The sequence below is a fragment of the Streptomyces sp. NPDC023541 genome, from assembly GCF_055559995.1.
Genome location: NZ_JBVHJO010000004.1, coordinates 57,672 through 113,847, shown reverse-complemented (window position 1 = coordinate 113,847; position 56,176 = coordinate 57,672). Strand labels below are relative to the sequence as shown.

Below are 56,176 nucleotides of genomic sequence, written 5' to 3'. Positions count from 1 at the left end.
GCCTGGAGCAGCTCGGCAAGCAGGCCATCGGAGTCTTCTCGGTCCTCGCCTACTCTCTGGTGGCATCCGCGGGGCTCGCCTTCCTGCTCGACAAGACGATCGGGATGCGCGTCGCCGAAGACGTCGAGGTCGCCGGCATCGACCAGAGCGAACACGCCGAGACCGCATACGACTTCAGCGGCGCCGGTGGCGGAGCCGCCGCGCGGAGCACCGCCGCCCCCCTCCCCCCCGCCGCGAGCAAGAAGGTTGACGCATGAAGCTGATCACCGCGATCGTCAAGCCGCACAAGCTGGACGAGATCAAGGAAGCCCTCCAGGCCTTCGGAGTGCAGGGCCTCACGGTCAGCGAGGCCAGCGGCTACGGCCGCCAGCGCGGCCACACCGAGGTCTACCGGGGCGCCGAGTACCAGGTCGACCTCGTCCCCAAGATCCGCATCGAGGTGCTGGTCGAGGACTCCGACGCCGAAGAGCTCATCCGGGTCGTCGTGAGCGCGGCGTCCACCGGCAAGATCGGCGACGGCAAGGTGTGGAGCGTCCCCGTGGACTCGGTCGTCCGGGTCCGCACCGGCGAGCGCGGCGCCGACGCGCTCTGAGGCTGACGGGAGCTGCTGGGTGACGAGCACGGAAGACACCACGGACCACACGGCCGACTCGGGACCCAGCGGATACGCCGCGGCCCGGCTGCGACTCCTCCAGGAGGAGTCGCGGTCCGGGCCCTCGCGGCGTTCCGCCCTGGCCGGACTGACCGACGCATGGCTGAACGCCCTCTTCGCCACCGCCGTACGCGAGACCGGCGTCCGCGGCGCCACCCTCGTGGCCGTCGGCGGCTACGGCAGGGCCGAACTCTCCCCCCGCAGCGACCTCGACCTCCTGCTGCTGCACGACGGCAAGGCCGAGCCCCGGGCGCTCAGTGCACTCGCCGACCGCCTCTGGTACCCGGTGTGGGACCTCGGCGTCGCCCTCGACCACTCGGTACGCACCCCCGCCGAGGCCCGCAGGACCGCCGCCGAGGACCTCAAGGTGCACCTGGGCCTGCTGGACGCCCGGACGGTCGCCGGCGACGCCGGACTCCTCGCGGGCCTGCGGACCTCCGTACTGGCCGACTGGCGCAACCAGGCGCCCAAACGCCTCCCGCAGCTGCACTCCCTGTGCCGGGAGCGGGCCGAGCGGGCCGGGGAGCTCCGCTTCCTGCTCGAACCCGACCTCAAGGAGGCCCGCGGCGGTCTCCGGGACGCCACCGCGCTGCGGGCGGTCGCCGCCTCCTGGCTCGCCGACGCCCCGCGCGAAGGCCTCGCCGAGGCCCGCCGCCGGCTCCTGGACGCGCGTGACGCCCTCCACCTGGTCACCGGCCGGGCCACCGACCGGCTCTCCCTGCAGGAACAGGACCAGGTCGCGGCGCGGCTGGGGCTGCTCGACGCCGACGCACTGCTGCGCGAGGTCTACGAGGCCGCGCGCGTGGTCGCGTACGCGGGCGACGTGACCTGGCGCGAGGTCGGACGGGTGCTGCGGGCCCGCGCCGCCCGGCCCAGGCTCCGCGGGCTGCTGGGCGGCCGCGGCGCCACCGCCGCCCGGGCACCCCTGGCCGAAGGCGTGGTGGAGTCCGACGGGGAGGCCGTCCTGGCCCTGGCCGCCCGCCCGGACCGCGATGCCGTGCTGGCCCTGCGGCTGGCCGCGGCGGCCGCGCAGGCCGGACTCCCCGTGTCGCCGCACGCCGTACGCCGAATCGCGCAGCAGGGCAGGGCCCTGCCGGTGCCCTGGCCGGCCGAGGCCCGTGAGCAACTCCTCACGCTCCTGGGCGCGGGGGAGCCTACGGTGGCCGTCTGGGAGGCCATGGAGGCAGAGGGGCTGATCACCCGGCTGCTCCCCGACTGGGAGCGGGTGCGCTGCCGCCCCCAGCGCAACCCCGTGCACACCTGGACCGTGGACCGGCACCTGATCGAGACGGCCGTGCGGGCCGCGGCCCTCACCCGCCGGGTCGGCCGCCCCGACCTGCTGCTGATGGCCGCGCTCCTGCACGACATCGGCAAGGGCTGGCCCGGCGACCACTCCGTCGCCGGGGAGACCATCGCCCGGGACGTCGCCGCCCGGGTGGGCTTCGACGCCCGCGACGTCGCCGTGCTGGGAGCTCTCGTACGCCACCACCTGCTGCTGATCGACACCGCGACCCGGCGCGACCTGGACGACCCGGCCACCGTCCGGTCCGTCGCCGAGGCCGTCGGATCGGTGGGCACGCTGGAGATCCTGCACGCCCTGACCGAGGCGGACGCCCTGGCCACCGGGCCGGCCGCGTGGAGCGCCTGGCGCGGCTCGCTCGTGGCGGACCTCGTCGCGCGCGTCGCCGCCGTGCTGCGCGGCGCGGCCCCGGCCGAGCGGGAACCGGAGATCCCGAGCGCCGAACAGGAACGCCTGGCGGTGGAGGCGCTGCGCACGCGCGAGCCCGTCGTGGCGCTCCACACCCGCCAGGAGGAAGAGGACGCGGTCGGCGTGGAGCTCGTGGTGGCGGTACCCGACCAGCCCGGGGTCCTCCCCGCCGCGGCCGGCGTGCTGGCCCTGCACCGGCTCACCGTACGGGCGGCGGACCTGCGCTCCGTGGAGCTCCCGGACCGGCTGGGGGAGGTCCTCGTCCTGCGATGGCGGGTGGCGGCCGAGTACGGGGCGCTGCCCGAGGCCGCCCGGCTGCGCACCGACCTGGTGCGCGCCCTGGACGGGTCGCTGGACGTCCCGGCGAAACTGGCGGACCGCGAGGCGGCCTACCCGCGCCGGCGCGGGGTGGTCCCGCCGCCGCCCCGGGTCACGGTGGTCCCGGACGTCTCCTCGCTGGCCACGGTGCTGGAGGTGCGTGCGCCCGACGCCGTCGGCCTGCTCCACCGCGTCGGAAGGGCGCTGGAGAGCGGCGGGGTGCGTGTGCGCAGTGCGCACGTCTCCACGCTCGGCGCCAACGCGGTGGACACCCTGTACGTGACGACCCCGGAGGGCAAGCCCCTCGACGCCGCGGACGCGGCCGCCCTCGCCGCCTCGGTGGCGGCCGCCCTGTCGTAGCCGGGTGCGACGCCGCTGCCCGGTGCTCCCGAGCAGCGGCGGACGGCACCAGGAGCAGGCAGGTCCCCGGACGGGGGAAGGGCCCGATACCCTGGGGGACGACCACAACGCCCCCGACCCGAGGAATCGCGACCACCGTGTTCGATACGCTCTCCGACCGCTTGGCGAATACCTTCAAGGGCCTGCGCGGCAAAGGCCGGCTGTCCGAGGCTGACATCGACGCAGCGGCCCGGGAAATCCGTATCGCGCTCCTCGAGGCCGACGTCGCCCTCCCGGTCGTCCGCTCCTTCATCGCGAACGTCAAGGAACGCGCGCGCGGTGAAGAGGTCAGCAAGGCCCTGAACCCGGGCCAGCAGGTCCTGAAGATCGTCAACGACGAGCTCGTCACCATCCTCGGTGGCGAGACCCGGCGCCTGCGCTTCGCCAAGACCGCCCCCACCGTGATCATGCTGGCCGGCCTGCAGGGTGCGGGTAAGACCACCCTCGCCGGAAAGCTCGGCCTCTGGCTGAAGGGGCAGGGCCACGCCCCGCTCCTGGTCGCCTGCGACCTCCAGCGCCCCAACGCCGTCAACCAGCTCAGCGTCGTCGCCGAGCGCGCCGGCGTCGCCGTGTACGCGCCCCAGCCCGGCAACGGCGTCGGCGACCCGGTCCAGGTCGCGAAGGACTCCGTCGAGTACGCGCGCACCAAGCAGTTCGACATCGTCATCGTCGACACCGCCGGCCGCCTCGGCATCGACCAGGAGCTGATGCAGCAGGCCGCGGACATCCGCGACGCCGTCAGCCCGGACGAGATCCTCTTCGTCGTCGACGCCATGATCGGCCAGGACGCGGTCAACACCGCCGAGGCCTTCCGCGACGGCGTCGGCTTCGACGGCGTGGTGCTCTCCAAGCTCGACGGCGACGCCCGAGGCGGTGCCGCGCTCTCCATCGCGCACGTCACCGGCAAGCAGATCATGTTCGCCTCGAACGGCGAGAAGCTCGACGAATTCGACGCCTTCCACCCCGACCGCATGGCGGGCCGGATCCTCGACATGGGTGACATGCTCACCCTCATCGAGCAGGCCGAGAAGACCTTCTCGCAGGCCGAGGCCGAGAAGATGGCGGCCAAGCTCGCCAAGGGTCCCAAGGAGTTCACGCTCGACGACTTCCTGGCTCAGATGGAGCAGGTCCGCAAGATGGGCTCCATCTCCAAGCTGCTCGGCATGCTGCCCGGCATGGGGCAGATCAAGGACCAGATCAACAACATCGACGAGCGCGACGTCGACCGCACCGCCGCCATCATCAAGTCGATGACCCCGGCCGAGCGCCAGGACCCGACGATCATCAACGGCTCGCGCCGCGCCCGTATCGCCAAGGGCTCCGGCACCGAGGTCAGCGCCGTCAAGTCGCTGGTCGAGCGGTTCTTCGACGCCCGCAAGATGATGTCCCGCATGGCCCAGGGCGGCGGCATGCCCGGCATGCCGGGCATCCCCGGGATGGGCGGCGGTCCCGGCCGGCAGAAGAAGCAGGTCAAGCAGGCCAAGGGCAAGCGCAAGAGCGGCAACCCGATGAAGCGCAAGGAAGAGGAGGCCGCAGCCGCGGCCCGCCGCGAGCAGGGCCCGCAGGTGGTCGACCCGGCGGCCGCTTCCAACCCGTTCGGCCTTCCCGCCGGCGGTCAGGGCGGTCAGGACTTCGACCTGCCGGACGAGTTCAAGAAGTTCATGAAGTAGTACGCGGACAGCCGCGACGAGGGCCCCGACCCGGGTGTGAGCACAGGTCACACGGTCGGGGCCCTTCCGTTCGCCGACGTGCCGCTCCGACCCGCCCCGATGCTCCCCGCGGCCGTTACGCCACCCGGGCGATGACGTACCGGAAGATGTTCGGCAGCCACACGGTGCCGTCGGGCCGCTCGAACGGGTGAAGCGCCTCGGCGAGCTCCTTCTCCGCGAGCGCGGCATCGGACGCGCCGTCGTAGAGCCCGGTGGACAACAGCCCCCGCACCGCGCTGTCCACGTCCGCGTAGCCGAAGGGGCAGAACACCCGCCCCGAACCGTCCGGCCGCAGCCCGGCGCGCTCCACCACCGCGTCCAGGTCCCCGGGCGCCGGACCGCCGCCCAGCACCGAGGGCACCGTGCAGCGTTCGGCGGGACCCCAGTCGGCCAGCACCACGGCCCCGCCGCGTCTGACCGCCGGCAGGGCGGAGGCCAGGGCCGCCGGCGTGGGGGAGAAGGCCAGCAGGGCGTCGTAGGGGCGGGGCGGCGCGGACGCCGCGGGCGGGGCCGCCAGCACCTCCAGCAGCCGTTCGCGGGCCAGTGCCCGCCGGGCCGGATCCGCCTCCACGCCCGTGGCCGCGGCTCCCCGCGCGGCCGCCAGCAGCAGGGCGAGGCCGGCCCCGCAGTCGAGGTCCAGCAGCCGGTCACCCGGCCCGACCTCCAGCCGGTCGTAGACCGCCTCGTACAGCGGTACCAGCATCCGTTCCTGGATCTCCGCCCAGTCCCGGGCGACGAGCGTCGCGGTCGGCGTCGGTGTCATCGAAGAAGCGCTCCTGATTCCGTGTCGCCCCCCAGCCCCCGTTGCCAGGGAACTCCCCATTCGCCCCCGCGTCCAGAGGAGCGCGGCACCCGATTCACGCATCCTGTGCCGGGCGCCGTACGATTCGCGGCATGGCAAAGGCACCCGTTCTCACCCCGCAGGCGGAGGATTTCCCCCGCTGGTACCAGGATCTGATCAACAAGGCCGAGCTGGCCGACAACGGTCCGGTCCGCGGCACCATGGTCATCCGACCGTACGGCTACGGCCTGTGGGAGCGGATGCAGCAGGAGATGGACGCCCGCATCAAGGACCAGGGCGCCCAGAACGCGTACTTCCCCCTCTTCATCCCGCAGTCGTACCTGACGCGGGAAGCCGAGCACGTCGAGGGCTTCGCCCCCGAGCTCGCGGTCGTCACGCACGGCGGCGGCAAGGAGCTGGAGGAGCCGGTCGTCGTCCGGCCCACGTCCGAGACGATCATCAACGACTACTTCTCCAAGTGGGTCCAGAGCTACCGCGACCTGCCCCTGCTGATCAACCAGTGGGCCAACGTGGTCCGCTGGGAGATGCGCCCCCGCGTCTTCCTCCGCACGAGCGAGTTCCTCTGGCAGGAGGGCCACACGGCCCACGCCACCTACGAGGACGCCCGCGACTACGCCGCCCGCATCCACCGCGACGTCTACGGCGACTTCATGACGAACGTGCTCGGCATCGACGTCGTGCTCGGCCGCAAGACCGCCAAGGAGCGCTTCGCCGGCGCCATCAACACCCTCACCCTCGAGGGCATGATGGGCGACGGCAAGGCCCTGCAGATGGGCACCAGCCACGAGCTCGGCACCAACTTCGCCAAGGCCTTCAACACCCAGTACCTGTCGAAGGAAGGCAAGCAGGAGCTCGTCTGGCAGACCTCGTGGGGCGTTTCGACCCGCATGGTCGGCGGCCTGATCATGTCCCACGGCGACGACAACGGCCTGCGCGTCCCGCCGCGTCTCGCGCACGTCCAGGTCGTCGTCATGGCGATCAAGGGTGACGAGGCCGTCGCCAAGGTCCGCGAGCTGGGCGACCGGCTGAAGGCCGCCGGCATCCGCGTGCACGTCGACGACCGCGTCGACACCCCCTTCGGCCGCCGCGCCGTGGACTGGGAGCTCAAGGGCGTGCCGGTCCGCATCGAGATCGGCCCCCGCGACCTGGAGGCCGGCACCGCGATGCTCGCCCGCCGGATCCCGGGCGGCAAGACCCCGGTGCAGATCGACGCCCTCGTCGACCTGCTGCCCAAGGTGCTGGACGAGGACCAGGCGCAGCTCCTGCGCGAGTCCCGCGAGCGCCGCGAGTCCCGCACCTGCGACGTCGCGACCATCGAGGAGGCCGCCGAGGCCGCCGTCGCCGGCGGCTGGGCGCGGATCCCGTGGGCCGACCTCGGTGCGGAGGGCGAGGCGAAGCTGGCCGAGCAGGCCGTCTCCGTGCGCTGCCTGGTGGCCGAGGACGGGTCCGTGCCGGACGCCGACGACGCTCCCGGTACCCTCGCGATCGTGGCGCGCTCGTACTGATCACGCCGCGAGGCTTCCGGGCCCCGGCGTGCGGCTGGTGCCGCGCGCCGGGGCCGGTCCTTTTTTGGTCGGCGTTACGTACCGACTCCTCCTGAGTTCGGCGCACCCGTCCTCGTCCGGACGCATGAGCATGAACTGACTGGTACGTGCAAAAAAATTTGGAATGGCCCGGAATCGGAACACCCGGGCACCCCGGCTCGTTGTCACGACGTGAGCACGACACCACCTGTTCTCGCCGCAGAGCTGGCGCAGGCGTGGGCCGACATTCAGCGGTACCACCCCGAGCTGCCCGACCTTGCCGCGCCCGAGTCCCTGATCGGAGAGTCCTCGTCCGCCTGCGGCGCCGAACTCTCCTTCGAGCGACTGCTGCACGAGGCAGTCCACGGCATCGCGGCCGCCCGCGGTGTCCGTGACACCTCGCGCGCAGGCCGCTACCACAACCGCAGATTCCTCGCGATCGCCGAGGAGATGGGGCTGGACCACTCCGACGAGCCGCACGCGAGCAGCGGTTTCTCGCTGGTCACGCTCAATCCCGAGGCCAAGCGGCGCTACCGTCCCACCATGGAGCGGCTGCAGCGCGCCCTCAAGGCGCACACCGCGGCCACCGCCTCCGACACCAAGCGCACTTTCCGCGGACCCGCCGCCCGGCACGGCTCCTCGGGCGGCGGCGTACGCGTCAAGGCGGTCTGCGACTGCGGGCGCAACGTACGGGTCGTCCCCTCCGTGCTCGCCCAGGCGCCGATCGTGTGCGGCGGCTGCATGAAGCCCTTCCGCATCCCCGAAGTCGCGATCGCGGCGGCCTCCTGACCGCCCTCCCGCCCGCTTGGGGGCCACCGCCCCACGGCGAAGCGAGTGCCGGACCTCCGCCCCCACCGGGGCGGCCGGTCTGCGCACGTGAGGGCACCCCGCGGCGCCGTACCGCCGGCGGCAGTCCGTCCTGCCCGCCCGGCCGAGTGCGCCGCAGGCGTATGGCACAATGGCTAGCTGTACTCGACAGTCGCATAGGACCCCTCTCTCCTCCGGCTGACGCGTCCATCGGGCACCCGAGTACCGCAACCCCACGTGGCATCTCATGTGCCCAACCACGTCAAGTTCAGGAGACACCACTCCAGTGGCAGTCAAGATCAAGCTCAAGCGCCTCGGTAAGATCCGCTCTCCCCACTACCGCATCGTCGTCGCCGACGCCCGCACCCGCCGGGACGGCCGCGCGATCGAGGAGATCGGCATCTACCAGCCGACCTACAACCCGTCGCGCATCGAGGTCAACGGCGAGCGCGCCCAGTACTGGCTCTCTGTCGGCGCCCAGCCGACCGAGGCCGTTCTCGCCATTCTGAAGCTCACCGGTGACTGGCAGGCGCACAAGGGCCTCCCGGCCCCCGCGCCGCTGCTGCAGCCGGCCACGAAGGAAGACAAGCGTCGCTCCTTCGACGAGTTCGCCAAGGCCCTCGAGGGCATCGGCGAGGGCAAGGGCGAAGCCATCACGCAGAAGAAGAAGGCCGACAAGAAGGCGGACGAGGCTGAGGCCGCCGCCGAGTCGACCGAGGCCTGAGCATGCTCGAGGAGGCTCTTGAGCACCTCGTGAAGGGCATTGTGGACAACCCCGACGACGTGCAGGTCGCCTCGCGCAACCTGCGCCGCGGGCAGGTGCTGGAGGTCCGGGTCCACCCCGACGACCTCGGCAAGGTGATCGGCCGCAACGGCCGCACCGCACGTGCCCTGCGTACCGTCGTGGGCGCCATCGGCGGCCGGGGGATCCGCGTCGACCTCGTCGACGTGGACCAGGTCCGCTGAGCAGTTGAATCACCGGCACGGGCCGGGGAGGGCATACGTGCCCGCCCCGGCCCGTCGTCGTCTGAACAGGAGAGGCACAGACAGTGGAGCTGGTAGTCGCGCGGATCGGCCGCGCCCACGGCATCAAGGGTGAGGTCAGCGTCGAGGTGCGCACGGACGAGCCGGAACTGCGGCTCAGCCCCGGCGCCGTGCTGCGCACCGAACCGGCTTCGGTCGGCCCGCTGACCATCGAGACGGGCCGGGTGCACAGCGGCCGGCTGATGCTGCGCTTCGCCGGCGTCAAGGACCGCACCGCCGCGGAGTCACTGCGCAACACCCTCCTCATCGCCGACGTGGACCCGGCGGAGCTGCCCGAGGAGGAGGACGAGTACTACGACCACCAGCTGATGGACCTGGACGTGGTGCTCGAGGACGGCACCGAGATCGGCCGGATCACCGAGATCTCCCACCTGCCCTCGCAGGACCTCTTCATCGTCGAGCGCCCCGACGGCACCGAGGTGATGATCCCCTTCGTCGAGGAGATCGTCGCCGAGATCGACCTGGAGGAGCAGCGCTGCGTCATCACCCCGCCGCCCGGGCTGATCGACGACCGCGCCGAGATCGTCTCCACCCGTGACGCCGAGGCCGCGAGCTCCGAGGGCGACGCCTGATGCGTCTCGACGTCGTCACGATCTTCCCCGAGTACCTGGAACCGCTGAACGTCTCCCTCGTCGGCAAGGCCCGCGCCCGCGGCCGGCTCGACGTCCACGTCCACGACCTGCGGGACTGGACCCACGACCGGCACAACACGGTCGACGACACCCCGTACGGGGGCGGCCCCGGCATGGTCATGAAGACCGAGCCGTGGGGCGAGGCACTGGACGAGGCGCTTGCCGACGGCTACGAGGCGGGCGCGCACGGCCCCGTCATGGTGGTCCCCACGCCCAGCGGCCGTCCGTTCACCCAGGCACTGGCCGTCGAGCTCTCCGAGCGGCCCTGGCTGATCTTCACGCCCGCCCGCTACGAGGGCATCGACCGCCGCGTGATGGACGAGTACGCCACGCGCATGCCGGTGTACGAGGTCTCCATCGGCGACTACGTCCTGGCGGGCGGCGAGGCGGCCGTCCTGGTCGTCACCGAGGCCGTGGCCCGGTTGCTGCCCGGGGTCCTCGGCAACGCCGAGTCGCACCGGGACGACTCCTTCGCGCCCGGCGAGATGGCGAACCTGCTGGAGGGGCCCGTCTACACCAAGCCGCCGGTGTGGCGCGGCCGGGACATCCCCGACGTGCTGCTCAGCGGCCACCACGGCAAGATCGCCCGATGGCGCCGGGACGAGGCCTTCCGCCGGACCGCGAGCAACCGCCCCGACCTGATCGAGCGCTGCGAGGCCTCCGCCTTCGACAAGAAGGACCGCGAGATCCTCTCCATCCTGGGCTGGCAGCCGTCGCCGGACGGCCGATTTTGGCGCAGGCCGCAGGCCGTGGAAGAATAGGCCGCTGCTGTGTGCTCGCCGGACGCCCCTGCCACAGGGGGACCGTCGGCCGCCGAGTGGCACGGCTCCCGAATTCTCTACGGAAACCCGCATCGGCGACCTGTGGCGTCATGCGAAGAAAGCAGACGAAGAACATGTCTCACCTGCTCGATGGCGTCAACGCCGCCGTGCTCCGCTCGGACGTCCCGGCCTTCCGCCCGGGTGACACGATCAACGTGCACGTCCGCGTGATCGAGGGCAACCGCTCCCGTATCCAGCAGTTCAAGGGTGTCGTCATCCGCCGCCAGGGCGCCGGTGTCTCCGAGACCTTCACCGTTCGCAAGGTCTCCTTCAGCGTCGGCGTGGAGCGTACCTTCCCGGTCCACTCCCCGATCTTCGAGAAGATCGAGCTCGTCACCCGCGGTGACGTGCGTCGTGCGAAGCTGTACTACCTCCGTGAGCTCCGCGGCAAGGCCGCGAAGATCAAGGAGAAGCGCGACAAGTAAGGTCGCCGCCGGTGTCGGGGGGCGGCCGGATAGGCTCGCCCCCGATGGACACCGAAGCACCTCACACGCAGCGCGGTCACTCTTCCCCCCGCGAGGGGCAAGGGCGGCCGCGTTCTGCGTTCTCCGGGAGCGGTGCGCCCGGGAGCGGACGGCGGGCCCCCGGGCGACCTCTCACCTGGCGCCGCGCCGGGGTGCTCGGCGTGGTCTGCACGGTGTTCCTGCTCCTGTTCAGCAACTTCGTGGTGCAGCCCTTCCTGATCCCCAGCCGCTCCATGGAGCCGACGCTCAAGGTCGGGGACCGGGTGCTGGTCAACAAGCTGGCGTACCGTTTCGGGGACCAGCCGCGCCGCGGGGACCTGGTGGTCTTCGACGGCACGGGGTCCTTCGTACGGGAGCGCGCGGACGGCAACCCGGTCGGTGGCCTGGTGCACGGCGCGGCCTCGGCGCTCGGGCTCGCGGAGCCCTCCGACACCGACTTCGTGAAGCGGGTGGTGGGCGTGGGCGGTGACGACGTGGTCTGCTGCGACGCGGGCGGCCGGGTCGCGGTCAACGGCGTCCCGCTGGACGAGCCGTACCTCTACCCGGGGGACGCGCCCTCGGCGGTGCCCTTCCGGATCGTCGTGCCCCTCGGGACCCTGTGGGTGATGGGTGATCATCGTTCCCAGTCCCGCGACTCGCGTGACCACCTCGGGGAACCGGGCGGGGGGATGGTGCCGGTGGAGAAAGTGATCGGACGGGCCGACTGGATCGGCTGGCCGGTTTCGCGCTGGGGCACCGTCGGCGGCGGCCATGGGTAGCCGCGGGCGGCCGCGCGGCCGACGGGAGCAGGAGCCCGAACCGGCGCCGCGCGCAAGGACGCGGAGCCGACGGGACTGGCTCGATGACGAGCCCGAGCCGGAGCAGCGCGCACGACCGCGGGGCCGACACCGGCCCGAGCCGGAGCCGGAGCCGGTCGTGGCGGAGGGCGGCCGGGCCCAGCGGCGCCGGCTGGCCCGCAGGGTCCGGCGGCGGCGCCGCACGCGCCGGGCGGGTGAGCTGCCCCTGCTCGTGGTGGTGGCGCTGTGCATAGCCCTGCTCCTGAAGACCTTCCTGGTGCAGGCCTTCTTCATCCCGTCGGGCTCCATGGAGCAGACGATCCGGATCGGCGACCGGGTCCTCGTGGACAAGCTGACCCCGTGGTTCGGCTCCAAGGTCGAGCGCGGGGACGTCGTCGTGTTCAAGGACCCCGGCGGCTGGCTCAAGGGCGAGTCGGCCCGGCAGGCCCCGGACCCGATCGTGGTCAAGCAGATCAAGCAGACCCTGACCTTCATCGGCCTGCTGCCCTCGTCGGACGAACAGGACCTGATCAAGCGCGTCATCGGCGTCGGCGGTGACACCGTCAAGTGCTGCGACGCCAAGGGCCGGGTCACCGTCAACGGCTCGCCGCTCGACGAGCCGTACGTGAAGCCGGGCAATACCCCCTCCGACATCCCCTTCGAGGTGGAGGTGCCGGCCGGACGGCTGTTCGTGATGGGCGACCACCGGGCGAATTCGGCCGATTCCCGCTTCCACCTCGACGAGGCCTTCGAGGGCACCATCGACGAGAACGGGGTCGTGGGGGAGGCCGTGGTGATCGCCTGGCCGTTCGGACACTGGACCCGTCTGGAGCAGCCCGCGACCTTCCGCATGGTGCCCGATCAGGCACGCCGTGCCGGACGCGGCCGCGGGCGACGCCGTTCGGGCGCGCCGTTCGCATAGTGTGTCCTGGGTCTCCCGAGCCTTAGGGAACTCCCGCTCGTTAAGGGAGGGGAGGGCCCGTGTCCGGTTCGGCGCGGGCGGCGATCGTGAGTGAGGAGTGGATGTGGGGGACGTGGCGGTAGGCGCACGGTCCGGACGCGACGAGGGCGAGGAGCGGCCGGACGACGCCGTCGCGCGCGAGACCGAGGAGGACGGCGCTCTGGAGAAGCCGCACCGCTCCTTCTGGAAGGAGCTCCCGCTCCTCATCGGCATCGCCCTGCTGCTGGCCCTGCTGATCAAGACCTTCCTGGTCCAGGCGTTCTCGATCCCCTCGGACTCGATGCAGGACACCCTGCAGCGCGGGGACCGGGTGCTGGTCGACAAGCTCACCCCGTGGTTCGGATCCGAGCCGGAGCGCGGCGAGGTCGTGGTCTTCCACGACCCCGCGAGCTGGTTGTCCGGCGAGCCCACGCCGGAGCCGAACATCGCGCAGAAGGCCCTCAGCTGGATCGGCCTGATGCCGTCCGCCGAGGAGAAGGACCTGATCAAGCGGACCATCGCCATCGGCGGTGACACGGTCGAGTGCAAGAAGGGGGGACCGGTCGTCGTCAACGGCAAGGCGCTCGACGAGCCGTACATCTACCCCGGCAACACCGCGTGCGACGACCACCCCTTCGGCCCGCTCAAGGTGCCCGAGGGCAAGATCTGGGTGATGGGCGACCACCGGCAGAACTCCCAGGACTCCCGCTACCACATGGAGGACTCCACCCAGGGCTTCGTGCCGGTCGACAAGGTCGTCGGGCGGGCCGTCGTGATCGCGTGGCCGGTGACCCGCTGGTCCACGCTGCCGGTCCCGGAGACCTTCGACCAGCCGGGCATCGGCAACCAGGCCGCGGCCACCGCGCTCGGCCTCGGGGCCGCCGGACTGGCGCCGGTCGGACTGGGCCCGGGCGCGCTGGGGCTCGCCGGAGCCGTCCCGCTCGTCATGTGGCGCCGCCGGAAGCTGACCAGCGGCCGTACCGACGGGTAGGGTGCCGCCCAGGTCGACGATCCCGATGTGGGGGCGCTGTGATGGGCGGAACAGAAGCGATACGCAGGGGCAAGGATGGCCGCGGCGGTCTCGGCAACGTGTTGTCGGGAATCGTCGTGGCCATCGGCTTTGCGCTCTTCCTCGGCGGCTTCGTGTGGGGGGCGCTCGTCTACCAGCCCTACACGGTCCCGACGGACTCGATGATGCCGACGGTGCGGCCCGGCGACCGGCTGCTGGCACAGCGCATCGACGGCGGTGAGGTGCGCCGCGGGGACGTGGTCATCTTCACTGATTCCATGTGGAGCGATTCGCCCATGGTCAAGCGGGTCGTCGGCATCGGCGGCGACACCGTGAAGTGCTGCGGCACGGGCGGCGAGCTGACCGTGAACGGCGTCCCGCTGGACGAGCCCTACGCCGACACCAGCCGGCCGGATCCGGGCCTGGCCATGCCGCCCGGCCAGGCCCCGCCGCCCGGGACCCCCTTCGAGGTGACGGTCCCCGAGGAGAACCTCTTCCTGCTCGGCGACCGGCGTGCCGCCTCGTTGGACTCGCGCTCCCACCTCCAGGAGGCGGGCCAGGGCACCGTGCCGCGCTCCGCCGTCAGCGCCCGCGTCGACGCCCTGGCCTGGCCGTCCATGACGATGCTGGAGCGGCCGCGGACGTACGCCGCCCTGCCCGGCGGGACCTCGGGGCACGGGCCGCTGCCGCTCCAGGTGACGGCCGTGGCCGCCGGGGCCGCCCTGGTGGTGCTGGGAGCCGCGTACGGGCCCCTCGCGCGGGTCCTGGGGCGCGGGCGGCGGGAGCGGGCCGGTGTCGCCTGACCCGGCGGGTGACCCTCGCCCCCGCCAGGTGTCCCGGGTGATCCTGCTCGACCCGGCGGACCGGATCCTGCTGCTGCACGGTTTCGAACCGGCCGACCCCGCGGACGACTGGTGGTTCACCCCGGGCGGCGGACTGGAGGGGACGGAGACCCGGGAGGAGGCCGCGCTGCGCGAGCTGGCCGAGGAGACCGGGATCACCGAGGTGGAGCTGGGGCCGGTGCTGTGGCACCGCTACTGCTCCTTCCCCTTCGACGGCCGGCGCTGGGAGCAGGACGAGTGGTACTTCCTGGCCCGGACCAGCCAGACCGCGACCTGGATGGGCGGTCTGACCGAGCTGGAGCGGCGCAGCGTGACCGGAGCCAGGTGGTGGACCTCCGAGGAACTTCTCACGGCACGTGAGACGGTGTACCCGACCAGACTCGCCGAGCTGCTCCGCACGCTGCTCGACGAGGGTCCTCCGGGTGCCCCGGTGGTCCTGGCCCCGGAAATCGTTTAGGGGCGCACGGCGCTGGCGCACAATAGGGGGACGCACGGCTGAAGGGGAACATGCCATGAGTGCCGAGGACCTCGAAAAGTACGAGACCGAGATGGAGCTGAAGCTCTATCGGGAGTACCGCGACGTCGTCGGGCTGTTCAAGTATGTGATCGAGACCGAACGCCGTTTCTACCTCACCAACGACTACGAGATGCAGGTGCACTCGGTCCAGGGGGAGGTGTTCTTCGAGGTCTCGATGGCCGATGCCTGGGTCTGGGACATGTACCGGCCGGCCCGCTTCGTCAAGCAGGTCCGGGTGCTGACCTTCAAGGACGTGAACATCGAGGAGCTCAACAAGAGCGACCTCGAACTGCCCGGCAGCTGATCGCCTCACCCGGGAGGGTGACGCCTCCGTCCACAGCGGCCCGGTTGTCCACCAAGATCCACAGGGTGGGCGGGGACGCGGGACCGTCGGTGCCGGAGGTGGTGCCGGATGGACGCGAAGAGCGTGGCACGGCAGGCGATGGGGCGGTACGGCGAGGAGCTCGCGGCACGGCGGCTGACCGAGGCCGGGATGACCGTGATCGCACGGAACTGGCGGTGCCGCGCCGGGGAGATCGACATCGTCGCGCGCGACGGGGACGCCCTCGTCGTGTGCGAGGTCAAGACCCGGCGCGCGGGTGACTTCGAGCACCCGATGGCGGCCGTACGGGCCGCGAAGGCCGATCGGCTGCGGCGCCTCGCCGGGCGCTGGCTCGCCGATCACGGCGGACCACCGCCGGGCGGGGTCCGCATCGACCTCGTGGGAGTCCTGCTGCCGCGGCGCGGCGCGCCCCTGGTGGAACACGTCAGGGGGGCGGCCTGATGGGGTTTGCGCGAGCCTGCTCCGTGGCCCTGGTCGGCGTCGACGGCGTGGTGGTCGAGGTCCAGGCCGACCTGGAGCCCGGAGTCGCGGCCTTCACCCTGGTGGGGCTGCCGGACAAGACCCTCGTCGAGAGCCGGGACCGGGTGCGTGCGGCCGTGGTCAATTCCGGGGCGGCCTGGCCGCAGAAGAAGCTCACGGTCGGGCTGAGCCCCGCCTCCGTACCGAAGTCCGGCGCCGGGTTCGACCTGGCCGTCGCGGCGGCCGTGCTCGGGGCGGCCGAGGTGGTCGACCCGGCGGCCATCGCCGACCTGGTGTTGATCGGCGAGCTGGGGCTGGACGGGCGGGTGCGTCCGGTCCGGGGGATCCTGCCGGCCGTCCTCGCCGCGGCCGAGGCCGGCTACCGGCAGGTGGTCGTGCCCCAGCAGTGCGCCGCGGAGGCCGCGCTCGTACCGGACGTCTCGGTGCTCGGCGTGCGCAGCCTGCGCCAGCTGATCGCCGTCCTGACCGACGGGACGGTGCCCGAGGAGGACTGCGGAGGCCCGCCGGGCCGCCCGGACCCGATGCTGGCCGGACTGCTCGTCCCGGGGGCGGGCCTGGGTACGGGTCTCGCCCCGGGCCGGCCGGGCGGGGACTGCGCCGACTTTCCCGACCTCGCCGACGTGACCGGGCAGCACACGGCGCGCCGCGCCCTCGAAGTGGCCGCCGCCGGAGGCCATCACCTGTTCCTCAGCGGGCCCCCCGGCGCCGGCAAGACGATGATGGCCGAGCGGCTGCCCTGGATCCTGCCGCCGCTCACCCGCCAGGACTCCGTGGAGGTCACCGCGGTCCACTCGGTCGCGGGAATCCTGCCGCCCGGCGAACCCCTGGTCTCCCGGCCGCCCTACTGCGCCCCGCACCACTCGGCGACCATGCAGTCCCTGGTGGGCGGCGGTACCGGGGTGCCCAGGCCCGGAGCGGTCTCCCTCGCCCACCGAGGGGTGCTCTTCCTGGACGAGGCCGCGGAGTTCCACAGCCGGGCGCTGGACGCGCTGCGCCAGCCCCTGGAATCGGGGCACGTGGTCATCGCCCGCGCCGCCGGCGTGGTACGGCTGCCCGCCAGGTTCCTGATGGTCCTCGCCGCGAACCCCTGCCCGTGCGGACGGCACACCCTGCACGGCGCGGGATGCGAATGCCCGCCCTCGGTGATCCGGCGCTACCAGGCCCGGCTGTCCGGGCCGCTGCTGGACCGCGTGGACCTGAGGGTGGAGGTCGAGCCCGTGACCCGCAGCGACCTGCTGGGCCGGGGAGGGCGGGGGGAGTCCACCGCGGTGGTCGCCGACCGGGTGCGGGAGGCCCGGGAGCGTGCCGGGACCCGGCTCGCCGGCACGGGCTGGCGGCTCAACTCGGAAGTCCCGGGACAGGAATTGAGGACCCGTTGGCAGGCGGCGCCGGGGGCGCTGGCGCAGGCCGAGCGGGAACTGGAGCGGGGAATGCTCACCGCGCGCGGGCTGGACCGGGTCCTGAGGGTCGCCTGGACCGTCGCCGACCTGCGGGGACGGGATAGGCCCGAGGCGCTGGACGTGGCCGTGGCGCTGGAGCTGCGGACCGGTATCGCCCGTGGGGCCATGTCGGTGCCGGGGGCGGGGACATGACCGGCGCACAGGACGAGGAGCTGCTGGCGCGGGCGGCACTGACACGGGTGCTGGAGCCCGGGGACACGCACGGCGGGCGCTGGATCCGCGAGCACGGTGCCACCGGACTGTTGAGGCTGCTGGCCGACCCGGAGGCGCCATGGCGCACTCCGCCCGGGGTCGGGCCGGAGCGGCTCGCCGCCTACCGCAGGCGGGCGGCGCTGGCAGACCCCCGGCGCGACCTCGAACTGGCCGCCGGGTCGGGGGGCCGGTTCGTCGTTCCCGGGTCGGCGGAGTGGCCGACGCAGCTGGACGACCTCGGCGACGAACGGCCCGTCGGGCTCTGGCTGCGGGGCCGGCCCAACCTGCGTACGTGGGCGCTGTGTTCGGTCGCCGTGGTCGGGGCCCGGGCCTGCACCCCGTACGGCGCGCACATGGCGCAGACGCTGGCGGCCGGGCTCGCCGAGCGGGGCTGGGTCGTGGTCTCCGGCGCGGCCTTCGGGATCGACGGGGCCGCGCACAGGGGAGCCCTCGCCTCCGGCGGGGCGACCGCGGCGGTGCTCGCCTGCGGGGTGGACGTCGCCTATCCCCGCGGACACGCCGGGCTGCTCGGCCGGATCGCCGGCCAGGGACTCGTCGTCGGGGAGCTGCCGCCGGGCAGCCACCCCACGCCCAGCCGGTTCGTCCTGCGCAACCGGGTCATCGCCGCCCTCACCCGCGGCACCGTCGTCGTGGAGGCCGCCCACCGCAGCGGCTCCCTGGTCACCGCCCGGCGCGCCCAGCGGCTCGGGCGGTTCACGATGGGCGTCCCCGGGCCCGCCACCAGCGGGCTCTCGGCCGGTGTGCACGAACTGCTCAGGGGCGAGGCCGTGCTGGTCTCCGACGCGGCGGAAGTGGTCGAACTCGTCGGCTCCATGGGGGAGCTGGCTCCCGAGCGGCGCGGCCCCGTGCTCGCCCGCGACCTGCTGGACCGCGACACGGCCCGCGTGCTCGAAGCCCTCCCGGCTGGACGCCCGGCGACCGCGGCCGAGCTGGCACTTGCCTGCGGCACCGGCACCGATGAAGTCATCGGCAGACTGTACGAACTTCACTCTCTGGGGTTCGTCGAACGGCAGGGCGACGGCTGGCAGTTGAGCAGATGAACGGTTGGAGGGGGCATACAAACCCAGGATCCCCGGCGAGGCGGTCGTTGACCTGGGGACTTCCGGTGGAAGAGTGAAAGCGATGAGAGACGCGGTCCTCCCGGTGGCAGTCGCCGGGACCGTGCGCCAGGCGCCGGTCCCGGGTCGCCCGCGCGATCCGGGACGCCCACCGGCCCCCGCGCCATCCCGTACTCTTCGCGCACCGCGACACTTTCGTCACGCTACGCTCCCAAGGAATCCGGCTCCGGCAAAGGCGAAGCATGCCCCCACACACCTCAGGGTCCGACCGCGCTGCGGTGCCTCCCGCTGCCCGCGGCAGCGTGCGGTCCACCGCGCCCTCGTCCCTGGAGGTGCTGTGGCGCTCGTACAAGGACTCGGGTGACGAACGGCTGCGGGAGCAACTGATCCTGCACTACTCACCCCTGGTGAAGTACGTGGCCGGACGGGTCAGCGTGGGCCTGCCGCCCAACGTGGAGCAGGCCGACTTCGTCTCCTCCGGGGTCTTCGGGCTGATCGACGCCATCGAGAAGTTCGACATCGACCGCTCGATCAAGTTCGAGACGTACGCGATCACCCGGATCCGCGGCGCGATGATCGACGAACTGCGGGCGCTGGACTGGATCCCCCGCTCGGTCCGGCAGAAGGCGCGCGCCGTGGAGCGGGCCTACGCCACGCTGGAGGCCCAGCTGCGGCGCACCCCGACGGAGACCGAGGTCGCCCGCGAGATGGGGATCGGCGTGGAGGACCTCCACACCGTCTTCAGCCAGTTGTCGCTGGCGAACGTGGTCGCCCTGGAAGAGCTGCTGCACGCCGGCGGCGAGGGCGGCGACCGCCTGTCGCTGATGGACACGCTGGAGGACACCGCCGCCGACAACCCGGTGGAGGTGGCGGAGGACCGCGAACTGCGGCGTCTGCTGGCACGGGCCATCAACACGCTGCCCGAACGCGAGAAGACCGTCGTGACCCTCTACTACTACGAGGGCCTCACCCTGGCCGAGATCGGCAACGTGCTGGGCGTCACCGAGAGCCGGGTCAGCCAGATCCACACCAAGTCCGTGCTGCAACTGCGCGCGAAGTTGGCAGATGTGGGGCGGTGAGCTTGCTGTACCTCCGTAGAGTGGATGTGTGCCCAGGATTCGAGCGGCCTCCGTGGCCGAGCACCGGTCGATGCAGCGCGGCGCCCTCTTGGACGCCGCGCGTTCCCTGCTGTCCGAAGGCGGTACGGAGGCGCTGACCTTCCCCGCCCTGGCGGAGCGCACCGGACTTGCCCGGTCCTCCGTGTACGAGTACTTCCGCTCCCGCGCGGCCGTGGTCGAAGAGCTGTGCGCCGTGGACTTCCCCGTGTGGGCCGCCGAGATCGAGGCGGCGATGGAGCGGGCCGATGCGCCGGAGGCGAAGGTCGAGGCCTACGTGCGCAGCCAGCTGGGACTGGTGGGGGACCGCCGGCACCGGGCGGTCGTGGCGATCTCGGCCAGCGAGCTGGACGCGGGGGCCCGGGAGAAGATCCGGGCCGCGCACGGCGGACTGATCGCGATGATCGTCGAGGCGCTGGCCGCCCTCGGTCAGGAGCAGCCCAGGCTGGCCGCGATGCTCCTCCAGGGGGTCGTGGACGCCGCCGTGCGCCGCATCGAGCTCGGCGCCGCGGAAGATCCCGAAGTCATCACGGAGACGGCCCTGGCCATCGCCCTGCGGGGCGTCCGGGGCTGAGCCCGGTGCCGTCGGCGGCCCCCGCCCCGCTCCGTACGCCGTCCGGACGCTGGTCCGGCAGCAGGCGCGGGGTGGGTCGCGTCAGGAGGGCCAGCGGGTTGAGGTACGCCTCGCCCGACAGCAGCCCCCAGTGCAGGCACGGCGCCGGGCAGTGGGACCCCTCGGTGAGCACCGCCACCACCTGCCCCGCCGAGACCTCCTCGCCCTCCGTGACCAGCGGCCGGACGGGCTCGTAGGTCGTGCGCAGGCCGTTCGGCAGGGCGAGCGAGAGGACCCCGCGGCCCGCGACCTGCCCGGCGTAGTGGACCCGGCCGGCGGCGACCGCCCGCAGCTGCGCACCCACCGGGGCGGCCAGGTCCACCCCGCGGTGGCCGGCCGCGTACGGGGTCGGGGGCGGGTCCCACCAGCGCGCCACCGACAGCGGCGCGGGCAGCGGCCGGACCACGGCCGGTGCCGCGGGCAGGGCGGTCTGGGCCAGGAGCATGAGCAGGCTGAGCAGCAGTGTCGTCATGCCGCACAGCGTCCCGCGGTCCCCCGGGCCGCTGAACCGGACTGTGGACGGTCCGGACACTGTGGACAACGGCGTCACCCGGCATACCGCCGGGTCCCGTACACTTCTTGTGGCGATCCGGGTCACCGGGTCGACTTCGCACGCCCCGGCACCAGCCCGAAACGGCCAGGTGACAGCGTCTCTCGGTCCCTCATGGGGCAGGGCGCGGCGGGGCGTCAGGAACCAAACCGAGAAACCAAGGAGATGGCCATGGCCGTCGTCACGATGCGGGAGCTGCTGGAAAGCGGCGTCCACTTCGGTCACCAGACCCGCCGTTGGAACCCGAAGATGAAGCGCTTCATCTTCACGGAGCGCAACGGCATCTACATCATCGACCTGCTGCAGTCGCTGTCGTACATCGACCGCGCCTACGAGTTCGTGAAGGAGACCGTCGCGCACGGTGGCTCCATCATGTTCATCGGTACCAAGAAGCAGGCCCAGGAGGCCATCGCCGAGCAGGCGACGCGCGTTGGCATGCCGTACGTCAACCAGCGCTGGCTCGGTGGCATGCTCACCAACTTCTCCACCGTCTACAAGCGCCTCCAGCGTCTGAAGGAGCTTGAGGCGATCGACTTCGAGGACGTCGCCGCCTCGGGTCTCACCAAGAAGGAGCTCCTGGTCCTCTCCCGCGAGAAGGCCAAGCTGGAGAAGACCCTCGGTGGTATCCGCGAGATGTCGAAGGTTCCCAGCGCCGTCTGGATCGTCGACACCAAGAAGGAGCACATCGCCGTCGGTGAGGCGCGCAAGCTCCACATCCCGGTCGTCGCGATCCTCGACACCAACTGCGACCCCGACGAGGTCGACTACAAGATCCCGGGCAACGACGACGCGATCCGTTCCGTCACCCTGCTCACCCGCGTGATCGCCGACGCCGTCGCCGAGGGCCTCATCGCCCGCTCCGGCGCTGCGACCGGCGACTCGAAGCCGGGCGAGAAGGCCGCCGCCGAGCCGCTCGCCGAGTGGGAGCGCGACCTGCTCGAGGGCGACAAGAAGGCTGACGAGGCCCCGGCCGCCGATGTCGACGCCGCCAAGGTGGACGCCGACGCCGCAGCCGAGGTCGCCGCCGAGGTCACCCCGGCCGTCGAGGCCGTCGAGGCCCCCGCCGCCGAGGCCCCGGCCGCCGACGCCGAGCAGGCCTGACCCACTGAGAGCGCCCGGCGTTCACGCGCCGGGCACTCACAGCACGGACGATGACGGCGGGGGAGCCGCGCCACGAGCGCGGCGCCTCCGCCGTTCACCCGTAGATCTACGACTTCGAGAGAGAATCACAGACTCATGGCGAACTACACCGCCGCTGACGTCAAGAAGCTCCGCGAGCTCACCGGCGCCGGCATGCTGGACTGCAAGAACGCGCTCGTGGACGCCGACGGTGACGTCGACAAGGCCCAGGAAGCGCTCCGCATCAAGGGTCAGAAGGGCGTCGCCAAGCGCGAGGGCCGTTCTGCCGAGAACGGTGCCGTGGTCTCCCTCATCGCCGACGACAACACCTCCGGTGTCATCGTCGAGCTGAAGTGCGAGACCGACTTCGTTGCCAAGGGCGAGAAGTTCCTGGCCGTCGCCAACGAGCTGGCCGCGCACGTCGCCGCCACCTCCCCGGCCGACCTCGAGGCGCTGCTCGCGTCCGAGATCAAGCCCGGTCAGACCGTCACCGCTTTCGTCGACGAGGCCAACGCCAACCTCGGCGAGAAGATCGTCCTGGACCGCTTCGCGCAGTTCACCGGCGGCTACGTGACCGCGTACATGCACCGCACGATGCCCGACCTGCCGTTCCAGATCGGCGTCCTGGTCGAGCTCGACAAGGAGAACGCCGAGGTCGCCCGCGGCGTCGCGCAGCACATCGCCGCGTTCGCCCCGCAGTGGCTGTCCGCGGAGGACGTCCCGGCCGAGAAGGTCGAGTCCGAGCGCCGCATCGCCGAAGAGGTCACCCGCGCGGAGGGCAAGCCCGAGGCTGCCATCGCCAAGATCGTCGAGGGTCGCGTCAACGGCTTCTTCAAGGACGCCACGCTGCTCGGCCAGGCCTACGCCCTGGACAACAAGAAGTCCGTCCAGAAGGTTCTGGACGAGGCCGGTGTCACCCTGAAGCGCTTCACCCGCATCAAGGTCGGCATCTGAGTCCGTCCGTACGCGACGGACACCGGACCCCGGTAGGGTCTGAAGCAGTCGTCCGCGCTTGCGCGAGGCGACCGCAGATCTGACGAGGAGGCCATTGCCGTAGAGGGAACCGCAAGGACCCACCGGCAATGGCCTTCTTCGTATGTGCACGAGGAGATCTCCATGAATCAGGGCGTGGACCCCCACACCGCTTCCGACGACAAGAGCGACCAGTTCAAGAAGGGCCGCCGCTTCATGCTGAAGCTGTCGGGCGAGGCCTTCTCCGGTGGCGGAGGACTGGGCGTCGATCCCGACGTCGTCCACGCCATCGCGCGTGAGATCGCCGCGGTGGTCCGCGACGGCGCGGAGATCGCCATCGTGATCGGCGGCGGCAATTTCTTCCGAGGCGCCGAGCTCCAGCAGCGCGGCATGGACCGGGCGCGGTCCGACTACATGGGCATGCTCGGAACGGTCATGAACTGCCTCGCGCTCCAGGACTTCCTGGAGAAGGAGGGCATCGACTCCCGCGTGCAGACCGCCATCACCATGGGCCAGGTCGCGGAGCCGTACATCCCGCTGCGCGCCGTGCGCCACCTGGAGAAGGGCCGCGTCGTCATCTTCGGCGCGGGCATGGGCATGCCCTACTTCTCCACCGACACCACGGCCGCCCAGCGCGCCCTGGAGATCGACGCCGAAGCCCTGCTCATGGGCAAGAACGGTGTCGACGGGGTCTACGACTCCGACCCGAAGAAGAACCCGGACGCGGTGAAGTTCGACGCGCTGGAGTACGGCGAGGTCCTCTCGCGCGACCTCAAGGTCGCCGACGCCACCGCGATCACCCTCTGCCGTGACAACAAGCTGCCGATCCTCGTCTTCGAGCTGCTCGCCGAGGGCAATATCGCCCGCGCCGTCAAGGGTGAGAAGATCGGCACGCTCGTCAGCGACCAGGAAACCCGGGCCTGAGCAGTCCGCTGCCGGTCCGGGCGGCCCGGACCGGCCCGCCCGCCCCGCCTGAACCATCCATTCAAGACATGCAGGAGCACGTGGTGATCGAAGAAATCCTCCTCGAGGCCGAGGAGAAGATGGAGAAGGCCGTCGTCGTCGCGAAGGAGGACTTCGCCGCGATCCGTACCGGCCGAGCGCACCCGGCGATGTTCAACAAGATCGTCGCCGACTACTACGGCGCCATCACGCCCATCAACCAGCTCGCCTCGTTCGCGGTTCCCGAGCCGCGCATGGCCATCGTGACGCCGTTCGACGCGTCCGCGCTGCGCAACATCGAGCAGGCCATCCGCGACTCCGACCTCGGTGTCAACCCGAGCAACGACGGCCGGATCATCCGGGTGACCTTCCCCGAGCTGACCGGTGAGCGCCGCAAGGAGTACATCAAGGTCGCCAAGAACAAGGCCGAGGACTCCAAGGTCTCCATCCGCTCCGTGCGCCGCAAGGCCAAGGACGCGCTCGACAAGCTCGTCAAGGACAAGGAGGCCGGCGAGGACGAGGTCCGCCGCGCCGAGAAGGAGCTCGACGACACCACCGCGAAGTACGTCACGCAGGTGGACGAGCTCCTCAAGCACAAGGAAGCCGAGCTCCTCGAAGTCTGATGAACGACTCTTCCTGGCAGCCGGAGCCGGTTCCGGCGGGTCCCGCATACGATGCGCAGGTGGGCCCGCACACTCGGCCCATGCCCATCGTGCCCGATGCCGCCGGCCGTGACTTCGACGACCGGGAAGCACGCGATCGGGGGGCCGCCTCGAACGGCGGCCCCCTCTTCCGCGCCGATACGCCGCCGCAGGAGCCCATGCCCAGCCCCCCGCCCCCGCATGCCGAGCACCCGCAGGACTCCTCACCCCCGCCGCAGAAGAAGCGCGCGGGACGGGACCTGCGCGCCGCGATAGGGGTGGGCGTCGGTCTCGGCGCGGTGATCTTCGCCTCGCTCCTGATCGTCAAGGCGGTCTTCGTCGGCGTCGTCGTCGTCGCGGTCGTCGTCGGCCTGTGGGAGCTCACCTCGCGGCTCCAGGAGAAGAAGGGCATCAAGGCCCCTCTGGTCCCGCTCGCGGTCGGTGGCGCGGCCATGGTCATCGCCGGATACGTCCGGGGGGCCGAAGGCGCCTGGGTCGCCATGGCGCTGACGGTGCTGGCCGTGCTGGTGTGGCGGATGACCGAACCGCCCGAGGACTACCTCAAGGACGTCACGGCGGGTGCCTTCGCGGCGTTCTACGTGCCCTTCCTGGCCACCTTCGTCGCGATGCTGCTCACCGCGGACGACGGGCCGCAGCGCGTGATCACCTTCCTGCTGCTGACCGTGGTCAGCGACACCGGGGCCTACGCGGTGGGCTGGCGCTTCGGGAAGACCAAGCTCGCTCCGCGCATCAGCCCCGGCAAGACCCGCGAGGGCCTGCTCGGCGCCGTGGCCTTCGCCATGGGCGCCGGCGCGCTCTGCATGGAGTTCCTGATCGACGGCGGCGCCTGGTGGCAGGGCCTGCTGCTCGGCCTGGCGGTCGCGGTCAGCGCCACCCTGGGCGACCTGGGCGAGTCGATGATCAAGAGGGACCTGGGCATCAAGGACATGGGCACCCTGCTGCCGGGGCACGGCGGCATCATGGACCGGCTGGACTCGCTGCTCCCCACCGCCCCGGTGGTGTGGCTGCTGCTGGCCGCCTTCGTCGGCACCGGCTGACCGGTCCCGGTCGGGTTATCCTGGAGGGCGCGCCGCGTGTACGCGGCGCGCCCTTTCCGTCCAGCGGCCGAGCCGCGGACCGGCCCTGCACGCGCGGGGTGACCCCCACCTCGTCGCACTGAGGAGTACCGCATGGCCCCCCGTCCCGCTCCGGGTGAGCTCACCTTCGTCGCGCCCCGCGGGGTCAAGAAGCCGCCCCGACACCTCGCCGACATGACTCCGGCCGAGCGCCGCGAGGCGGTCGCCGCGATCGGTGAGAAGCCCTTCCGGGCCAAGCAGCTCTCCCAGCACTACTTCGCCCGCTACGCGCACGACCCGGCGGAGTGGACGGACATCCCCGCGGGCTCCCGGGCCAAGCTCCAGCAGGAGCTTCTCCCGGACCTGATGAACGTCGTCCGGCACATCAGCTGTGACGACGACACCACCCGCAAGACCCTGTGGAAGCTGCACGACGGCACGCTCGTGGAGTCCGTGCTGATGCGCTACCCCGACCGGGTCACCATGTGCATCTCCTCGCAGGCCGGCTGCGGCATGAACTGCCCGTTCTGCGCCACCGGCCAGGCAGGCCTGGACCGCAACCTCTCCACCGCCGAGATCGTGCACCAGATCGTCGACGGCATGCGCGCGCTGCGTGACGGCGAGGTCCCCGGCGGCCCCGCCCGGCTCTCGAACATCGTCTTCATGGGCATGGGCGAGCCGCTGGCCAACTACAACCGCGTCGTCGGCGCCATCCGCCGGCTCACCGACCCCGAGCCCGACGGCCTGGGCCTGTCCCAGCGCGGCATCACCGTCTCCACCGTCGGCCTGGTCCCGGCCATGCTGCGCTTCGCCGACGAGGGATTCAAGTGCCGCCTCGCCGTCTCGCTGCACGCCCCGGACGATGAGCTGCGCGACACCCTGGTCCCGGTGAACACCCGCTGGAAGGTCCGCGAGGTACTCGACGCCGCGTGGGAGTACGCCGAGAAGTCCGGCCGGCGGATCTCGATCGAGTACGCCCTGATCCGTGACATCAACGACCAGGCCTGGCGCGGCGACCTCCTGGGCCGGCTGCTCAAGGGCAAGCGCGTACACGTCAACCTGATCCCGCTGAACCCGACGCCCGGTTCCAAGTGGACCGCGTCGCGGCCCGAGGACGAGAAGGCCTTCGTCGAGGCCATCGCCCGCCACGGCGTGCCCGTGACCGTACGCGACACCCGCGGCCAGGAGATCGACGGCGCGTGCGGCCAGCTGGCCGCCTCGGAGCGCTAGCGTCCGCTTCTGACCGGTCACATTCGGCCACGGGGTACCCTGTGGCCGAACCAATTGCATATTCCGACAGGGGAGCGCCACAGCGCTGAGAGTGCGGTATCCGTCATCCGCAGACCCTCTGAACCTCGCCCCGGTCATTCGGGGTAGGAAGTTCGGTCACCACTCAAGCTGTTGCGCCCTGCCCGGCGTCCGCTCCGAACAGAGCGCCGGGCAGGGCCGCGTCTTCTCCTGGTCATCCCAGGAGGAATCACCAGTGAGCACCACCAAGAAGATCGCGGGCGCTGCGCTCGCGGCCGCGCTGGGCGTCACCACGCTCAGCGCCTGCGGCGGCGACGCCAAGGACAAGTCCGCGGACACGAGCGACGCCCCGAAGTCCAAGACCGTCACGCTCGTCTCCCACGACTCCTTCAACGTGACCGAGTCGGTCCTGAAGGAGTTCGAGCAGCAGAGCGGCTACACCGTCAAGGTCCTGAAGTCCGGAGACGCGGGCGCCGCCCTGAACCAGGAGATCCTCACCAAGGGCTCCCCCCGCGGCGACGTCTTCTTCGGCGTGGACAACACCCTGCTCTCGCGCGCCCTCGACAACGGCATCTTCACTCCGTACGAGGCCAAGGGCCTGGGCGAGGTGAAGCCCGAGTACGTCCTGGACAAGGAGCACCGGGTCACCCCGATCGACTCCGGCGACATCTGCGTCAACTACGACAAGGCCTACTTCTCCGACAAGAAGATCGCCCCGCCGCAGACCCTGGAGGACCTGGCCAAGCCGGAGTACAAGAACCTGCTGGTGGTCGAGAACGCCGCCACATCCTCTCCCGGCCTCGGCTTCCTGCTCGCCTCCGTCGGCAAGTACGGCGAGGAGGGCTGGAAGGACTACTGGAGCAAGCTGAAGGCCAACGGCGTCGAGGTCGTCGACGGCTGGGAGCAGGCCTACAACGAGCGCTTCTCCGGTTCCGCGGGCGGCAAGAAGGCCAAGGGCGACCGCCCGCTGGTCGTCTCCTACGCCTCCAGCCCGCCGGTCGAGGTGCTGTACGGCGAGCCGCAGCCGGCCGAGGCCCCCACGGGCGTCGCCACCGGCACCTGCTTCCGCCAGATCGAGTTCGCGGGCCTGCTCAAGGGCGCGAAGAACGAGGCGGGCGGCAAGGCCCTCGTGGACTTCCTGATCAGCAAGAAGTTCCAGGAGGACATGCCCCTGCAGATGTTCGTGAACCCGGTGACCAAGGACGCCGCGCTGCCGGAGCTGTTCACCAAGCACGGTGTGGTGGTCGAGAAGCCGGAGAACGTCACTCCGGAGACCATCGCCGAGAACCGTGAGCAGTGGGTCAAGGCATGGACCGCGCTCGTCGTGAAGTAAGCGGTACGAAGGAGCCGGGCGCGGCGTCGGCCGACGCCGCCCCGGCCCCCGGACCGGGGCGGGTGCCCGGACAGGGCGAGAGCGGGCGGGCCACCGCCGTCCGCCTCGCCCTGATGGCCGTCCCCCTCGCCTTCTTCGGGCTGTTCTTCGCCTACCCCGTCGCCGCAATCGTGGGCCGCGGCCTCAAAACCGACACCGGTTGGCAGTTCGGCCGGCTAGGCGAGGTGCTGGCCCGGCCCGACATTGCCGACGTGCTGTGGTTCACCACTTGGCAGGCGCTCGCCTCCACCGTCCTCACACTGCTGATCGCACTGCCCGGCGCGTACGTCTTCGCGCGCTTCGAGTTCCCCGGCAAGCAGCTGCTGCGTGCCGTGGTGACCGTTCCCTTCGTGCTCCCGACCGTGGTCGTGGGCACCGCCTTCCTCGCGCTGCTCGGGCGCGGCGGACTGCTGGACGAACTGGCGGACGTCCGGCTCGATACCACCGTCTGGGCGATCCTGCTGGCGCACGTCTTCTTCAACTACGCCGTCATCGTCCGCACGGTCGGCGGGCTGTGGGCCCAGCTCGACCCGCGCCAGGAGGAGGCCGCGCGGGTGTTGGGCGCCGGCCGGTTCGCCGCCTGGCGCAAGGTGACGCTGCCGGCGCTGGCCCCGGCCGTGGCCGCGGCCTCCCTGATGGTGTTCCTCTTCACCTTCAGCTCCTTCGGCGTCGTCCTGATCCTGGGCGGACCCGCCTACTCCACCCTGGAGGTGGAGGTCTACCGGCAGACCGCGCAGCTCCTGGACCTGTCGACGGCCGCCGTCCTGACGCTCGTGCAGTTCGCCGCGATCGGCGCGATCCTCGCCCTGCACGCCTGGACCGTGCGCCGGCGCGAGACCGCGCTGCGCCTGGTCGACCCGGGCCGCACCACGCACCGGCCGCGCGGCTGGGCGCAGCGCACCCTGCTGGGCGGCGTCCTGCTGACCGTCGGGCTGCTGATCGTGGCGCCTCTGGCCGTGCTCGTCGAGCGGTCCTTCGACACCCCCGGCGGCTACGGCCTCGGCTACTACCGGGCCCTGCAGGACGCCGGCGCCGGCGGCGGAACCTTCCTGGTGCCGCCGCTGGAGGCGATCTGGTACTCCCTGCAGTACGCGCTCGCCGCCACCGCGATCGCCCTGGCCGTCGGGGGACTCGCGGCCGCCGCCCTGACCCGGCGCGGGGGCCGCTTCGTCCGGGGCTTCGACGCGATGCTGATGCTCCCGCTCGGCGTGTCCGCCGTGACGGTCGGCTTCGGCTTCCTGATCACCCTGGACGAGCCGCCGCTGGACCTGCGGACCTCGTGGATCCTGGTGCCGCTGGCGCAGGCGCTGGTGGGCGTGCCCTTCGTCGTACGGACCATGCTCCCGGTCCTGCGCGCGATCGACGGGAGGCTCCGGGAGGCCGCCGCCGTGCTCGGCGCGTCACCGCTGCGCGCCTGGCGGGAGGTGGACCTTCCGCTGGTCCGCAGGGCGCTGCTGATCGCGGCCGGGTTCGCCTTCGCCGTGTCGCTGGGGGAGTTCGGCGCGACCGTCTTCATCGCGCGGCCCGACCGGCCGACGCTGCCGGTGGCCGTGGCGCGGCTGCTGGGGCGGGCCGGCGAGCTGAACTACGGGCAGGCCATGGCCCTGAGCACGATCCTGATGCTGGTGTGCGCGGTGTCCCTGCTGGTGCTGGAGCGACTGCGACCCGACAAGACCTCCGGAGAGTTCTGATGACACTGCTTCAGCTGGAAGGGGTGTCGGTCCGCTTCGGTGAGCGCGCGGTCGTCGACTCCGTGGACCTGGGGGTGACCGAGCACGAGACCGTGTGCGTCCTGGGCCCGAGCGGCAGCGGGAAGTCCACGCTGCTGCGGGTCGTCGCCGGGCTCCAGCAGGTGTCCGGGGGGCGGGTGCTGCTGGGCGGGGCGGACCAGGCCTGCGTCCCCGTGCACCGGCGGGGTGTGGGCCTGATGTTCCAGGACCACCAGCTCTTCCCGCACCGCGACGTCGGCGCGAACGTCTCCTTCGGCCTGCGGATGCGCGGCGGCGGGCGCGCTTCGTACGCCGCCCGGGTCGCGGAGCTGCTGGACCTGGTCGGGCTCCCCGGGGCCCAGGGCCGGGCGGTGGCCTCCCTGTCCGGCGGCGAGCAGCAGCGGGTGGCGTTGGCCCGGGCGCTGGCGCCGTCACCGCGGCTGCTGATGCTCGACGAACCGCTCGGACAGCTGGACCGGGGGCTGCGGGAACGGCTCGTGGTCGAGCTGCGGGGGCTGTTCTCGCGGCTGGGGACGACGGTCCTGGCCGTCACGCACGACCAGGGGGAGGCCTTCGCCCTGGCCGACCGGGTCGTGGTGATGCGGGACGGCCGGATCGCGCAGGCCGGGACGCCGCTGGAGGTGTGGCAGCGGCCCGCATCGGAGTTCGTGGCACGCTTCCTCGGCTTCGACAACGTCGTCCCGGCGACGGTGACGGGAGCGGTCGCGGCGACCGCCTGGGGCGAGGTCCCGGTCCCGGCCGGCTCCCCCGAGGGGGAGCAGCGGCTGCTGATCCGCCCGGCGGGAGTGGTGCTCCGCGCGGCGGGCCTGCGGTGCGAGGTGGTCTCCCGGACCTTCCGCGGCACCCATGTCGCCCTGCTGCTGCGGCCGGAGGGCGGCCCGGTCCTGGAGGCCGAGTGCGGCCTGGCGGGGGCTCCGGCCGTCGGCGACCGGGTCGCGGTGGCCTTTGCCCCCTCCGAGGTCGTGGTCCTCCCTCCGGGCAACCGCTAGCCCGGCTCAGGCGGCCTTCGCAAGGACGCCGTCGCAGGCGATCGGCAGGTGCCGGGGGCCGCGCAGCACCGCGTTCTGGCGGTACGGCGGCGGGTCCTCCAGCAGCCGCGGGTTCACCAGCCGGCGGGCCAGCTCGCTCAGCGCCAGCTGCGCCTCCTGCCGGGCCAGCGGCGCCCCGAAGCAGCTGTGGATGCCGCTGCCGAGCCCGAGGTGCTGGATGTCCTTGCGGTCCGGGTCGAATCGGTCCGGGTTCTCGAAGCGCTTCGGGTCGCGGTTGCCGGAGGCCAGCATCAGCCACAGGGAGGCGCCCTTGGGGATGGTGACCCCCGAGACCTCGATGTCGGAGAGCGTGGTGCGCTGCGGCAGCAGCTGCACCGGCGGCTCGTACCGCAGCAGCTCCTCCACGATCGGGACCGACAGACCGGGGTCCTCGCGCAGCCGCTTGAGGACCTCCGGGTGGCGCAGCAGGGTCAGCATGCCGTTGGTGATGAGGTTGACCGTGGTCTCGTGGCCCGCGATCAGCAGCAGCGCGGAGGTGCTGAGCGCCTCCATCGTGGTCATCGAGCCGTCCGGGCCGTCCGCCGTCGCCAGCTGGGACAGCATGTCGTCGCCGGGGTTCTTGCGCCGCTCCTCGATCAGCCCGGCCAGGTACATGCCCAGCTCCATCCGGGCGTCCGTGGTGCCCTTGCCCCGCTGGGCGGGGTCCGCGTCCGGGTCGGGGTCCAGGCTGGCGGCGAGGGTCTCCGCCCAGACGTGGAAGCGCGGTTCGTCCTCGTGCGGCACCCCGAGCAGCCGGCAGATCACCGTGACCGGGAAGGGGTACGCGAACTGGTCGACCAGGTCCACCCGGTCCAGGTCGCCGGATGTGGCGATGCCGTCGATGAGCCCGGCGACGAGGCCGTCGAGCTCGTCGCGCATGTCGTGCACCCGGCGCGGGGTGTGCGGCGGCCCGAACGGCCGGTTCGTCATGCGCCGCAGGCGGTCGTGGTCCGGCGGGTCGAGCTTGAGGAAGGAGGGGGGCAGGGCCGTCCCCTCGTCGTCGGCGGACTGCCCCAGCGGATCGTCACCGGTCGCCTTCAGGTTGCGCGAGTCGGAGCTGATCCGGGGGTCGTGCAGCAGGCTGTGGATCTCGTAGTACGTGCTGATGACGTACGGGCCGTTCCCGTCGTGGGACACCGGGGTCCTGCGGAGCTCCTCGTACAGCGGGTACGGATTGGCCCGGTTCGCGTAGTCGATGATCTCCCGCAGGAGGGCTTGTGTCATGACGGGTCCTCGTGATCCTCGGGGGCGGTCGCGGCGCGGTCAGCGCCCGGGGGTGAAGGTCATCTTCCGGTCGGCCGGCGAGTAGCCGCTGAGGGTGATGGTCGGGCCGTGGGTCGGCACCGAGGGGTCGGGGAAGTCCGCCGGCACCGGCTTGTTCCCCTCCGGCCTGCGGTCCACGGTGGAGAACGGGGGCGGGAACGGCGCGGTGCTCTCGATCTGCTGCTCGTAGAACGGCAGCCAGCGACAGTTGTCGAAGGTCACGGCGGCGATCACCCGCCCCTGGTACCCGTAGACGGCCGCGAACCGGCGCTCGACCAGCGAGCCCTGGGTGATGAGGATCTCGGTCCCCATCGGCGGCACTCCGACCGACTTGATGTTCACGCCGAACTGAGAGGACCAGAAGGCCGGCACCCACAGGTGGGGGCGACGGTCCGCGCTCTCGCTGAGCATGTTGTGCGCGGCGGTGTCGGCCTGTGCGACGGCGTTGCCCCAGTGCTCCAGGGACAGGAACTGGTAGCCGAACAGGGCGTGCGGGGAACGCGCCACGTCACCCGCCACATAGATGTCGTCGGTGACGATGCCCCGGACGTCGAAGGCCCGGCAGCCCGCGTCGCAGGCAATGCCCCGGGGCCCGGCGCCCAGTCCGGACCCGGCGAGCCACTCGGTGTTGCGCTGCGCGCCGAGGGAGACGACCACCACGTCGGCCTCCACGGTGGAGCCGTCGGAGAGGTGGGCGGCGCGGACCCGGCCCGCCGGATCGCCCTCCAGCGAGGTGACCATGACGCCGGTGCGCAGGTCGACCTCGTGCTCGCGGTGCATCTCGGCCGCCACTTCGCCGATCACCCCGCCGAGGGCGCCGACCAGCGGCGCCGAGCCGCGTTCGGCGACGGTCACCTTCAGGCCGCGTTCCCGGCAGGCGGAGGCGATCTCGGACCCGGTGAACCCGGCACCGATGACGAGCACCCGGCGGGGACGGGCGGCGAGGGCGCGTTGCAGTCGTTCGCCGTCGTCGCGGGTGCGCAGGACGAAGACCCCTTCGAGCTCGCCCTCCTCCGGGTTGGGCCAGGGCCGGGCGCGGACACCGGTGGCGATCAGCAGCCGGTCGTACTCGACCTCGTCGCCGTTGCCGAGCCGGACCCGGCGGGCGGCCATGTCCAGGCCCGTCGCGGGGACTCCGAGCCGCCAGTCGGCGTCGATCGCCCGGCGGCGGGGGAGCGCCGTGTGGTCCGCCACCGCGTTGCCCAGCAGTACCTGCTTCGACAGCGGGGGCCGGTCGTACGGCTCGTGGGGTTCGTCGCCGATCATCGTGAGCGAACCGGCGAACCCCTTGTCGCGCATGGTCTCGGCGGCCCGAAGACCCGCGAGGGACGCACCGACGACGACGATGCGTCCCTTGCGCTTGAGGTGCTCCAAGGCGCCGTCCCGTGTGCGTTCACCGGTCACCGTGAACCTCCGGAACCGGCGCCGGCCCCGGCCACGGCGTCCTGGGACACCATGCCTGCCAGGTCCTCGTCGGTGAGTTCGAGGAGGATCGCGCCGACGGGGCAGGCGGCCACGGCGCGGGCGACGTTCTCACGCTGCTCGGCAGCCGCCTCCGGGTTGTAGAGGAGCGACTCGTCGCCGTGCATGGCGAAGACGTCGGGAGCGAGGAATGCGCACTGGGCGTATCCCTGGCAGCGGTTGAGGTCGACGACAAGCCTCATGACGGATCTGCCTTTCCCTCGGCCGTTGATCCCCGTCGCCCCCGGCCACCCCCGGTTCCTCCCTTGTCCACCAGCATGCACGCGGTACCCGGGGGCCGCCTGCCGGAGCACGGACCGCCAGGTCAGGAGGGGTTCAGGGGCGGCCCGGAGCGGTCCGCGGGCGAGGCCGTGCGCCGGACGCGCAGGATGTAGAGGCTGATGACCAGAGCCCAGGCCGGGAACAGCAGCTCGGACCAGGGGACGCCGGAGCCCGCCACGATGAGGACCAGGCCGACGAGGGTGCCCAGCATGGCCAGCGGCCGGGGGAAGACGCCGAGCGTCCGCCCGATCATCGAGGTCGCGAGGACGAAGACCGCGGCCATGCGCATGGCGTACGTCGCGAGCAGGGTGTAGGCGTAGTGGCGGCCGAAGTCGGAGGGCGTCTCCTCGTTCAGCACGGTGCCGGCCGCCGCGGCGGCGGCGAAGAGAGTGGCGACGAACACGAAGCCGCTGCCGAGGAACACGGTGGCGACGAACCGGTCCTCGGCCTCACCGGTGTGCGCGCGGAGGGCGCCCATGAACCAGAGGAAGAAGATGCCGGCGAACGGCACGATCTGCAGGGCCAGCTGGACCGCCCAGCGGCGGTCCGGGTCGATGGTCGCGTCGGCGGCGTCGCCGGCCGGAACGGAGATCCGCATCAGGACGATCGCCGCACCGAGCAGCAGGGCGAAGGCGACACCGGCCATTCCGGCCGCGCGCGGCGTCTTCAGCCGATCGGTCGTGGGCTCCATGAACCCCTCGCTCTCTCCCCCGGTCCAGCAAGCGCCGGCCGCCGCCGCGTCACCAGCGGGGGACGGCCGACCGGGTGAGGGAGCGGGGCGGCGGCGCCGCGCGGCCGGGGTTCAGCCGCCCGGCCGGGGTTCAGCCGACCGGCTGCGGTACCGGGGCCGCCGTATCCTCCTCGGCGCCCTCATGCTTGCCGTACCAGGCGACCGCCACGGCTCCGGTCACCGCCATGACGAAACCGGCGACCGCCAGCCAGGCGAGGCCGGGGCGGGACGCGTCGCCGAGCCAGAGCACTCCGATCGCGCCGGGGAGCACCGTCTCGCCGACGACGAGGGCCGCGGTGGCTCCGTTGACCGAGCCGATCTGCAGGGCGATGGTGTGCAGGTACATACCGCCGATGCCGGCCAGCAGGATGGCGTAGAGGGCCGGGTCGGTGAGGAGGGTGCCGAGGTCGAACGGGTCGACGCCGTCCAGGATCCGCACGCCGACGCCGAGCGCGCCGAAGCCCAGACCCGACAGCAGGCCCGCCAGGATCGCGGCGCCGCCGCCGAGGAGGCGGACGGCCACCGTGCCGCCGACCATCAGCAGCGTGGTGATCCCCAGCAGCCACCAGTGCGTGGACATCGGCGCGTGGTGGCCGCCCTCGTGGCCCGCCGCAGTCGCCAGCAGAACCAGCGCGGTGCAGACGACCCCGATCGAGGCCCATTCCTTGCGGCTCAGCCGGATGCCCAGCATCTTCACGCTCAGCACGGCCGTGATCACCAGGTTGGCGCTGATCACCGTCTGGGACAGGAACAGCGGGAGGAGGCGGGCGGCGAGGGCGCCGAGCCCGAAGCCGACGAAGTCCAGGATCGTGCCGACGATGAACTCCCACGTCATCGCCGCCTTCGCGGTGGACGAGAGGTTGGGGCCGCCGTGGGCGGTCACCCCGGCCGCGGTCGGGGACATCCGGGCGGCGCGGCGCGATCCGACGGCTTGCAGCACGGATCCCGTGCCATAGCAGATGGATGCCGCGACAGCGGTCAGCAGGCCTATGAGCACCGATGGCTCCGTTCACGTCTGGCAGGTTTTGCGGTACCTCTGCCAGACGCGGATATCGGCCCGGAAGTTGCCTCCGCAGCTCAGTTCGTCGAAAGCCCGGCTCAGCACATCGAGGCGAGCACGCCGGGGACCTCGTCCACCGAGTCGACGAGCGCGATCCGCGACTCCATCGCCCGGCCCCGGGCCAGTGCCCGGAGCAGGGGCCAGGCCGGGAGGTGCTGGGTCCAGTGGGTGTGGCCGACCAGGACCATCGGCGCCGGCTCGCCCCGGGACCCGTAGTAGTTCGGCGTCGCGGCGTCGAATATCTCCTGGACGGTGCCGGCCGCGCCGGGCAGGAACACCGCGCCCGCCGTTGACCGGGCCAGGAGCCCGTCCTCGCGCGTGGCGTTTGCGAAGTACTTCGCGATGCGGGCGGCGAAGGCGTTCGGCGGCTCGTGACCGTAGAACCAGGTGGGGATGCCCACCGAGTCGCCGCCGCCGGGCCAGCGGTCCCTTACGGCGAAGGCCGCGCGCGCCCAGTCGGACACCGACGGCTCGAAGGACGGGGCCTTGGCCAGCAGCTCCAGGGCCTCCGCGAGGGCCTCGTCCGGAGCCGGCGCCAAGTAGGCGCCGAGGTTCGCGGCCTCCATCGCGCCGGGTCCGCCGCCCGTGGCCACGGTCAGCCCGGACCGGGTCAGCGCCCGGCCCAGCTCCGCCGCACCGCGGTAGTCGGCGCTGCCCCGGGACATGGCGTGGCCGCCCATCACGCCCACCACGCGGGCGGCGGCGAGATGCTCGTCGAGGGCGTCGGAGATGGCGTCGTCGTGCACGGAGCGCAGCATCGAGGAGAAGACGTCGCGGTCGGTCGCGGTCTCCTGGAACCAGGCGTACGCCCCGGCGTCCGGGGTGGCCTCGTACCCGTCGGGCAGCCCGTCGAAGAGCTCCTCCGGCGAGTAGAGCAGGCCCCGGTACGGGTTGAAGGGCAGGTCCGGAACGGGCGGGAAGACCAGTGCGCCGTCCGCGCGGACCTTCGCCGAGGCATCGGGCTCCATCGCGCAGCCCAGGAAGACGGCCGCCGAGGTGTCGGCGGCCAGCAGCGCGAAGGTCCGCTCCAGCAGGTTGACCGACTGGATCCGGTAGCCGCTGAGCGAGCCGCGTGCCACGACCTGGTCGAATTCGGCGAGCGTCTCGATCTCGATGTCTGCGTTGACCATTCGGCCCACCCTAAGGGCTGTGTGCCTCAGCGGGTCAGCGCCAGCGACGTCAGCTGTGCCACACCCCAGCTGAGCGGAGCGCACACGGCCACGAGCGCGGTGGCCCGCAGGCCCGCCGCCGTCCGCAGGACCCTTGCGGGAGCTGCCAGATCGAGCATGGTCTCCCGCCCGGCGGCCCAGCTCCGGCGGCCCTCCACCGCGGATGTGAGAAGGGTCGCGGCGGCGCACAGCGCCACCAGGGCTGCGGCCGGCCAGGCCATCGGCCCCAGCGGAACGTGCAGCCCGCCCCGGTCCCGCAGGGCCAGGGCGGTCAGGGCCCCGGCGGCCACGGAGCACAGCACGCCCAGCGGCGCCCCGATCCGGGAGGCCTCCTCCTGCAGGTACCGCCCGGCCAGCAGCCGGAGCGCGCCCGGGCGCCCGGCCTGGACCAGGCTGCCGCAGGCGTAGGCCAGACCCGGCCCGGCGAGGGCCAGCCCGACGGCGGTCAGCACCCAGCCGGCGAGGACCCCGCCGCCGTCCCGGCCGGCGTAGGCCTCGACGGCGAGCCCGCAGGCGGTCACTGCGATGCCCCAGGGCAGAGCGGTCTGCGGGGCCAGCGGCCGGTGCGGACGCAGCGCGAGCACGGTGGCGGCCGACGCGGTCACCGGTACGAGGGCCAGCAGGGTGAGGGCGGCCGCCAGGGGCAGCGGCTGCTCGGCGTGGAGCAGCCGGGCGCCGGAGCCGTCGAACGGCAGGCCGGCGAGGTCCCCGCGCAGGTGGAGGAAGACGGCCAGGGCCAGGGCGCTGCCCAGGGTGCAGGCGACGGCCGTGGAGATGGCGGCGGCCAGGGTCAGCCGTACGGGTCCCAGCCCGGCGGCGTCCAGCCCCTCGCGGGGGCGGGTCGCGGGGTCGGCCCGGGCGACGGCGACGGCGAAGTGGACCGTCGCGGCCAGCGGGACCAGCGCCCACAGCAGGCGAGGGAACGATCCGGCAGGGCGGTCCACGGCTTCGGCGAGTACGTACAGCAGCAGGAAGCCGGTCCCGGCGGAGGCGGCGGCGACGAACAGCCGCCGCAGCTGCACGGCGGGCCGGGAGCCGCGGGCTAGGCGGAGAGCGAGCACGCGGCCTGGCCCTCCGGGGTGTCGGGGAGCGCGGAGGTGTCGCCGGCCCCGGCGAGGCGGCCGTCGACCAAGGTCAGGCGACGGTCCGCGACGGCCGCGGTGGCCCCGTCGTCGGTGGCCAGCAGCACGGTGATCTCGTGGGAGCGGGCCGCGGTGGTCAGCGTCCGCAGCAGCAGGGCCCGGTCGGTCCGGTGCAGCGGTGCCGTGGGCTCGTCGGCGTAGATCACCGAGGGCACGGTGACCAGGGCACGGGCCAGGGCGACCCGCTGGCACTCGGCGCGGCTGAGCGCGGCGGGCCGCTTGCGGGCGAAGGCGCCGATGTCCAGGCGGTCGAGCCATTCGCAGGCGGCGTGCTTGGCGCTGCGGTGGGAGGCCCCGGTGAGCAGCAGCGGCAGGGCGGCGTTCTCCCAGACCTTCAGCTCGGGCAGCAGCTGGGGTTCGGGACCGAGCCAGCCGAAGCGGTCGCGGCGCAGCCGTTCACGGGACAGGTCCCCCATGGTGTGCACGGGGACGCTGTTGAACCAGACCTCGCCCTCGGTGGGCAGCAGCTGCCCGGACAGGCACCGCAGCAGCGTCGTCTTGCCGCTGCCGCGGGCTCCGGTCAGGGCCACGATCTCACCCTGGCGGACTCCGAGGGAGACACCGACGAGGGCCGGGGCACCGCCGTGCGCGTAGTGCAGGGACCGCGCCCAGAGAACGTCATTGTCCGGCGGGGCATTGTCCGGTGGGGCCACCATGGCGTACACCTCCGTCCGAGGGAACGAAACGGAGCCCTTTCGGTCACTGGCGCCGCACTGAGATGTAAAGAGATGAACCGCTTGGATGGTGACAGCACACGGCCCGGACCCCCGTGTTCTCACTCGAACGAAGGATCCGGGCCGTGTGATCGGACTACCGCAGACTGTTCACAGCCTGCTCAGAGCTTGGTCCACGCCTCGGTGAGCACCGTGCGCAGGATGCCCTCGATCTCGTCGAAGGTGCCCTGGTCCGCGGTCAGCGGCGGCGCCAGCTGGATGACCGGGTCGCCGCGGTCGTCGGCCCGGCAGTACAGGCCGTTCTCGAAGAGCGCCTTGGAGAGGAAGCCGTAGAGCACGCGCTCGGTCTCCTCGTCCGTGAAGGACTCCTTGGTGGCCTTGTCCTTGACGAGCTCGATGCCGTAGAAGTAGCCGTTGCCGCGGACGTCGCCGACGATCGGCAGGTCGTGCAGCTTCTGCAGCGTCTTGAGGAAGGCGCCCTCGTTGTCCAGCACGTGCTGGTTGAGGCCTTCCTTGTCGAAGATGTCGAGGTTGGCGATGGCCACCGCGGAGGACACCGGGTGTCCGCCGAAGGTGTAGCCGTGCAGGAAGGTGTTGTCTCCCTTGTAGAACGGCTCCGCGAGGCGGTCCGAGATGATGCAGGCGCCGATCGGGGAGTAGCCCGAGGTCATGCCCTTGGCGCAGGTGATCATGTCCGGCACGTAGCCGAACTTGTCACAGGCGAACATCGTGCCGAGGCGGCCGAAGGCGCAGATCGTCTCGTCGGAGACGAGGAGCACGTCGTACTCGTCGCAGATCTCGCGGACCCGCTGGAAGTAGCCGGGCGGCGGCGGGAAGCAGCCGCCGGCGTTCTGCACCGGCTCCAGGAAGACGGCCGCGACGGTGTCGGCGCCCTCGAAGAGGATCTGCTGCTCGATCTGGTCGGCGCACCAGCGGCCGAAGGCCTCGGGGTCGTCGCCGTAGATCGGGGCGCGGTAGATGTTGGTGTTCGGCACCTTGTGCGCGCCGGGCACCAGCGGCTCGAAGGGAGCCTTGAGGGCCGGCAGACCCGTGATCGACAGGGCGCCCTGAGGGGTGCCGTGGTAGGCGACCGCGCGTGAGATGACCTTGTACTTGGTGGGCTTGCCCTGGAGCTTGAAGTACTGCTTGGCCAGCTTCCAGGCGGTCTCGACGGCCTCGCCGCCGCCGGTGGTGAAGAAGACCTTGTTGAGGTCGCCCGGGGCGTAGTTCGCCAGGCGCTCGGCGAGCTCGACGGCCTTGGGGTGGGCGTAGGACCACACCGGGAAGAAGGCGAGCTGCTGCGCCTGGTTGAAGGCGACCTCGGCCAGCTCCTTGCGGCCGTGACCGGCGTTGACCACGAACAGTCCGGCGAGACCGTCGAGGTAGCGCTTGCCCTTGTCGTCGAAGATGTAGGTGCCCTCACCACGCACGATGGTGGGGACGGGTGCGTTCTCGTACGACGACATGCGGGTGAAGTGCATCCACAGGTGGTCGTAGGCGGTCTTGGAGAGGTCCTGGCTCACGGGCTATCGAGTTCCCCACATGTAGGTCTGCTTCTTCAGCTTCAGATAAACGAAGCTTTCGGTTGATCGCACGCCGGGGAGCGTGCGGATCTTCTTGTTGATCGTTTCGAGCAGGTGGTCGTCGTCCTCGCAGACGATCTCCACCATCAGGTCGAACGACCCCGCGGTCATCACGACGTACTCGCACTCGGCCATCGCGGTCAGCGCGTCGGCCACCGGGTCGAGGTCGCCCTCGACGTTGATGCCGACCATGGCCTGACGGCGCAGGCCCACGGTGAGCGGGTCGGTGACGGCGACGATCTGCATGACGCCCTGGTCGAGCAGCTTCTGCACGCGTTGGCGCACAGCCGCCTCCGACAGGCCGACGGCCTTGCCGATCGACGCATAAGGACGGCGGCCGTCCTCCTGCAGTTGCTCGATGATCGCCAGGGACACAGCATCGACCGAAGGGGACGGTTGTCTGTTCCTGGAATCTGCGCTTCGACTGACCACGAGCCCACTGTGCACGAGGAGTCGTCTGTTCCGCAAGACGGAATCAATGAAATCCGTTGTTTGACGATGCTGATCTCACTGATTTCGTAGGTGGTGGCCTTCGGGTCTGTCGAAAGCCTCCGCCGAGAGGCTAGGCTTGGTATTCGTCTCAATCGTTGGACATGTGATCAGGAGTGTGGCTGTAGTGACCACCGAACTGCGTCGTCTGCGCAACTACATCGGCGGGGAGTTCAAGGACGCCGCCGACGGGCGCACCACCGAGGTGGTCAACCCCGCCACCGGCGAGGTGTACGCGACCGCCCCGCTCTCGGGCCAGGCCGATGTCGACGCCGCCATGGCCGCCGCCGCGGCCGCGTTCCCGGGCTGGCGCGACACCACCCCCGCCGAGCGCCAGAAGGCGCTGCTGAAGATCGCGGACGCCTTCGAGGCGCGCGCGGACGAGCTCGTCGCCGCGGAGTCGGAGAACACCGGCAAGCCGCTGGGCCTCACGGCCAGCGAGGAGCTGCCGCCGATGGTGGACCAGATCCGCTTCTTCGCGGGTGCGGCCCGCCTGCTCGAGGGCCGCTCGGCCGGCGAGTACATGGACGGGATGACCTCGATCGTCCGCCGCGAGCCGGTCGGCGTGTGCGCCCAGGTCGCGCCGTGGAACTACCCGATGATGATGGCCGTGTGGAAGTTCGCGCCGGCCATCGCGGCGGGCAACACGGTCGTGCTCAAGCCCTCCGACACCACCCCGGCCTCCACCGTCCTGATGGCGGAGATCATCGACTCGGTCCTGCCCAAGGGCGTCTTCAACGTCATCTGCGGTGACCGCGAGACCGGCCGGGCCATGGTCGAGCACTCGACCCCGGCGATGGCCTCGATCACCGGCTCGGTGCGCGCGGGCATGCAGGTCGCCGAAAGCGCCTCCAAGGACGTCAAGCGCGTCCACCTGGAGCTGGGCGGCAAGGCCCCGGTCGTCGTCTTCGAGGACGCCGACATCCCGAAGGCCGTCGAGGACATCGCGGTCGCCGGCTACTTCAACGCCGGCCAGGACTGCACCGCCGCCACCCGCGTGCTCGTGCACGAGTCGATCCACGACGAGTTCGTGGCCGCGCTCGCCAAGGCCGCCGCCGACACCAAGACCGGCGCGCCTGACGACGAGGACGTGCTGTACGGCCCGCTGAACAACCCGAACCAGCTCAAGCAGGTCGCGGGCTTCATCGAGCGGCTCCCCGCCCACGCCAAGGTCGAGGCGGGCGGTCACCAGGTCGGCGAGAAGGGCTACTTCTACGCCCCGACCGTGGTCTCCGGCCTCAAGCAGGACGACGAGATCATCCAGAACGAGGTCTTCGGCCCCGTCATCACCGTCCAGTCCTTCACGGACGAGTCCCAGGCCCTGGAGTACGCCAACGGCGTCGAGTTCGCCCTCGCCTCCTCCGTGTGGACCAAGAACCACGGCCGGGCGATGCGCATGTCCAAGAACCTCGACTTCGGCTGCGTGTGGATCAACACCCACATCCCGCTCGTCGCCGAGATGCCGCACGGCGGCTTCAAGAAGTCCGGCTACGGCAAGGACCTCTCCGCCTACGGCTTCGAGGACTACACCCGCATCAAGCACGTGATGACCTCGCTCGACGGCTGATCGGCCGCATCGATCACAGCAGAGCGTTGAAGGGGCGGGCGGTGGACAACATGTCCATTGCCCGCCCCTTCCGCGTTCGCCGAGGCTGTGCCCATGCTGCAGGCCGACAACCCGGACATCGAGTTCGTGGTCCCCGAAGAAGGCGGCGAACTCTGGGCCGAGAGCCTGCTCGTGCCCAACCTGGCCCGGCACAAGGCCAATGCCCTCGTCGACCACTACTACGACCCGCAGGTGGCCGCGCAGCTCGCCGCCTCCGTGAAGTACGTCTGCCCCGTCCCGGCGGCCCGGGAGGTGCTGGCGGGCTCGGACGACAAGGGATCGTCGGGCTCTGATCACGGTCCGGACACAGAACTGAACATGTTCAGTGATCTGGCTGAACGTGTTCAGAAACTTGCGTAGGCTTCTTCCATGAGCGAGACAAGCGCCCTCGAGCGCAGGATCCGTGCCTGGTTGATCGTCTTCGTCGTCTGCCTGGTGCTCAGCGGCCTCACGGCCTTCCCCCCTGGTCAGCGAGGTCCGCTGGGGCAACGCCCTGGTCGACAACATATGGCTGCGACGGGTGGGCGAAGGGCTGGAGGGGGCCGACGCCGACTACCCCTTCCTCCTGTACGGAACCGACTGGCTCGCCTTCGCCCACCTCGTGATCGCCGTCTTCTTCTACGGCGTGTACCGCGACCCCGTCCGCAACATCTGGATCGTCGAGGCCGGCATGATCGCCTGCGTCGGAGTGATCCCCCTCGCCCTGATCTGCGGGCCGATCCGCGGCATCCCCTTCTGGTGGAGCGTCATCGACATGTCGTTCGGCGTCTTCGGGGTGCTCCCCCTCCTGATCCTGCGCCGCATGATCCAACGGCTGGAGACCGCGACTACCTCGTGAACGCCGCCATGACGATGCCGAGGGCCACCGGGTTCACGTCCTGGCCCTCGGCGTCCGTCGCGTTCACCGAGTGGACCGAGGTGTTGGAGAGGTCCCGGGTCGCGCCCATCGCGGTGGTGCAGCCGTGCCGGCTGCCCGCCCTGCCCCAGACCACCGTGCCGTCCGGCAGGACGATCCCGGGCAGGCCGGCCGCCATCGCCGCCGGCTTCCCGCGTTCGAAGTCCTTCACGCCCGGCACCGTGAACATGCCTCCAGGTGTGCCTCCAGCTGGGCCTGCGGCACGACCCGGCCGCTGCGGCCCAGGTCCACGACCCACGGCCGGGCCCGGCGCGGGCGCCGGACCCTTCCGTCCAGCGCGGCTGTCAGCGGCCGAACTCGGCCCGCACGGACGTCAGCGCGTCCATCCGGTTCGTGGTGATCGCGTCGACCCCCGCCGCGATGAGCCCCTTCATCGTCCGCCTGGTGTCGGCGGTCCAGGCCGAGACCAGCAGGCCGTCCCGGTGCAGCGCGTCCACCAGCTCCCGGCTCACCAGCCCGAAGCGGTAGTTGAGCCAGCGCGGCGCCACCGCGTCGATCAGGACCCGCCGGGGCGGCGAGAGCGTGGTCCAGGTCAGCGCGATCTCCGCGCCGGGATCGGCCGCGCGGAGCACCAGCATCGACCCCGGTCCCGCGCAGTAGAACGTGCGCTCGCGCGCTCCGCACTCGCGGACCAGGCCCACGACGGTGCGGACCGCCTCGGGCGTGGCGCCGGGGAGGTCGAGCATCAGCCGGCCCGCCCCGGCCGCCGTCAGCGCGTCGCGCAGCGTCGGAACGGCGCCCCCGGTCAGCTCCTTGAGCTGTGCGGCCGAGATCTCGTCGAGCCGCACGTCGTGGTTCCACAGCCGCTGGAGCGACTCGTCGTGGAGGAGGACGGGCACCCCGTCGCGGGTCAGCCGTACGTCGACCTCTACCGCGTCCGCCCCGCGGGCGAAGGCGGAGCGGATCGAGGGAAGGGTGTTCTCACGGATGCGGTAGGGATCGCCGCGGTGGCCGATGGCAGTCAGGGTGCGCATGGGCCCCATTCTCGGGGGAGTTCAGCGCGCGAGCCATTGCCCGGTGTACGTGTCGATCTCCGCGTTGAGCTTCTCCTTGCCGGCCGGGTCCAGGAAGGAGGCCTCGACGGCGTTCTTCGCGAGCTGCGCGAGCCCGCGCTCGTCGAGGTCGAGGAGGCGCGCGGCCACCGCGTACTCGTTGTTGAGGTCGGAGCCGAACATCGGCGGGTCGTCACTGTTGATCGTGACGAGCACGCCCGCCGCGACCATCTCCCTGACCGGGTGCCGGTCGAGGTCGGTCACCGCGCGCGTGGCGATGTTCGAGGTCGGGCAGACCTCCAGCGCGATGCGGTGCTCGGCGAGGTGGGCGAGGAGCTCCGGGTCCCGGACGGAGCTCGTGCCGTGGCCGATGCGCTCGGCGCCCAGGTCGCGGATGGCGTCCCAGACGGTCTCCGGGCCGGTGGTCTCGCCGGCGTGCGGCACGCTGTGCAGGCCGGCGGCCCGGGCCGCGTCGAAGTACGGCTTGAACTGCGGGCGCGGAACGCCGATCTCCGGTCCGCCCAGGCCGAAGGAGACCAGGCCCTCGGGGCGCAGGTCCACGGCGAGCCGCGCGGTCTCGGCGGCGGCTTCGAGGCCGGCCTCGCCGGGGATGTCGAAGCACCAGCGCAGGATGACGCCGAGTTCCTTCTCGGCGGCCTTGCGGGCGTCCTCGATGGCCTCCATGAAGGCCTTCTCTTCGATGCCGCGGCGGGTGGAGGAGTACGGGGTGATGGTCAGCTCGGCGTAGCGGATGTTCTGCCGGGCCATGTCACGGGCGACCTCGAAAGTCAGCAGCCGTACGTCCTCGGGGGTGCGGACGAGGTCGACGACCGACAGGTAGACCTCGATGAAGTGGGCGAAGTCCGTGAAGGTGAAGTAGTCGGCGAGGGCGTCGGGGTCGGTGGGCACCTTGGAGTCGGGGTGCCGGGCGGCGAGCTCGGCCACGATGCGCGGGGAGGCCGAGCCGACGTGGTGGACGTGGAGCTCGGCCTTGGGCAGCCCCGCGATGAAGGGGTGCAGGTCGGTCATGGGGGTGCCTCCGGACGGGCGGGGGTGCGGGCAGGACGCCCTCATCGTAGGCACGGCCGTGACGGTCGGTGGCAGCGCTTAGCATGGCCGTACGAGAGAGGGGGGCTCCGTATGAACGACAGCAGTCCCGAGCCGCGAGACCCGTGGGCGCCGCCCGAGCGGCCCGTGGTGGACCTGGGCAAAGCGCAGGCCGCGCACGGCACATCGGGCGGGTCGGGCCCGCCGTCCGTGCACGACCAGCCGACGCTCGCCGGGATGCCCGGCGACGGGACGACGACCCCCGCCGGGCCCGGGCCCGGCACGTCCGGTCCCGCCGCGAGCGCCCCGGCGGCCGGCCCCGCCCCGGCGGCGTACGGATATCCGGCGGCCCAGCCCGGCTACGGATACCCCGGCGACGCGGGGTATCCCGGTCCCGGGTATCCCGGCCATCCCGGGTACCCCGCCCAGCAGGGGTACCCGTTCCCCGGCGGCTACCCGCCGTACGGGCGTCAGCCCAGCAACGGCTTCGGCATCACCTCGCTGGTCCTCGGCATCCTCGCGGTCGTGGGCTGCATCACCAGCTTCATAGCCGTGGCGCTCGGGATCGGGGCCGTCGTCTTCGGCGCCCTGGGCAAGGGCAAGGCCAACCGCGGCGAGGCCGACAACGGCGGAATGGCCCTGGCCGGCATCATCCTGGGCGCGGTCGGCATCGCGCTGGGCCTCCTGATGCTGTTCGCCATGTTCGCCCCGTTCCTCGACGGCGGATGGGACGACGGCCCGCGCCGCGAGAGCCCGTATTCGGACTCACGGCTTCACGAACGGGTCTGAAGCCACGGCCAGTCGGCGTTCCGGCCGCCCTCGATCAGCGAGACCATCCGGAAGGCCGCGTCCGTGAGGCCGCCGAAGGTGTGCCGGTTCCCGCTGCCCGAGGGAGCGTGGCCCACCCGGTAGCCGGCCAGGTTCCAGGTGTAGACGGGCACGTCGGACGGCACGTGCTCCGTCGGGTCCCCGCTGTAGCCGTAGGAGCCCGCCTGCTCGTCCGTCACGATCAGCACCCGGTCGTGGTCCCGGTAGTGCTTCTTCACGGCCTCGGCGGTGTAGGTGCCGCCGAGGTCCCCGAACCGTTCGAGCACCTTCAGCACGGACTCGCCCCGGGTGTGGGGGACCGCCTCGCTGGACGTCCCGAACTGCACGAGGTCGGCCCGCTCGGCCCGCAGGGCCAGCGCCGCTCCGAAGACGGCCGCGGCGTCGGCCCGGTTGAGGCGGGAGCGGTCCGAGAGCGGGGACCACATCGACCCGGAACGGTCGACGAGGACCAGCGTGCGGCCCGGCAGCGCCGGTACGTTGGCCAGTGAGTGGCCGAGCGCCTGCTCCAGCGGGTACGCCCAGCGCAGCGAGGGCGCGTGCTGGTAGGCGGCCAGGTAGCGGAAGGGGAACTGCCGCGACCGGGCGACGACCTCCGGGTCGGAGATCTTCGCGGCGACCTGCGCGGCCACCGCGTCCGAGACCCCGGCCTCGTCGAAGTTGCGCAGGTTGCGCAGCAGCGCCATCGCCCCCATGGACGGAATGACCGCCTCCCAGGCGGCCGCGTCCAGCGGCCCCTGCAGCCAGCCGGCCAGCGCCTCCCAGGTCATGCCCGCCGCCGCGAGCCGCTCGGCGCCGTCCGCCGCGAGGACCACGGCCCTCCGCTCGGAGACCGGCAGCTCCATCAGCGCCCGATGGGCGGCGAGGGTGCGGGCGCCCGCCGGGACCTGCGCGGTCTGCGGGTTGTGCCTGCGGTCCAGGGCGTAGCGGAACAGCTCGCCCTGCCAAGGCTTGTCGGGGTCGGGGGAGGCGTGCACGAGGTTGAGGACGTCACCGAAGCGGTAGGCCTTGGAGTCGGTGTCGTACTTCAGCAGCGAGGTGCCGGAATAGAGCCGGCGCACGGCGTCGGCGATCCCGCGCTTGACGGGCTTGGGCACCGCCCGCCCGTACGCGGCCGTCCAATAGGCCAGCAGTTCACCGGGCTCGTCCGCGCGCCGCAGTACGGAGTCCACGACCCGGCGGTTCGACGGGCCGTCGGTTACGCCCGCGTCGAGCCTGGCCTTCACGTACTCCGCGGCGCCGACGAGGGAGGCGGTGCGCATGTTCGCGTCCCCGCGCAGCCAGCCCAGCAGGCCGGCCGTCCACTCCGGGTCCTCGACGGCCAGGGTACGCACGAGCGCGGCGAAGCGGTCGTCGCGCGCCTCACCGCTCTCGTAAGCGGTGCGCTGCGTGACGAAGTTGGCGACGGCGAGCAGAAAGAGTTCGGAGCGCGGATCGCGCAGACGGCCCGGCCCGCCCTGGGCGGTGCGGGCGTGTCCGGTGGAGCGCACCGGGGAAGTGGGCGCGGCGGACGCCGACTTGACGAGCGCGCGCAGGTTGAAGCGAGCCATGTGAATCCCCCCGAATTCGATGGAAGCGGGGGAGGCGTTGCGTGGAGGATGCCCGAGATCGGGAGTCGGCGGCGGACTTGTGTCAGCTGCTCTGATCTTCTGAGCTACCGGCCGGAGCCGGGCGGGACTTGAACCCGCGACCCGCTGATGAGAAGAAGTAACCGTCGCCTGCGCACCGGGCGTCCCCCACGCGGCCTCCCGAGATCAAGGTGGCGGCGGCCTGGGTTTTCTTTGCAAAAGAAGGAGCCGCAGCCTGCGCACCGGGAGGTGCGTGACGTAGGTGTCGAGAGAACAAGGCCGGCGAAACCACAAGGTGCTCTGCCAACTGAACTACACCGGCCCGAAGCCGGTGACGGGACTCGAACCCGCGGCCGCCCGATCTGGAGTCGAAGTAGGTCTCGCCTTCGCACCTGGACGAGGAACACGTTATGCGGCGCCCTTCCGGCTCCGCCAGCCAATTACCGCCGGCTGGGGCTCCGCCGCCACCAGCGGTGTTTCGTCACGCGCCGCCTTCGCGCAGCCGCTCCCGGGCCTCCATCAGCGCGAAGCCCAGCAGGTTCAGCCCGCGCCAGCGCGCCGGATCCAGGGCGCGCTCGTCGTCGGCGGCCAGCCCGATCCCCCAGATCCGGTCCATCGGGCTCGCCTCCACCAGCACACGGTCCCCGGTACCCAGCAGGTAGGCGCGCATCGCCGGGTCGGAACCGAACTTGTGCACACTGCCCTCGACGACCAGGCTGAAGCGCTCCCGCTCCCACACCGCGTTGTCGAAGCCGCGCACCAGCCGCCCGACCTTCTTCGCCTCGGCCGGGCTCTTCGCCTCCACCGCGGCGCGCTCGGCCTCCGGGTCCCCGAACAGCCGGGCCTTGCCGGCCATCATCCAGTGCTCGGCCGTGGCATATCGGACGTCACCGACAGTGAATGCGGACGGCCACCACTGGCTCAGGCAGCTCGGACCGAGCTTGCCGTCGGGCCGCGCCCGGTGCCCCCAGAACGGCAGGTACTTCACCCGCTCACCACGGCTGACCTGCTTGATCAGGTCCTCGATCATCTCCATGCACGCGAGTGTGGCACCCGCCACTGACACTTCGTACGGGATTTTCGACGTGCCTCGACACATGGTCGACCGATTCCGTCGCGTAATCAAAAGGCAACAACGGAATCACTTGGCCGAGGGCACCGCCTCTGTCAGGATCGGCACTCAATTCGAGCTGTAGCTCGAACTGTAGCTACGGAGAGCGTGAGAGCGTGATGGGCAACCGCTTCCAGGTCAGGGACCGCTTCGCGGACGGCGCGCAGTACATCGACGGAAAGCTCCGGGCCGGAACCTCCGGCCGGTCACACACCGTGGTCGACCCGGCCACCGGCGAGGAGGTCCTGACCTACGAGCTGGCGAGCACCGCGGACGTCGACGAGGCCGTCGCCGCCGCCGAGCGCGCCTTCCCGGCCTGGTCCGGCGCCACCCCCGGCGAGCGTTCCGACGCCCTGCACCGGCTGGCCGCCGTGCTGGCGGAGCAGGCCGAGGACTTCGCGCACGCCGAGTCCCTCCAGTGCGGCAAGCCGATCAAACTGTCCACCGAGTTCGACGTGCCGGGCACCATCGACAACACCGCCTTCTTCGCGGGCGCCGCCCGCCACCTCCAGGGGCAGGCCGCCGCAGAGTACTCGGGCGACCACACCTCGTACGTTCGCCGCGAGGCCATCGGGGTCGTCGGCTCCATCGCCCCCTGGAACTACCCGCTGCAGATGGCCGCCTGGAAGATCCTCCCGGCGATCGCGGCGGGCAACACCATCGTGCTCAAGCCCGCCGAGCTCACCCCGCTGACCTCCCTGATGTTCGCCCAGGCGGCCAAGGACGCGGGCCTGCCCGACGGCGTGATCAACATCGTCACCGGGGCCGGCCGCGACGCGGGCGAGCACCTGGTGGGCCACCCCGACGTGGTGATGACCTCCTTCACCGGCTCCACCGCCGTCGGCAAGCGGGTCGCGGAGATCGCCACGGCCACCGTGAAGCGCCTGCACCTGGAGCTCGGCGGCAAGGCCCCCTTCCTCGTCTTCGACGACGCCGACCTGGAGGCCGCCGCGCACGGCGCCGTGGCCGCCTCCCTGATCAACACCGGCCAGGACTGCACCGCGGCGACCCGCGCCTACGTGCAGCGCCCCCTGCACGACGCCTTCGTCGCCCGGGTCGCCGAGCTGATGGAGACCGTCCGCCTCGGGGACCCCTTCGCCCCCGGCACCGACCTCGGTCCGCTGGTCTCGCACGCCCAGCGCGACCGCGTCGCCGGGTTCGTCGAGCGCGCCCGCCACTACGCCACCGTCGTCACCGGGGGCGAGGTCCCGGGCGGCGAGCTCGCCGCCGGCGCGTACTACCGGCCCACCCTCATCACCGGCGCCGCCCAGGACAGCGAGGTGGTCCAGTCGGAGATCTTCGGCCCCGTCCTCGTGGTCCTGCCCTTCGACAGCGACGACGAGGGCATCGCGCTGGCCAACGACACCCCGTACGGACTCGCGGCCTCCGCCTGGAGCCGCGACCTCTACCGGGCGAACCGCGCCACCCGCGAGATCAAGGCGGGCTGCGTGTGGGTCAACGACCACATCTCGATCATCAGCGAGATGCCCCACGGCGGCTACAAGGCGAGCGGCTACGGAAAGGACATGTCCGCCTACTCCTTCGAGGAGTACACGCAGGTCAAGCACGTGATGTACGACAACACAGCGGTAGCCGCGAAGGACTGGCACCGCACGATCTTCGGGGACCGATAACCGATCACCGCCTGACCAGCGGTCCACCTCCCGAAAGGCCACAGCGCATGGAGCAGTACGAGCCCGACCGCCTCTCGGCGGCGCAACTCGCCGCGATGCGGCGCAGCCTCGGCAGTGGGCGCGGCGCCCTCACCCGCCGCTCGCTGCTGCGCGCCTCCGGAGTCGGAGCGCTCACCCTCGGCGGCCTGTCCACCCTCGCCGGGTGCGGCATCCCGCCCGCCAAGCGGGAGGGCGGCGCGGCCGCCGCCTCCGACGACCACTCGGCGCAGGAGAAGGAGATCAACTTCTCCAACTGGACCGAGTACATGGACACCAGCGAGGACGAGAAGTCCCGTCCCACGCTGGAGGAGTTCACCAAGCGGACCGGGATCAAGGTCAAGTACACCGAGGACATCAACGACAACGTCGAGTTCTTCGGAAAGATCAAACCGCAGCTCGCGGCCGGCCAGGACACCGGCCGGGACCTGATCGTCGTCACCGACTGGCTCGCCGCGCGCTTCATCCGCTTCGGCTGGGCCCAGAAGCTCGACGCCTCGCACCTGCCGCACGCCTACGCCAACCTGTCGCCGCAGTTCCGCAGCCCCGACTGGGACCCGGGCCGCGCGTACAGCTACCCCTGGACCGGCATATCCACCGTCATCGCCTACAACGAGAAGGCGACGGACGGCAAGAAGGTCGACTCCGTCACCCAGATGCTCGACGACCCGTCCCTCAAGGGCCGCGTCGGCTTCCTGACGGAGATGCGCGACAGCGTCGGCATGACCATGCTCGACCAGGGCAAGAACCCCTCCTCCTTCACGGACGCGGACTTCGACGAGGCGATGGGCCGGCTCCAGAAGGGCGTCGACAAGAACCAGATCCGGCGCTTCACGGGCAACGACTACACCTCCGACCTCGACAAGGGCGACCTCGCGGCCTGCCTCGCCTGGGCGGGCGACGTCATCCAGCTCCAGGCCGGCAACCCGGACATCAAGTTCGCGATCCCCGCCGCCGGCTACATCACCTCCAGCGACAACCTGCTGGTCCCCGCCAAGGCCCGGCACAAGGCCAACGCCGAGCGGCTCATCGACTACTACTACGAGCTCCCGGTCGCCGCCCAGCTCGCCGCGTACATCAGCTACGTCTGCCCCGTCGAGGGCGTCAAGGACGAGCTCGCGAAGATCGACGCCGAGCTCGCGGAGAACACGCTGATCGTCCCGGACAAGGCGATGACCGCCAAGTCCCACGCCTTCCGCTCCCTCACCAGCGAGGAAGAGACGGCGTACGAGGAGAAGTTCGCCAAGCTCATCGGCGCGTAACGGCCGGCGCCGCACCGCGCCCGCTCCTCCCCCGACCTCTTCGCCCACCCAACCCCGGGACCATCCATGACTGACAAGACCGCGGGCGGCGACGTCCGCCTCTCCGGGATCAGCAAGCACTACGGCACCTTCACCGCCGTGCACCCGCTGGACCTGACCATTCCCCAGGGCTCCTTCTTCGCCCTGCTCGGCGCCTCCGGCTGCGGCAAGACCACCACCCTGCGCATGATCGCGGGACTGGAGGAGCCCTCCACCGGCACGGTCCACCTCGGCGACCGGGAGGTCACCGACCTGCCGCCGTACAAGCGCCCGGTCAACACGGTCTTCCAGAGCTACGCGCTGTTCCCGCACCTCAGCATCTTCGAGAACATCGCCTTCGGCCTGCGCCGCCGCGGAATCAAGTCGGTCAAGAAGCAGGTCGACGACATGCTGGACCTGGTCCAGCTCGGCCAGTTCGCGCAGCGCAAGCCGCACCAGCTCTCCGGCGGCCAGCAGCAGCGCGTCGCCGTCGCCCGCGCCCTGATCAACCACCCCCAGGTGCTGCTCCTCGACGAGCCGCTCGGCGCCCTCGACCTCAAGCTGCGCCGCCAGATGCAGCTGGAGCTCAAGCGGATCCAGACCGAGGTCGGCATCACCTTCGTGCACGTCACGCACGACCAGGAGGAGGCCATGACCATGGCCGACACGGTCGCCGTGATGAACGGCGGCCGTGTCGAGCAGCTGGGCGCCCCCGCCGAGCTCTACGAGAACCCGCGGACCACCTTCGTCGCCAACTTCCTCGGCACCTCCAACCTCATCGAGGCCTCCGTGGAGTCCGCCGGCTCCGACGTCGTGGTCTCGGCCTGCGGCACCACCCTCCGGCTGCCCGCCGCCCGATGCTCGACCACGCCCAGCGCCGGCGGGAAGCTGCTGGTCGGTGTGCGCCCGGAGAAGATCTCCCTGGTCCCGGCCGAGGAGGAGCACACCATAGCCACCGGCCGGAACAAGATCACCGGCCGTGTCGCGGACTCCTCCTTCATCGGCGTCTCCACCCAGTTCGTCATCGACAGCCCGGTCTGCCCCCAGCTCGAGGTCTACGTCCAGAACATCGAGCGCGACAGCCGCCTGGTCCCGGGCGCCGAGGTGGTCCTGCACTGGAACCCGGAGCACACCTTCGGCCTCGACGCCGGCCAGTCCGTGCTTGCAGGGACGATGGGCGACGCGGGCATCGAGACGGTCGAGGAGAGCGCGTGACCGCCACCGCCGCGCCGCCCCAGGCGCCCGCCCCCGCCGGACCCCCGGCCCACAAGCCGTCCGTGCGCAAGCGGCTGGTCCCGTACTGGCTGCTGCTCCCCGGCATCCTGTGGCTGCTGGTCTTCTTCGTCCTGCCGATGGTCTACCAGGCCTCCACCTCGGTGCAGACCGGCTCCCTCGAAGAGGGCTTCGAGGTGACCTGGCACTTCCCGACGTACTGGGACGCCTTCACCGAGTACCTGCCGCAGTTCCTGCGCTCCCTGCTCTACGCCGGCACCGCCACCGCGCTGTGCCTGCTGCTCGGATACCCGCTGGCCTATCTGATCGCCTTCAAGGCCGGCCGCTGGCGCAACCTGCTCCTGGTCCTGGTCATCGCCCCGTTCTTCACCAGCTTCCTGATCCGCACGCTGGCCTGGAAGACGATCCTCGCCGACGGCGGACCGGTCGTCGCCGGACTCAACGCGATCGGCTTCCTCGACGTCACCAGCTGGCTCGGCATGACCGAGGGGGACCGGGTGCTGGCCACGCCGCTCGCGGTCGTCTGCGGCCTGACCTACAACTTCCTCCCCTTCATGATCCTGCCGCTGTACTCCTCTCTGGAGCGCATCGACACCCGCCTCCACGAGGCGGCCGGAGACCTGTACGCCCGCCCCGCCACGGTCTTCCGGAAGGTCACCTTCCCGCTCTCCATGCCGGGCGTGGTCTCCGGGACCCTGCTCACCTTCATCCCGGCGAGCGGCGACTACGTGAACGCCGAACTGCTCGGCTCCACGGACACCCGGATGATCGGCAACGTCATCCAGTCGCAGTACCTGCGGATCCTCGACTACCCGACGGCGGCCGCGCTGTCCTTCATTCTCATGGCGATCGTGCTGATCATGGTCACCATCTACATCCGCCGAGCGGGGACGGAGGACCTGGTCTGATGCGCACCCCCCTCACCTGGCTGCGGCGCAACCTGGTCGTGATCGCGGGGCTCGCCACGCTCGCGTACATGATCCTGCCGAACGTCGTCGTCACCGTCTTCTCCTTCAACAACCCCTCCGGGCGCTTCAACTACGCCTGGCAGGAGTTCTCGCTCGACGCCTGGAAGGACCCCTGCGGCGTCGCCGACATGTGCGGCTCCCTCGGGCTCTCGCTGCAGATCGCCCTGTGGTCCACGCTCGCGGCGACCGCCCTGGGCACCGCGATCGCCTTCGCGCTGGTGCGCTACCGCTTCAGGGCGCGCGGCGCGGTCAACTCGCTGATCTTCCTGCCCATGGCCATGCCGGAGATCGTGATGGCGGCCTCGCTGCTCGCGCTCTTCCTCAACATGGGCATCCAGCTGGGCTTCTGGACGATCCTGATCGCCCACATCATGTTCTGCCTCAGCTTCGTCGTCGCCGCCGTCAAGGCCCGCGTCCTGTCCATGGACCCGCGGCTGGAGGAGGCCGCCCGGGACCTCTACGCGAGCCCGGTGCAGACCTTCCTGCGGGTCACCCTGCCGATCGCGGCACCCGGTATCGCGGCGGGCGCGCTGCTCTCGTTCGCGCTCTCGTTCGACGATTTCATCATCACCAATTTCAACTCGGGCAACACCGTCACCTTCCCCATGTTCGTGTGGGGCTCGGCCCAGCGCGGTACGCCCGTGCAGATCAACGTCATCGGCACGGCGATGTTCGTCATCGCGGTGCTGGTGGTCCTCGCCGGCCAGATGGCCGGCAACCGCCGCAAGAAGGCACAACCGAAGTAATTCGGAAAAGCACGTCGTCAGTTCCGTAGGGAGTTGGAAGCCATGGCCCCAGTCGCCATGCGTAGTGTTGCTGCATCACTTTCCGAAGCGAAGCCGGTCTCGTACTGGCTGGACGACCCCGGCAAGCCGGCCGCCGAGCCGGCGCTCACCTCTGACGAGCGCTGCGACCTGCTGGTCGTCGGCGGCGGCTACAGCGGCCTGTGGACCGCGCTGCTCGCCAAGGAGCGCGACCCCGGGCGGGACGTCGTACTGATCGAGAGCAAGGAGGCGGGCTGGGCCGCCTCCGGCCGCAACGGCGGCTTCTGCGCCGCTTCCCTCACCCACGGCCTGGGCAACGGGATCGCCCGCTGGCCCGGCGAGCTGGCGAAGCTGGAGGAGCTGGGCGCCCGCAACCTCGACGCCATCGAGGAGGCCGTCGCCCGCTACGGCATCGACTGCGACTTCGAGCGGACCGGCGAGATCGACGTCGCCACCGAACCCCACCAGGTCGAGGAGCTGCGCGAACTCCACGAGGAGGCGCTCCGCCTCGGCCTGGCCGGCGGGTCCGAATGGCTCGATCGGGACGCCGTGCGCGCCGAGGTCGACTCCCCGACCTTCCTCGCCGGCCTGTGGGACCGCGACGGCGTCGCCATGCTCAACCCGGCGAAACTGGCCTGGGGCCTGAAGCGGGCGTGCCTGGACCTGGGGGTGCGGATCTACGAGAACACCCGCGGCCTGAAGCTCGCCCCGGCGGGGCGCGGGATGACCGTGCAGACCCCCTACGGCACGATCCTCGCCCGCCGGGTCGCCCTGGGCACCAACATCTTCCCGTCACTGGTCCGGCGGATCCGCCCCTTCACCGTCCCGGTCTACGACTACGCCCTGATGAGCGAGCCGCTGGACGACGCGCAGCTGGCCGCAATCGGCTGGAAGAGGCGGCAGGGCCTGGGCGACAGCGCCAACCAGTTCCACTACTTCCGGATCACCAGGGACAACCGGATCCTGTGGGGCGGCTACGACGCGATCTATCCGTACCGCGGCAAGCTCGACTCCGAGTACGACCACCGCCCCGAGACCTACCTCCGGCTCGCGGAACACTTCTTCACCGCCTTCCCCCAACTGGAGGGGCTGAAGTTCAGCCACGCGTGGGGCGGCGCGATCGACACCTGCTCGCGTTTCTCCGCCTTCTTCGGAACGGCGCACTCCGGCAAGGTGGCGTACGCGGCCGGCTACACCGGCCTCGGAGTGGGCGCCACCCGCTTCGGCGCGGACGTGATGCTGGACCTGCTCGACGGCCTGTCGACCGAGCGCACCCGGCTTGAGATGGTGAAGTCCAAGCCGATGCCGTTCCCGCCCGAGCCGTTCGCCTGGACCGGGATCGCGCTCACCAAGTGGTCGCTGGCCCGCGCGGACGCCCGGGGCGGACACCGGAACCTGTGGCTGAAGGCGATGGACAAGC

At 71.4% G+C, this 56,176-nt stretch carries 56 protein-coding genes and 2 pseudogenes (2 of these 58 only partly in view); 41 read left to right on the top strand and 17 right to left on the bottom strand.

The genetic code is table 11. The annotated features are described in order from the left end of the window. The 4 genes from ACZ3X1_RS11090 to ffh all read left to right on the top strand — a co-directional run. On the top strand, positions 1-257 hold the 3' end of the coding sequence (locus tag ACZ3X1_RS11090; RefSeq protein WP_467278769.1) for an ammonium transporter. 1,087 nt of this gene lie to the left of the window's left edge; 257 of the gene's 1,344 nt are visible here — the last part of the coding sequence; its start codon lies beyond the left edge, outside the window; its stop codon occupies positions 255-257. Next, a complete protein-coding gene (locus ACZ3X1_RS11085) occupies positions 254-592 on the top strand; it encodes a P-II family nitrogen regulator (RefSeq protein WP_030844530.1) in 339 nt (112 codons plus the stop codon). Before ACZ3X1_RS11090 ends, ACZ3X1_RS11085 begins: the two co-directional genes overlap by 4 nt. A gap of 19 nt (positions 593-611) precedes the next feature. Further along, a complete protein-coding gene (locus ACZ3X1_RS11080; protein WP_467278766.1) occupies positions 612-3,038 on the top strand; it encodes a [protein-PII] uridylyltransferase in 2,427 nt (808 codons plus the stop codon). Positions 3,039-3,175: 137 nt separating this feature from the next. Continuing rightward, positions 3,176-4,747, top strand: a complete 1,572-nt coding sequence (gene ffh / locus ACZ3X1_RS11075) for a signal recognition particle protein (RefSeq protein ID WP_356810531.1) — start codon at positions 3,176-3,178, stop codon at positions 4,745-4,747. Between the two features lie 115 nt (positions 4,748-4,862). Here ffh and ACZ3X1_RS11070 read toward each other — a convergent pair whose 3' ends face one another. Beyond that, complete coding sequence (locus ACZ3X1_RS11070; RefSeq protein WP_362624582.1) at positions 4,863-5,549, bottom strand: methyltransferase type 11; 687 nt, start codon at positions 5,547-5,549, stop codon at positions 4,863-4,865. Between the two features lie 131 nt (positions 5,550-5,680). Between ACZ3X1_RS11070 and proS the strand changes: the two genes are divergently transcribed. From proS to ACZ3X1_RS10980, 18 genes are all read left to right on the top strand, one after another. Continuing rightward, complete coding sequence (proS, locus tag ACZ3X1_RS11065) at positions 5,681-7,093, top strand: proline--tRNA ligase (RefSeq protein ID WP_362624580.1); 1,413 nt, start codon at positions 5,681-5,683, stop codon at positions 7,091-7,093. Between the two features lie 210 nt (positions 7,094-7,303). Continuing rightward, entirely contained in the window at positions 7,304-7,900 is a 597-nt protein-coding gene (locus ACZ3X1_RS11060; RefSeq protein WP_356810528.1) for a hypothetical protein, read from the top strand. Between the two features lie 304 nt (positions 7,901-8,204). After that, the gene (gene rpsP, locus ACZ3X1_RS11055) at positions 8,205-8,642 is read left to right on the top strand and encodes a 30S ribosomal protein S16 (RefSeq protein ID WP_030031059.1); all 438 of its coding nucleotides are present in this window, start codon (positions 8,205-8,207) and stop codon (positions 8,640-8,642) included. Positions 8,643-8,644: 2 nt separating this feature from the next. Further along, positions 8,645-8,884, top strand: coding sequence for an RNA-binding protein (locus ACZ3X1_RS11050; protein ID WP_007266827.1), 240 nt, complete (start codon positions 8,645-8,647; stop codon positions 8,882-8,884). Between the two features lie 83 nt (positions 8,885-8,967). Further along, positions 8,968-9,534, top strand: a complete 567-nt coding sequence (rimM, locus tag ACZ3X1_RS11045; RefSeq protein ID WP_390076166.1) for a ribosome maturation factor RimM — start codon at positions 8,968-8,970, stop codon at positions 9,532-9,534. Continuing rightward, positions 9,534-10,355, top strand: a complete 822-nt coding sequence (gene trmD, locus ACZ3X1_RS11040; RefSeq protein WP_356810526.1) for a tRNA (guanosine(37)-N1)-methyltransferase TrmD — start codon at positions 9,534-9,536, stop codon at positions 10,353-10,355. Before rimM ends, trmD begins: the two co-directional genes overlap by 1 nt. Positions 10,356-10,489: 134 nt before the next feature. After that, positions 10,490-10,840: a 50S ribosomal protein L19 gene (gene rplS, locus ACZ3X1_RS11035; RefSeq protein ID WP_356810525.1), complete on the top strand. Its 351-nt coding sequence runs from the start codon at positions 10,490-10,492 to the stop codon at positions 10,838-10,840. 44 nt (positions 10,841-10,884) lie between these two features. Next, positions 10,885-11,637, top strand: coding sequence for a signal peptidase I (gene lepB, locus ACZ3X1_RS11030; protein WP_467278756.1), 753 nt, complete (start codon positions 10,885-10,887; stop codon positions 11,635-11,637). Between the two features lie 157 nt (positions 11,638-11,794). After that, positions 11,795-12,577 carry a signal peptidase I gene (gene lepB / locus ACZ3X1_RS11025; protein WP_436840724.1) on the top strand — a complete coding sequence of 261 codons (783 nt, stop codon included), beginning with the start codon at positions 11,795-11,797 and terminating at the stop codon, positions 12,575-12,577. Positions 12,578-12,689: 112 nt separating this feature from the next. Beyond that, on the top strand, positions 12,690-13,586 hold the full coding sequence (gene lepB, locus ACZ3X1_RS11020) for a signal peptidase I (protein WP_362624574.1): 897 nt from the start codon (positions 12,690-12,692) through the stop codon (positions 13,584-13,586). Positions 13,587-13,627: 41 nt separating this feature from the next. Continuing rightward, positions 13,628-14,407: a signal peptidase I gene (lepB, locus tag ACZ3X1_RS11015; RefSeq protein ID WP_467278752.1), complete on the top strand. Its 780-nt coding sequence runs from the start codon at positions 13,628-13,630 to the stop codon at positions 14,405-14,407. Then, positions 14,397-14,903 carry an NUDIX hydrolase gene (locus ACZ3X1_RS11010; protein WP_467278749.1) on the top strand — a complete coding sequence of 169 codons (507 nt, stop codon included), beginning with the start codon at positions 14,397-14,399 and terminating at the stop codon, positions 14,901-14,903. The genes lepB (ACZ3X1_RS11015) and ACZ3X1_RS11010 overlap by 11 nt, the downstream gene beginning before the upstream one ends. Positions 14,904-14,958: 55 nt before the next feature. Then, complete coding sequence (locus ACZ3X1_RS11005) at positions 14,959-15,267, top strand: DUF2469 domain-containing protein (RefSeq protein ID WP_005311352.1); 309 nt, start codon at positions 14,959-14,961, stop codon at positions 15,265-15,267. Positions 15,268-15,375: 108 nt separating this feature from the next. Then, positions 15,376-15,747: a YraN family protein gene (locus ACZ3X1_RS11000; protein ID WP_362624570.1), complete on the top strand. Its 372-nt coding sequence runs from the start codon at positions 15,376-15,378 to the stop codon at positions 15,745-15,747. After that, positions 15,747-17,378, top strand: a complete 1,632-nt coding sequence (locus ACZ3X1_RS10995; RefSeq protein ID WP_356810519.1) for a YifB family Mg chelatase-like AAA ATPase — start codon at positions 15,747-15,749, stop codon at positions 17,376-17,378. Before ACZ3X1_RS11000 ends, ACZ3X1_RS10995 begins: the two co-directional genes overlap by 1 nt. Continuing rightward, a complete protein-coding gene (gene dprA / locus ACZ3X1_RS10990; RefSeq protein ID WP_362624567.1) occupies positions 17,375-18,499 on the top strand; it encodes a DNA-processing protein DprA in 1,125 nt (374 codons plus the stop codon). Before ACZ3X1_RS10995 ends, dprA begins: the two co-directional genes overlap by 4 nt. A gap of 260 nt (positions 18,500-18,759) precedes the next feature. Beyond that, positions 18,760-19,596, top strand: coding sequence for an RNA polymerase sigma factor WhiG (whiG, locus tag ACZ3X1_RS10985; protein ID WP_362624565.1), 837 nt, complete (start codon positions 18,760-18,762; stop codon positions 19,594-19,596). A gap of 52 nt (positions 19,597-19,648) precedes the next feature. Then, positions 19,649-20,206, top strand: coding sequence for a TetR/AcrR family transcriptional regulator (locus ACZ3X1_RS10980; RefSeq protein WP_356810607.1), 558 nt, complete (start codon positions 19,649-19,651; stop codon positions 20,204-20,206). Here the strand turns inward: ACZ3X1_RS10980 and ACZ3X1_RS10975 are convergent. Continuing rightward, complete coding sequence (locus ACZ3X1_RS10975) at positions 20,160-20,717, bottom strand: M23 family metallopeptidase (RefSeq protein WP_390076173.1); 558 nt, start codon at positions 20,715-20,717, stop codon at positions 20,160-20,162. The genes ACZ3X1_RS10980 and ACZ3X1_RS10975 overlap by 47 nt on opposite strands. 249 nt (positions 20,718-20,966) lie before the next feature. Between ACZ3X1_RS10975 and rpsB the strand changes: the two genes are divergently transcribed. The 9 genes from rpsB (at position 20,967) to ACZ3X1_RS10930 (ending at position 30,884) form a co-directional block, all read left to right on the top strand. Further along, positions 20,967-21,896 (top strand): 30S ribosomal protein S2, encoded by a 930-nt coding sequence (gene rpsB / locus ACZ3X1_RS10970; protein WP_356810515.1) that lies wholly within the window; start codon positions 20,967-20,969, stop codon positions 21,894-21,896. A 135-nt stretch (positions 21,897-22,031) separates the two neighbouring features. Further along, positions 22,032-22,868, top strand: coding sequence for a translation elongation factor Ts (gene tsf / locus ACZ3X1_RS10965; protein ID WP_202199506.1), 837 nt, complete (start codon positions 22,032-22,034; stop codon positions 22,866-22,868). Between the two features lie 162 nt (positions 22,869-23,030). Beyond that, on the top strand, positions 23,031-23,810 hold the full coding sequence (gene pyrH / locus ACZ3X1_RS10960; RefSeq protein ID WP_356810514.1) for a UMP kinase: 780 nt from the start codon (positions 23,031-23,033) through the stop codon (positions 23,808-23,810). 83 nt (positions 23,811-23,893) lie between these two features. After that, the gene (gene frr / locus ACZ3X1_RS10955) at positions 23,894-24,451 is read left to right on the top strand and encodes a ribosome recycling factor (protein WP_356810606.1); all 558 of its coding nucleotides are present in this window, start codon (positions 23,894-23,896) and stop codon (positions 24,449-24,451) included. After that, positions 24,451-25,527, top strand: coding sequence for a phosphatidate cytidylyltransferase (locus ACZ3X1_RS10950; protein WP_362624559.1), 1,077 nt, complete (start codon positions 24,451-24,453; stop codon positions 25,525-25,527). Before frr ends, ACZ3X1_RS10950 begins: the two co-directional genes overlap by 1 nt. Before the next feature lie 132 nt (positions 25,528-25,659). After that, positions 25,660-26,775, top strand: a complete 1,116-nt coding sequence (rlmN, locus tag ACZ3X1_RS10945; protein ID WP_362624557.1) for a dual-specificity RNA methyltransferase RlmN — start codon at positions 25,660-25,662, stop codon at positions 26,773-26,775. Positions 26,776-27,028: 253 nt separating this feature from the next. Next, on the top strand, positions 27,029-28,126 hold the full coding sequence (locus tag ACZ3X1_RS10940) for a thiamine ABC transporter substrate-binding protein (protein WP_356813357.1): 1,098 nt from the start codon (positions 27,029-27,031) through the stop codon (positions 28,124-28,126). Positions 28,127-28,239: 113 nt separating this feature from the next. Beyond that, positions 28,240-29,856 (top strand): ABC transporter permease, encoded by a 1,617-nt coding sequence (locus tag ACZ3X1_RS10935; protein ID WP_467279492.1) that lies wholly within the window; start codon positions 28,240-28,242, stop codon positions 29,854-29,856. Further along, complete coding sequence (locus ACZ3X1_RS10930) at positions 29,856-30,884, top strand: ABC transporter ATP-binding protein (RefSeq protein WP_467278728.1); 1,029 nt, start codon at positions 29,856-29,858, stop codon at positions 30,882-30,884. The genes ACZ3X1_RS10935 and ACZ3X1_RS10930 overlap by 1 nt, the downstream gene beginning before the upstream one ends. A gap of 6 nt (positions 30,885-30,890) precedes the next feature. On the opposite strand, the gene ACZ3X1_RS10925 is transcribed toward ACZ3X1_RS10930, so the two are convergent. From ACZ3X1_RS10925 to ACZ3X1_RS10880, 10 genes are all read right to left on the bottom strand, one after another. Beyond that, positions 30,891-32,147 (bottom strand): cytochrome P450, encoded by a 1,257-nt coding sequence (locus ACZ3X1_RS10925; protein ID WP_390076181.1) that lies wholly within the window; start codon positions 32,145-32,147, stop codon positions 30,891-30,893. A 39-nt stretch (positions 32,148-32,186) separates the two neighbouring features. After that, the gene (locus tag ACZ3X1_RS10920; protein WP_467278724.1) at positions 32,187-33,590 is read right to left on the bottom strand and encodes an NAD(P)/FAD-dependent oxidoreductase; all 1,404 of its coding nucleotides are present in this window, start codon (positions 33,588-33,590) and stop codon (positions 32,187-32,189) included. Continuing rightward, a complete protein-coding gene (locus tag ACZ3X1_RS10915) occupies positions 33,587-33,850 on the bottom strand; it encodes a ferredoxin (protein ID WP_390076185.1) in 264 nt (87 codons plus the stop codon). The genes ACZ3X1_RS10920 and ACZ3X1_RS10915 overlap by 4 nt, the downstream gene beginning before the upstream one ends. Positions 33,851-33,972: 122 nt before the next feature. After that, positions 33,973-34,620 (bottom strand): hypothetical protein, encoded by a 648-nt coding sequence (locus ACZ3X1_RS10910; RefSeq protein ID WP_356813352.1) that lies wholly within the window; start codon positions 34,618-34,620, stop codon positions 33,973-33,975. A 130-nt stretch (positions 34,621-34,750) separates the two neighbouring features. Next, positions 34,751-35,656, bottom strand: coding sequence for a DMT family protein (locus ACZ3X1_RS10905; RefSeq protein WP_356813350.1), 906 nt, complete (start codon positions 35,654-35,656; stop codon positions 34,751-34,753). A gap of 101 nt (positions 35,657-35,757) precedes the next feature. Continuing rightward, positions 35,758-36,849 carry an LOG family protein gene (locus ACZ3X1_RS10900; protein WP_467278717.1) on the bottom strand — a complete coding sequence of 364 codons (1,092 nt, stop codon included), beginning with the start codon at positions 36,847-36,849 and terminating at the stop codon, positions 35,758-35,760. 26 nt (positions 36,850-36,875) lie between these two features. After that, positions 36,876-37,949 (bottom strand): hypothetical protein, encoded by a 1,074-nt coding sequence (locus ACZ3X1_RS10895; protein ID WP_467278714.1) that lies wholly within the window; start codon positions 37,947-37,949, stop codon positions 36,876-36,878. Further along, the gene (locus ACZ3X1_RS10890; protein ID WP_467278711.1) at positions 37,931-38,686 is read right to left on the bottom strand and encodes an ABC transporter ATP-binding protein; all 756 of its coding nucleotides are present in this window, start codon (positions 38,684-38,686) and stop codon (positions 37,931-37,933) included. Before ACZ3X1_RS10890 ends, ACZ3X1_RS10895 begins: the two co-directional genes overlap by 19 nt. 179 nt (positions 38,687-38,865) lie before the next feature. Further along, the gene (locus ACZ3X1_RS10885; RefSeq protein ID WP_356813346.1) at positions 38,866-40,227 is read right to left on the bottom strand and encodes an aspartate aminotransferase family protein; all 1,362 of its coding nucleotides are present in this window, start codon (positions 40,225-40,227) and stop codon (positions 38,866-38,868) included. 3 nt (positions 40,228-40,230) lie between these two features. Continuing rightward, positions 40,231-40,734, bottom strand: a complete 504-nt coding sequence (locus ACZ3X1_RS10880) for an Lrp/AsnC family transcriptional regulator (protein WP_030651035.1) — start codon at positions 40,732-40,734, stop codon at positions 40,231-40,233. A 169-nt stretch (positions 40,735-40,903) separates the two neighbouring features. Here ACZ3X1_RS10880 and ACZ3X1_RS10875 point away from each other — a divergent pair, with 169 nt between their 5' ends. The 3 genes and pseudogenes from ACZ3X1_RS10875 (at position 40,904) to ACZ3X1_RS10865 (ending at position 43,220) form a co-directional block, all read left to right on the top strand. Then, a complete protein-coding gene (locus ACZ3X1_RS10875; protein ID WP_356813345.1) occupies positions 40,904-42,343 on the top strand; it encodes a gamma-aminobutyraldehyde dehydrogenase in 1,440 nt (479 codons plus the stop codon). 63 nt (positions 42,344-42,406) lie between these two features. Beyond that, positions 42,407-42,685: pseudogene (locus tag ACZ3X1_RS10870) on the top strand (ABC transporter substrate-binding protein); the annotation flags it as partial. A 66-nt stretch (positions 42,686-42,751) separates the two neighbouring features. Next, positions 42,752-43,220 (top strand): annotated as a pseudogene (locus ACZ3X1_RS10865) (hypothetical protein). Here the strand turns inward: ACZ3X1_RS10865 and ACZ3X1_RS10860 are convergent. The 3 genes from ACZ3X1_RS10860 to ACZ3X1_RS10850 form a co-directional block, all read right to left on the bottom strand. Then, entirely contained in the window at positions 43,210-43,467 is a 258-nt protein-coding gene (locus tag ACZ3X1_RS10860) for a hypothetical protein (RefSeq protein ID WP_467278703.1), read from the bottom strand. The pseudogene ACZ3X1_RS10865 and the gene ACZ3X1_RS10860 sit on opposite strands and share 11 nt — an antisense overlap. A gap of 115 nt (positions 43,468-43,582) precedes the next feature. Then, positions 43,583-44,281 carry a glycerophosphodiester phosphodiesterase gene (locus tag ACZ3X1_RS10855; protein WP_467278702.1) on the bottom strand — a complete coding sequence of 233 codons (699 nt, stop codon included), beginning with the start codon at positions 44,279-44,281 and terminating at the stop codon, positions 43,583-43,585. Between the two features lie 12 nt (positions 44,282-44,293). Beyond that, positions 44,294-45,319, bottom strand: coding sequence for an adenosine deaminase (locus ACZ3X1_RS10850; protein WP_362624527.1), 1,026 nt, complete (start codon positions 45,317-45,319; stop codon positions 44,294-44,296). A gap of 111 nt (positions 45,320-45,430) precedes the next feature. On the opposite strand from ACZ3X1_RS10850, the gene ACZ3X1_RS10845 reads away from it, so the two are divergent. After that, the gene (locus ACZ3X1_RS10845) at positions 45,431-46,126 is read left to right on the top strand and encodes a DUF4190 domain-containing protein (protein WP_467278698.1); all 696 of its coding nucleotides are present in this window, start codon (positions 45,431-45,433) and stop codon (positions 46,124-46,126) included. Here the strand turns inward: ACZ3X1_RS10845 and ACZ3X1_RS10840 are convergent. Together ACZ3X1_RS10840 and ACZ3X1_RS10835 are read right to left on the bottom strand one after the other, a co-directional pair. Continuing rightward, positions 46,111-47,712, bottom strand: a complete 1,602-nt coding sequence (locus ACZ3X1_RS10840; protein WP_467278696.1) for a TROVE domain-containing protein — start codon at positions 47,710-47,712, stop codon at positions 46,111-46,113. The two genes, ACZ3X1_RS10845 and ACZ3X1_RS10840, sit on opposite strands and share 16 nt — an antisense overlap. Before the next feature lie 499 nt (positions 47,713-48,211). Further along, a complete protein-coding gene (locus ACZ3X1_RS10835) occupies positions 48,212-48,766 on the bottom strand; it encodes an NADAR family protein (RefSeq protein ID WP_356813338.1) in 555 nt (184 codons plus the stop codon). Between the two features lie 194 nt (positions 48,767-48,960). On the opposite strand from ACZ3X1_RS10835, the gene ACZ3X1_RS10830 reads away from it, so the two are divergent. The 6 genes from ACZ3X1_RS10830 to ACZ3X1_RS10805 form a co-directional block, all read left to right on the top strand. Then, on the top strand, positions 48,961-50,475 hold the full coding sequence (locus ACZ3X1_RS10830) for a gamma-aminobutyraldehyde dehydrogenase (RefSeq protein WP_467279489.1): 1,515 nt from the start codon (positions 48,961-48,963) through the stop codon (positions 50,473-50,475). 47 nt (positions 50,476-50,522) lie between these two features. Further along, on the top strand, positions 50,523-51,773 hold the full coding sequence (locus ACZ3X1_RS10825; protein ID WP_467278694.1) for a polyamine ABC transporter substrate-binding protein: 1,251 nt from the start codon (positions 50,523-50,525) through the stop codon (positions 51,771-51,773). A gap of 66 nt (positions 51,774-51,839) precedes the next feature. Further along, positions 51,840-53,006: an ABC transporter ATP-binding protein gene (locus ACZ3X1_RS10820; protein ID WP_356813335.1), complete on the top strand. Its 1,167-nt coding sequence runs from the start codon at positions 51,840-51,842 to the stop codon at positions 53,004-53,006. Then, complete coding sequence (locus ACZ3X1_RS10815) at positions 53,003-53,932, top strand: ABC transporter permease (protein ID WP_467278689.1); 930 nt, start codon at positions 53,003-53,005, stop codon at positions 53,930-53,932. Before ACZ3X1_RS10820 ends, ACZ3X1_RS10815 begins: the two co-directional genes overlap by 4 nt. Next, the gene (locus ACZ3X1_RS10810; protein WP_356813333.1) at positions 53,932-54,738 is read left to right on the top strand and encodes an ABC transporter permease; all 807 of its coding nucleotides are present in this window, start codon (positions 53,932-53,934) and stop codon (positions 54,736-54,738) included. Before ACZ3X1_RS10815 ends, ACZ3X1_RS10810 begins: the two co-directional genes overlap by 1 nt. A gap of 42 nt (positions 54,739-54,780) precedes the next feature. Next, a protein-coding gene (locus ACZ3X1_RS10805) for an NAD(P)/FAD-dependent oxidoreductase (RefSeq protein ID WP_390076199.1) crosses the window boundary here: on the top strand, positions 54,781-56,176 show its 5' portion. 23 nt of this gene lie beyond the right edge of the window; only the first 1,396 of its 1,419 coding nucleotides appear in the window; its start codon is at positions 54,781-54,783; its stop codon lies off the right edge, out of view.

Coding starts and splice junctions, on each gene's coding strand:
- rlmN (WP_362624557.1), top strand. CDS start 25,660: ATGGCCCCCCGTCCCGCTCCGGGTGAGCTCACCTTCGTCGCGCCCCGC.
- lepB (WP_467278752.1), top strand. CDS start 13,628: ATGGGCGGAACAGAAGCGATACGCAGGGGCAAGGATGGCCGCGGCGGT.
- ACZ3X1_RS10950 (WP_362624559.1), top strand. CDS start 24,451: ATGAACGACTCTTCCTGGCAGCCGGAGCCGGTTCCGGCGGGTCCCGCA.
- ACZ3X1_RS10900 (WP_467278717.1), bottom strand. CDS start 36,849: ATGGTCAACGCAGACATCGAGATCGAGACGCTCGCCGAATTCGACCAG.
- ACZ3X1_RS10825 (WP_467278694.1), top strand. CDS start 50,523: ATGGAGCAGTACGAGCCCGACCGCCTCTCGGCGGCGCAACTCGCCGCG.
- tsf (WP_202199506.1), top strand. CDS start 22,032: ATGGCGAACTACACCGCCGCTGACGTCAAGAAGCTCCGCGAGCTCACC.
- ACZ3X1_RS10910 (WP_356813352.1), bottom strand. CDS start 34,620: ATGGAGCCCACGACCGATCGGCTGAAGACGCCGCGCGCGGCCGGAATG.
- ACZ3X1_RS11085 (WP_030844530.1), top strand. CDS start 254: ATGAAGCTGATCACCGCGATCGTCAAGCCGCACAAGCTGGACGAGATC.
- trmD (WP_356810526.1), top strand. CDS start 9,534: ATGCGTCTCGACGTCGTCACGATCTTCCCCGAGTACCTGGAACCGCTG.
- ACZ3X1_RS10995 (WP_356810519.1), top strand. CDS start 15,747: ATGGGGTTTGCGCGAGCCTGCTCCGTGGCCCTGGTCGGCGTCGACGGC.
- ACZ3X1_RS10930 (WP_467278728.1), top strand. CDS start 29,856: ATGACACTGCTTCAGCTGGAAGGGGTGTCGGTCCGCTTCGGTGAGCGC.
- proS (WP_362624580.1), top strand. CDS start 5,681: ATGGCAAAGGCACCCGTTCTCACCCCGCAGGCGGAGGATTTCCCCCGC.
- lepB (WP_467278756.1), top strand. CDS start 10,885: ATGGACACCGAAGCACCTCACACGCAGCGCGGTCACTCTTCCCCCCGC.
- ACZ3X1_RS10935 (WP_467279492.1), top strand. CDS start 28,240: ATGGCCGTCCCCCTCGCCTTCTTCGGGCTGTTCTTCGCCTACCCCGTC.
- ACZ3X1_RS10975 (WP_390076173.1), bottom strand. CDS start 20,717: ATGACGACACTGCTGCTCAGCCTGCTCATGCTCCTGGCCCAGACCGCC.
- dprA (WP_362624567.1), top strand. CDS start 17,375: ATGACCGGCGCACAGGACGAGGAGCTGCTGGCGCGGGCGGCACTGACA.
- ACZ3X1_RS10830 (WP_467279489.1), top strand. CDS start 48,961: ATGGGCAACCGCTTCCAGGTCAGGGACCGCTTCGCGGACGGCGCGCAG.
- ACZ3X1_RS10835 (WP_356813338.1), bottom strand. CDS start 48,766: ATGGAGATGATCGAGGACCTGATCAAGCAGGTCAGCCGTGGTGAGCGG.
- ACZ3X1_RS10890 (WP_467278711.1), bottom strand. CDS start 38,686: ATGGTGGCCCCACCGGACAATGCCCCGCCGGACAATGACGTTCTCTGG.
- ACZ3X1_RS10855 (WP_467278702.1), bottom strand. CDS start 44,281: ATGGGGCCCATGCGCACCCTGACTGCCATCGGCCACCGCGGCGATCCC.
- ACZ3X1_RS10850 (WP_362624527.1), bottom strand. CDS start 45,319: ATGACCGACCTGCACCCCTTCATCGCGGGGCTGCCCAAGGCCGAGCTC.
- rpsB (WP_356810515.1), top strand. CDS start 20,967: ATGGCCGTCGTCACGATGCGGGAGCTGCTGGAAAGCGGCGTCCACTTC.
- rplS (WP_356810525.1), top strand. CDS start 10,490: ATGTCTCACCTGCTCGATGGCGTCAACGCCGCCGTGCTCCGCTCGGAC.
- pyrH (WP_356810514.1), top strand. CDS start 23,031: ATGAATCAGGGCGTGGACCCCCACACCGCTTCCGACGACAAGAGCGAC.
- ACZ3X1_RS11005 (WP_005311352.1), top strand. CDS start 14,959: ATGAGTGCCGAGGACCTCGAAAAGTACGAGACCGAGATGGAGCTGAAG.
- ACZ3X1_RS10840 (WP_467278696.1), bottom strand. CDS start 47,712: ATGGCTCGCTTCAACCTGCGCGCGCTCGTCAAGTCGGCGTCCGCCGCG.
- ACZ3X1_RS10820 (WP_356813335.1), top strand. CDS start 51,840: ATGACTGACAAGACCGCGGGCGGCGACGTCCGCCTCTCCGGGATCAGC.
- ACZ3X1_RS10915 (WP_390076185.1), bottom strand. CDS start 33,850: ATGAGGCTTGTCGTCGACCTCAACCGCTGCCAGGGATACGCCCAGTGC.
- whiG (WP_362624565.1), top strand. CDS start 18,760: ATGCCCCCACACACCTCAGGGTCCGACCGCGCTGCGGTGCCTCCCGCT.
- ACZ3X1_RS11070 (WP_362624582.1), bottom strand. CDS start 5,549: ATGACACCGACGCCGACCGCGACGCTCGTCGCCCGGGACTGGGCGGAG.
- ACZ3X1_RS11000 (WP_362624570.1), top strand. CDS start 15,376: ATGGACGCGAAGAGCGTGGCACGGCAGGCGATGGGGCGGTACGGCGAG.
- ACZ3X1_RS10860 (WP_467278703.1), bottom strand. CDS start 43,467: ATGTTCACGGTGCCGGGCGTGAAGGACTTCGAACGCGGGAAGCCGGCG.
- ACZ3X1_RS10925 (WP_390076181.1), bottom strand. CDS start 32,147: ATGACACAAGCCCTCCTGCGGGAGATCATCGACTACGCGAACCGGGCC.
- ACZ3X1_RS11050 (WP_007266827.1), top strand. CDS start 8,645: ATGCTCGAGGAGGCTCTTGAGCACCTCGTGAAGGGCATTGTGGACAAC.
- ACZ3X1_RS10810 (WP_356813333.1), top strand. CDS start 53,932: ATGCGCACCCCCCTCACCTGGCTGCGGCGCAACCTGGTCGTGATCGCG.
- ACZ3X1_RS10845 (WP_467278698.1), top strand. CDS start 45,431: ATGAACGACAGCAGTCCCGAGCCGCGAGACCCGTGGGCGCCGCCCGAG.